The organism is Saccharopolyspora sp. 6V, assembly GCF_020176785.1.
Classification (GTDB): domain Bacteria; phylum Actinomycetota; class Actinomycetes; order Mycobacteriales; family Pseudonocardiaceae; genus Saccharopolyspora_C; species Saccharopolyspora_C gregorii.
In genome coordinates, this window is record NZ_JAIUKB010000031.1 from 1 (window position 1) to 56,940 (window position 56,940).

50 protein-coding genes and 1 pseudogene (1 of these 51 only partly in view) are annotated in these 56,940 nt (G+C 74.2%); 27 read left to right on the forward strand and 24 right to left on the reverse strand.

All coding sequences use genetic code 11. The features are described from left to right. Window positions 1–251: 251 nt before the first annotated feature. Complete coding sequence (locus tag LCD35_RS06980; protein ID WP_224955682.1) at window positions 252–1,607, reverse strand: CitMHS family transporter; 1,356 nt, start codon at window positions 1,605–1,607, stop codon at window positions 252–254. A gap of 201 nt (window positions 1,608–1,808) precedes the next feature. Between LCD35_RS06980 and LCD35_RS06985 the strand changes: the two genes are divergently transcribed. After that, window positions 1,809–3,461 (forward strand): ATP-binding protein, encoded by a 1,653-nt coding sequence (locus tag LCD35_RS06985; RefSeq protein WP_224977778.1) that lies wholly within the window; start codon window positions 1,809–1,811, stop codon window positions 3,459–3,461. After that, a complete protein-coding gene (locus tag LCD35_RS06990; RefSeq protein ID WP_224955684.1) occupies window positions 3,458–4,114 on the forward strand; it encodes a response regulator in 657 nt (218 codons plus the stop codon). The genes LCD35_RS06985 and LCD35_RS06990 overlap by 4 nt, the downstream gene beginning before the upstream one ends. Before the next feature lie 16 nt (window positions 4,115–4,130). Here LCD35_RS06990 and LCD35_RS06995 read toward each other — a convergent pair whose 3' ends face one another. Continuing rightward, window positions 4,131–4,541 (reverse strand): hypothetical protein, encoded by a 411-nt coding sequence (locus tag LCD35_RS06995; protein WP_225043915.1) that lies wholly within the window; start codon window positions 4,539–4,541, stop codon window positions 4,131–4,133. Between the two features lie 151 nt (window positions 4,542–4,692). Continuing rightward, window positions 4,693–5,469 carry a DUF4239 domain-containing protein gene (locus tag LCD35_RS07000; RefSeq protein WP_224955686.1) on the reverse strand — a complete coding sequence of 259 codons (777 nt, stop codon included), beginning with the start codon at window positions 5,467–5,469 and terminating at the stop codon, window positions 4,693–4,695. A gap of 453 nt (window positions 5,470–5,922) precedes the next feature. Here LCD35_RS07000 and LCD35_RS07005 point away from each other — a divergent pair, with 453 nt between their 5' ends. The 4 genes from LCD35_RS07005 (at window position 5,923) to LCD35_RS07020 (ending at window position 9,328) form a co-directional block, all read left to right on the forward strand. Then, window positions 5,923–6,972: a hypothetical protein gene (locus tag LCD35_RS07005; RefSeq protein WP_224955687.1), complete on the forward strand. Its 1,050-nt coding sequence runs from the start codon at window positions 5,923–5,925 to the stop codon at window positions 6,970–6,972. A gap of 78 nt (window positions 6,973–7,050) precedes the next feature. Further along, on the forward strand, window positions 7,051–7,356 hold the full coding sequence (locus tag LCD35_RS07010; protein ID WP_225043916.1) for a hypothetical protein: 306 nt from the start codon (window positions 7,051–7,053) through the stop codon (window positions 7,354–7,356). Further along, window positions 7,353–8,663: a nucleotide sugar dehydrogenase gene (locus LCD35_RS07015; RefSeq protein ID WP_225043917.1), complete on the forward strand. Its 1,311-nt coding sequence runs from the start codon at window positions 7,353–7,355 to the stop codon at window positions 8,661–8,663. The genes LCD35_RS07010 and LCD35_RS07015 overlap by 4 nt, the downstream gene beginning before the upstream one ends. Before the next feature lie 131 nt (window positions 8,664–8,794). Then, on the forward strand, window positions 8,795–9,328 hold the full coding sequence (locus LCD35_RS07020) for an EF-hand domain-containing protein (protein WP_224955690.1): 534 nt from the start codon (window positions 8,795–8,797) through the stop codon (window positions 9,326–9,328). 115 nt (window positions 9,329–9,443) lie between these two features. On the opposite strand, the gene LCD35_RS07025 is transcribed toward LCD35_RS07020, so the two are convergent. From LCD35_RS07025 to LCD35_RS07050, 6 genes are read right to left on the reverse strand one after another with little or no spacing between them, the layout of a single operon-like run. Further along, window positions 9,444–9,881, reverse strand: coding sequence for a hypothetical protein (locus LCD35_RS07025; protein WP_224955691.1), 438 nt, complete (start codon window positions 9,879–9,881; stop codon window positions 9,444–9,446). Beyond that, window positions 9,878–10,831, reverse strand: coding sequence for a Gfo/Idh/MocA family protein (locus tag LCD35_RS07030; protein WP_224955692.1), 954 nt, complete (start codon window positions 10,829–10,831; stop codon window positions 9,878–9,880). The genes LCD35_RS07025 and LCD35_RS07030 overlap by 4 nt, the downstream gene beginning before the upstream one ends. After that, on the reverse strand, window positions 10,831–11,955 hold the full coding sequence (locus LCD35_RS07035) for an Ldh family oxidoreductase (protein ID WP_225043918.1): 1,125 nt from the start codon (window positions 11,953–11,955) through the stop codon (window positions 10,831–10,833). Before LCD35_RS07035 ends, LCD35_RS07030 begins: the two co-directional genes overlap by 1 nt. Next, on the reverse strand, window positions 11,955–13,247 hold the full coding sequence (locus LCD35_RS07040; RefSeq protein ID WP_224955694.1) for a M20/M25/M40 family metallo-hydrolase: 1,293 nt from the start codon (window positions 13,245–13,247) through the stop codon (window positions 11,955–11,957). The genes LCD35_RS07035 and LCD35_RS07040 overlap by 1 nt, the downstream gene beginning before the upstream one ends. Beyond that, window positions 13,247–14,122, reverse strand: a complete 876-nt coding sequence (locus tag LCD35_RS07045) for a sugar phosphate isomerase/epimerase (RefSeq protein WP_225043919.1) — start codon at window positions 14,120–14,122, stop codon at window positions 13,247–13,249. Before LCD35_RS07045 ends, LCD35_RS07040 begins: the two co-directional genes overlap by 1 nt. After that, entirely contained in the window at window positions 14,112–15,152 is a 1,041-nt protein-coding gene (locus tag LCD35_RS07050; protein WP_224966831.1) for a Gfo/Idh/MocA family oxidoreductase, read from the reverse strand. The genes LCD35_RS07045 and LCD35_RS07050 overlap by 11 nt, the downstream gene beginning before the upstream one ends. Window positions 15,153–15,631: 479 nt before the next feature. Between LCD35_RS07050 and LCD35_RS07055 the strand changes: the two genes are divergently transcribed. The 9 genes from LCD35_RS07055 to LCD35_RS07095 are packed head-to-tail and all read left to right on the forward strand — an operon-like array spanning window position 15,632 to window position 26,394. Beyond that, window positions 15,632–16,780: a DegT/DnrJ/EryC1/StrS aminotransferase family protein gene (locus tag LCD35_RS07055; RefSeq protein ID WP_224955697.1), complete on the forward strand. Its 1,149-nt coding sequence runs from the start codon at window positions 15,632–15,634 to the stop codon at window positions 16,778–16,780. Then, window positions 16,780–17,964 (forward strand): DegT/DnrJ/EryC1/StrS aminotransferase family protein, encoded by a 1,185-nt coding sequence (locus LCD35_RS07060; protein ID WP_225043920.1) that lies wholly within the window; start codon window positions 16,780–16,782, stop codon window positions 17,962–17,964. The genes LCD35_RS07055 and LCD35_RS07060 overlap by 1 nt, the downstream gene beginning before the upstream one ends. Then, on the forward strand, window positions 17,954–18,934 hold the full coding sequence (locus tag LCD35_RS07065; protein ID WP_224966833.1) for a UbiA family prenyltransferase: 981 nt from the start codon (window positions 17,954–17,956) through the stop codon (window positions 18,932–18,934). Before LCD35_RS07060 ends, LCD35_RS07065 begins: the two co-directional genes overlap by 11 nt. After that, window positions 18,934–20,304 carry an NAD(P)/FAD-dependent oxidoreductase gene (locus tag LCD35_RS07070; protein WP_224955705.1) on the forward strand — a complete coding sequence of 457 codons (1,371 nt, stop codon included), beginning with the start codon at window positions 18,934–18,936 and terminating at the stop codon, window positions 20,302–20,304. The genes LCD35_RS07065 and LCD35_RS07070 overlap by 1 nt, the downstream gene beginning before the upstream one ends. A gap of 1 nt (window position 20,305) precedes the next feature. Next, window positions 20,306–21,868 (forward strand): class I adenylate-forming enzyme family protein, encoded by a 1,563-nt coding sequence (locus LCD35_RS07075; RefSeq protein WP_224955709.1) that lies wholly within the window; start codon window positions 20,306–20,308, stop codon window positions 21,866–21,868. Continuing rightward, window positions 21,859–22,653 carry a methyltransferase domain-containing protein gene (locus LCD35_RS07080; RefSeq protein ID WP_308011262.1) on the forward strand — a complete coding sequence of 265 codons (795 nt, stop codon included), beginning with the start codon at window positions 21,859–21,861 and terminating at the stop codon, window positions 22,651–22,653. Before LCD35_RS07075 ends, LCD35_RS07080 begins: the two co-directional genes overlap by 10 nt. Continuing rightward, a complete protein-coding gene (locus LCD35_RS07085) occupies window positions 22,650–24,329 on the forward strand; it encodes a CoA transferase (protein WP_225043921.1) in 1,680 nt (559 codons plus the stop codon). The genes LCD35_RS07080 and LCD35_RS07085 overlap by 4 nt, the downstream gene beginning before the upstream one ends. Continuing rightward, window positions 24,326–25,942 carry a class I adenylate-forming enzyme family protein gene (locus LCD35_RS07090; protein ID WP_224955707.1) on the forward strand — a complete coding sequence of 539 codons (1,617 nt, stop codon included), beginning with the start codon at window positions 24,326–24,328 and terminating at the stop codon, window positions 25,940–25,942. Before LCD35_RS07085 ends, LCD35_RS07090 begins: the two co-directional genes overlap by 4 nt. After that, entirely contained in the window at window positions 25,939–26,394 is a 456-nt protein-coding gene (locus LCD35_RS07095; RefSeq protein WP_224955708.1) for a carboxymuconolactone decarboxylase family protein, read from the forward strand. Before LCD35_RS07090 ends, LCD35_RS07095 begins: the two co-directional genes overlap by 4 nt. 258 nt (window positions 26,395–26,652) lie before the next feature. On the opposite strand, the gene LCD35_RS07100 is transcribed toward LCD35_RS07095, so the two are convergent. Continuing rightward, window positions 26,653–27,516: an endo alpha-1,4 polygalactosaminidase gene (locus LCD35_RS07100; RefSeq protein WP_225043922.1), complete on the reverse strand. Its 864-nt coding sequence runs from the start codon at window positions 27,514–27,516 to the stop codon at window positions 26,653–26,655. Between the two features lie 328 nt (window positions 27,517–27,844). Between LCD35_RS07100 and LCD35_RS07105 the strand changes: the two genes are divergently transcribed. Then, the gene (locus LCD35_RS07105) at window positions 27,845–28,027 is read left to right on the forward strand and encodes a hypothetical protein (protein ID WP_224955712.1); all 183 of its coding nucleotides are present in this window, start codon (window positions 27,845–27,847) and stop codon (window positions 28,025–28,027) included. A gap of 6 nt (window positions 28,028–28,033) precedes the next feature. Here LCD35_RS07105 and LCD35_RS07110 read toward each other — a convergent pair whose 3' ends face one another. Beyond that, window positions 28,034–29,320, reverse strand: coding sequence for an MFS transporter (locus tag LCD35_RS07110; protein WP_224955713.1), 1,287 nt, complete (start codon window positions 29,318–29,320; stop codon window positions 28,034–28,036). 819 nt (window positions 29,321–30,139) lie between these two features. Between LCD35_RS07110 and LCD35_RS07115 the strand changes: the two genes are divergently transcribed. Further along, window positions 30,140–30,301, forward strand: coding sequence for a hypothetical protein (locus tag LCD35_RS07115; protein ID WP_224955714.1), 162 nt, complete (start codon window positions 30,140–30,142; stop codon window positions 30,299–30,301). A 1-nt stretch (window position 30,302) separates the two neighbouring features. On the opposite strand, the gene LCD35_RS07120 is transcribed toward LCD35_RS07115, so the two are convergent. Together LCD35_RS07120 and LCD35_RS07125 are read right to left on the reverse strand one after the other, a co-directional pair. Then, window positions 30,303–31,181, reverse strand: coding sequence for a diacylglycerol kinase (locus LCD35_RS07120; RefSeq protein ID WP_225043923.1), 879 nt, complete (start codon window positions 31,179–31,181; stop codon window positions 30,303–30,305). Then, window positions 31,178–32,779 (reverse strand): FAD-binding oxidoreductase, encoded by a 1,602-nt coding sequence (locus LCD35_RS07125; protein ID WP_225043924.1) that lies wholly within the window; start codon window positions 32,777–32,779, stop codon window positions 31,178–31,180. Before LCD35_RS07125 ends, LCD35_RS07120 begins: the two co-directional genes overlap by 4 nt. 17 nt (window positions 32,780–32,796) lie before the next feature. Here LCD35_RS07125 and LCD35_RS07130 point away from each other — a divergent pair, with 17 nt between their 5' ends. Together LCD35_RS07130 and LCD35_RS07135 are read left to right on the forward strand one after the other, a co-directional pair. Continuing rightward, window positions 32,797–33,363: a TetR/AcrR family transcriptional regulator gene (locus tag LCD35_RS07130; RefSeq protein WP_224955717.1), complete on the forward strand. Its 567-nt coding sequence runs from the start codon at window positions 32,797–32,799 to the stop codon at window positions 33,361–33,363. A gap of 5 nt (window positions 33,364–33,368) precedes the next feature. Further along, complete coding sequence (locus LCD35_RS07135; protein WP_224955718.1) at window positions 33,369–34,874, forward strand: glycerol-3-phosphate dehydrogenase/oxidase; 1,506 nt, start codon at window positions 33,369–33,371, stop codon at window positions 34,872–34,874. A 63-nt stretch (window positions 34,875–34,937) separates the two neighbouring features. Here LCD35_RS07135 and LCD35_RS07140 read toward each other — a convergent pair whose 3' ends face one another. Then, window positions 34,938–35,768 (reverse strand): PmoA family protein, encoded by an 831-nt coding sequence (locus tag LCD35_RS07140; RefSeq protein ID WP_224955719.1) that lies wholly within the window; start codon window positions 35,766–35,768, stop codon window positions 34,938–34,940. Beyond that, the gene (locus tag LCD35_RS07145; protein ID WP_224955720.1) at window positions 35,765–36,886 is read right to left on the reverse strand and encodes a Gfo/Idh/MocA family protein; all 1,122 of its coding nucleotides are present in this window, start codon (window positions 36,884–36,886) and stop codon (window positions 35,765–35,767) included. Before LCD35_RS07145 ends, LCD35_RS07140 begins: the two co-directional genes overlap by 4 nt. Before the next feature lie 274 nt (window positions 36,887–37,160). On the opposite strand from LCD35_RS07145, the gene LCD35_RS07150 reads away from it, so the two are divergent. After that, window positions 37,161–38,543 carry an MFS transporter gene (locus tag LCD35_RS07150; protein WP_225043925.1) on the forward strand — a complete coding sequence of 461 codons (1,383 nt, stop codon included), beginning with the start codon at window positions 37,161–37,163 and terminating at the stop codon, window positions 38,541–38,543. A gap of 51 nt (window positions 38,544–38,594) precedes the next feature. Here the strand turns inward: LCD35_RS07150 and LCD35_RS07155 are convergent, their stop codons facing one another. Together LCD35_RS07155 and LCD35_RS07160 are read right to left on the reverse strand one after the other, a co-directional pair. Continuing rightward, window positions 38,595–39,899, reverse strand: a complete 1,305-nt coding sequence (locus LCD35_RS07155; protein ID WP_224955722.1) for an amidase — start codon at window positions 39,897–39,899, stop codon at window positions 38,595–38,597. Between the two features lie 346 nt (window positions 39,900–40,245). Then, a pseudogene (locus LCD35_RS07160) lies at window positions 40,246–41,331 on the reverse strand (aminotransferase class V-fold PLP-dependent enzyme); the annotation flags it as partial. Window positions 41,332–41,461: 130 nt separating this feature from the next. Between LCD35_RS07160 and LCD35_RS07165 the strand changes: the two are divergent. The 5 genes from LCD35_RS07165 to LCD35_RS07185 all read left to right on the forward strand — a co-directional run bounded on the left by LCD35_RS07165 (window position 41,462) and on the right by LCD35_RS07185 (window position 47,670). Further along, entirely contained in the window at window positions 41,462–42,478 is a 1,017-nt protein-coding gene (locus LCD35_RS07165) for a LacI family DNA-binding transcriptional regulator (RefSeq protein ID WP_225043926.1), read from the forward strand. 461 nt (window positions 42,479–42,939) lie between these two features. Beyond that, window positions 42,940–44,091 (forward strand): Gfo/Idh/MocA family protein, encoded by a 1,152-nt coding sequence (locus LCD35_RS07170; protein ID WP_224955724.1) that lies wholly within the window; start codon window positions 42,940–42,942, stop codon window positions 44,089–44,091. Further along, window positions 44,088–45,263 (forward strand): dihydrodipicolinate synthase family protein, encoded by a 1,176-nt coding sequence (locus tag LCD35_RS07175; protein WP_224955725.1) that lies wholly within the window; start codon window positions 44,088–44,090, stop codon window positions 45,261–45,263. Before LCD35_RS07170 ends, LCD35_RS07175 begins: the two co-directional genes overlap by 4 nt. Next, window positions 45,260–46,105 carry a sugar phosphate isomerase/epimerase gene (locus tag LCD35_RS07180; protein WP_224955726.1) on the forward strand — a complete coding sequence of 282 codons (846 nt, stop codon included), beginning with the start codon at window positions 45,260–45,262 and terminating at the stop codon, window positions 46,103–46,105. Before LCD35_RS07175 ends, LCD35_RS07180 begins: the two co-directional genes overlap by 4 nt. A 212-nt stretch (window positions 46,106–46,317) precedes the next feature. Then, on the forward strand, window positions 46,318–47,670 hold the full coding sequence (locus LCD35_RS07185) for a hypothetical protein (RefSeq protein WP_224955727.1): 1,353 nt from the start codon (window positions 46,318–46,320) through the stop codon (window positions 47,668–47,670). A gap of 100 nt (window positions 47,671–47,770) precedes the next feature. Here the strand turns inward: LCD35_RS07185 and LCD35_RS07190 are convergent, their stop codons facing one another. The 5 genes from LCD35_RS07190 to LCD35_RS07210 form a co-directional block, all read right to left on the reverse strand. After that, window positions 47,771–48,793 (reverse strand): LacI family DNA-binding transcriptional regulator, encoded by a 1,023-nt coding sequence (locus tag LCD35_RS07190; protein ID WP_225043927.1) that lies wholly within the window; start codon window positions 48,791–48,793, stop codon window positions 47,771–47,773. Further along, complete coding sequence (locus tag LCD35_RS07195; RefSeq protein ID WP_225043928.1) at window positions 48,742–49,248, reverse strand: AAA family ATPase; 507 nt, start codon at window positions 49,246–49,248, stop codon at window positions 48,742–48,744. The genes LCD35_RS07190 and LCD35_RS07195 overlap by 52 nt, the downstream gene beginning before the upstream one ends. A 239-nt stretch (window positions 49,249–49,487) precedes the next feature. Then, on the reverse strand, window positions 49,488–50,864 hold the full coding sequence (locus LCD35_RS07200; protein WP_225043929.1) for a sugar porter family MFS transporter: 1,377 nt from the start codon (window positions 50,862–50,864) through the stop codon (window positions 49,488–49,490). 76 nt (window positions 50,865–50,940) lie between these two features. Next, the gene (locus LCD35_RS07205) at window positions 50,941–51,834 is read right to left on the reverse strand and encodes a hypothetical protein (protein ID WP_225043930.1); all 894 of its coding nucleotides are present in this window, start codon (window positions 51,832–51,834) and stop codon (window positions 50,941–50,943) included. Then, window positions 51,831–53,255, reverse strand: a complete 1,425-nt coding sequence (locus tag LCD35_RS07210) for an FGGY family carbohydrate kinase (protein ID WP_224955732.1) — start codon at window positions 53,253–53,255, stop codon at window positions 51,831–51,833. The genes LCD35_RS07205 and LCD35_RS07210 overlap by 4 nt, the downstream gene beginning before the upstream one ends. 256 nt (window positions 53,256–53,511) lie before the next feature. Here LCD35_RS07210 and LCD35_RS07215 point away from each other — a divergent pair, with 256 nt between their 5' ends. Together LCD35_RS07215 and LCD35_RS07220 are read left to right on the forward strand one after the other, a co-directional pair. After that, the gene (locus LCD35_RS07215; RefSeq protein WP_225043931.1) at window positions 53,512–54,396 is read left to right on the forward strand and encodes an alpha/beta hydrolase; all 885 of its coding nucleotides are present in this window, start codon (window positions 53,512–53,514) and stop codon (window positions 54,394–54,396) included. Window positions 54,397–54,537: 141 nt separating this feature from the next. Further along, window positions 54,538–54,957 (forward strand): PPOX class F420-dependent oxidoreductase, encoded by a 420-nt coding sequence (locus LCD35_RS07220; protein ID WP_224955734.1) that lies wholly within the window; start codon window positions 54,538–54,540, stop codon window positions 54,955–54,957. Window positions 54,958–55,166: 209 nt separating this feature from the next. On the opposite strand, the gene LCD35_RS07225 is transcribed toward LCD35_RS07220, so the two are convergent. Then, the gene (locus tag LCD35_RS07225; protein ID WP_225043932.1) at window positions 55,167–56,264 is read right to left on the reverse strand and encodes a hypothetical protein; all 1,098 of its coding nucleotides are present in this window, start codon (window positions 56,262–56,264) and stop codon (window positions 55,167–55,169) included. Continuing rightward, on the reverse strand, window positions 56,261–56,940 hold the 3' portion of the coding sequence (locus tag LCD35_RS07230) for an SDR family oxidoreductase (protein WP_225043933.1). Its footprint extends 163 nt past the window's final position; the window shows 680 of its 843 coding nt (coding positions 164–843); its start codon lies off the right edge, out of view; the stop codon is at window positions 56,261–56,263. The genes LCD35_RS07225 and LCD35_RS07230 overlap by 4 nt, the downstream gene beginning before the upstream one ends.

Here is a 56,940-nt window from a genome sequence, read left to right on the forward strand (position 1 = left end):
CTCCCGTGTCTCAAAATCCTCCGGCCCCCCCCCCCCCCCCGGCCCCGCCCCCCCCCCCCCCCCGCCGCCACCCCCCCCCCGGGGGCCCCCCCCCCCCGGGGCCCGGGGGGGGGCGCCCCGGGGGCCCCCCCCCACTCGGTAAACGATCGGCCGCGCCACGCTCGGCGGCGCGGTGGCGGATCCCGCGCGGCAGCAGGGCTCCTCCCCGGAACCGACTGCCGCGCGGAGGTCCACCGGTGGCGACCGGCGCGTCAGTGGATCGCGATGAGCCCCAAGGCGAAGCCCGCGGCGATCACCACGAGCGACACCAGCAACGCCCACTTGATCGCGAACCGGTGCTGGTCGCCCAAGTCCACCTTCGCCAACCCGATCAGCACGTACATCGCGGGCACCAGCGGGCTCAACATGTGGATCGGCTGGCCCAGCAGCGACGCCCGCGCCACCTCCATCGCCGAGATGCCGTGCTGCGCGGCCGTCTCCGCCAGGATCGGCACCACGCCGAAGTAGAACGCGTCGTTGCTCATGAAGAACGTGAACGGGATGCTCAGCACCGCGATCACCACGCTGAAGTACGGGAACAGCGCGTCCGGCATGCCGTGCAGCAGGTACTGCGCCATCTGCTCGATCATCCCGCTGCCCGAGAGCACCCCGGTGAACACGGCCGCCGCGAACACCATCGACACCACCGCGACCACGCTGTCCGCGTGCGAGGCGATGCGCGCCGCCTGCTCCTTGATGCTCGGGTAGTTCACGATCAGCGCGATCCCGGTCCCGATCATGAACAGCACCGCGATCGGCAGCACCCCGGAGATCAACGCGACCAGCAGCGCCACCGTCAGCGCCGCGTTGAACCAGAGCAGCCGCGGACGCAGGCTCTCCCGGTCCGGGTGCAGCACGTCGAAGTCGCCGCCGTCCTCGGCACCGGTGCCACCGGACTCCGCCGACCCTCCGCCGCCCGCGCCGACCCCGGCCAGGACCGGCTCCGCGGTGCGCGCCCGCAGCTTCGCCCGCTCCCGCAGCCCCAGCACGTAGGCGATGACGAACACCGTCACCAGGCCGGCACCGAGCGCCGGGATCATCGGCACGAACATCTCCTGCGGATCCAGCCGCAGCACGCTCGCCGCCCGCGCGGCCGGACCACCCCACGGCACCACGTTCAGCACCGCGTTCGTCATGCACGCCAACCCCGTCATCAGCACCGGGCTCACCCCGAGCTTGCGGTAGATCGGCAGCAGCGCCGACACCGTGATCATGAAGGTGGTCGTGCCGTCGCCGTCCAGCGAGACCACGGCGACCAGCACCACCGTCCCCACGATCAGCTTCAGCGGGTCGTCCCCGGTGAGCCGGACGACCGCCCGCGCCACCGGGTCGAACAACCCCGCGTCGATCATGATGCCGAAGTAGAGGATGGCGAACATCAGCATCGCCGCGGTCGGCGCCAGCGACGTGATGCCGTCGGTGACCATCTCACCCAGGTCCGGCGCGAAACCCGCGATCACCGCGAAGATCGCCGGGATCACGATCAGCGCCACCATCGGCGCCAACCGCTTGCTCATGACCAGGTAGAGGAAGACCGACACCATCGCCAAACCGAGCAACGCGATCACCGCACTACCCCCCTTCGAACCACGACGTGGCCCACGTAACACCGTTGTTCCATTTCGCGGAACCGTAGGTGCCGCACGCCCGTGACGGGAGGGTTAACGACCTTGTACGCCTAGCCCGCGTTGCGCGCGTTCTGCGCGTTCTGCTCACCCGCACCCGCGCCGCGGCCCGGGCCGGGCGAAACGGCTGGGTAGGGTCGCGCCATGTCCCGCCGCCCCATGCGGTTCGCCCGGCAGGTGCTCGCGTTGCAGATCGGGCTCGTCGTCCTGATCACCGGCGTGGGTTTCGCGGTCGCCGCGACCCTGCTCGACCGCAGCCTCGTCGACCAGTACGGGCAGCGCGCCCTCGGCGTGGCCCGCTCCGTCGCCGCCGACGACGACCTCGCCGCCGCCGTCGCCGACCCGGCCCGGCACCCCCGGGTCGCCACCAAGGCCGAACGCGTCCGCGACGCCACCGGGGCGCTGTTCATCGTCGTCACCGACGACCGCGGCGTGCGGCTCGCCCACCCCGACCCCGAGCAGATCGGCGACCCGGTCAGCACCGACCCGCAAGCCCTCGCCGGCCGGGAAGTGGTGGACGTGCAGCGCGGCACCCTCGGCTGGTCCGCGCGCGGCAAGGTCCCGCTGCGCACCACCGACGGCCGCATCGTCGGGCAGGTCAGCGTCGGCTTCGACGCCCGGCAGATCCACACCACCTTCCTGCGGCTGCTCGGCACCTCCGCCGCGGTCGCCGCCGGCGCGCTGCTGCTCGGCGTCGCCGGCTCCGCGCTGCTCACCAGGCTGCTCAAGCGGCGCACGCTCGGCCTCGAACCGCACGAGCTCACCGAACTCGTCCGGCAGCGCGAAGCGGTGCTCTACGGCATCGGCGAAGGGGTGCTCGCCGTCGACGCCGACGACCGGGTCACGTTCCGCAACGCCGAGACCGAACGGCTGCTCGGCCACGCCGTCGAACCCGGCACCCCGGTCGGTGAACTCGACCTGCCGCCGCGGCTGCGGGCCGCGCTGCTCGACCACCGGGCCGTGGACAACCTCATCACCGTCACCGCCGACCGGGTGCTCGTCGCCCACCACCGCCCGGTGCGCCGCGACGGCACCGACCTCGGCGGCGTCGTCACCCTGCGGGACCGCACCGACCTGGACAAGCTCACCCGCGAGCTCGAATCGGTCCGCGGCACCGCCGACGTGCTGCGCGCCCAGCGCCACGAGTTCACCAACCGGCTGCACGCGCTGTCCGGACTGCTGCAGACCGGGCACCGGCAGGAAGCGGAGGACTACCTGCACGCCCTGTTCCAGGGCTCCATCGCGGGGCTCGGGCCCGCCGCCGACGCCGTGCGGGACTCGCACCTGGTGTCGTTCCTCGGCGCGAAGAAGGCCGCCGCCGCCGAGAAGGAGGTGGCCCTGGAGCTCGGCGAGACCAGCTGGGTCGCCACCGCCGTCACCGCGCCCGTCGAAGTCACCACCGTGCTCGGCAACCTCGTCGACAACGCCTGCGACGCGGCCCGCGCGGGCGCCGCCCGGCCCGCCCGGGTCGACGTGGACCTGCTCTCCGACGGCAGCACCCTGCACCTGTCCGTGCTCGACACCGGGGACGGCGTGCCCGCCGCGCTGCGCGCCGAGGTGTTCACCGAGGGCAGCACCAGCAAGGACGGCGAGGGGCACGGCATCGGGCTGGCCCTCGCCCGGCAAGCGGCCCGCGCCCTCGGCGGCGAGGTCCGGCTCGCCGACCCCGGCGGCGGTGCGCACGGCGCGCTGTTCGTCGCCCGGCTGCCCGGCGCCCTCGCCGAACCCGCCGATCCCGCCGAGTCCGCCGAGTCCGCCGAGTCCGCCGAAACCACCGAACAGGAGGCGAACCGATGATCCGGGTCCTCGTCGTCGAAGACGACTTCCGCGTCGCGCAGGTGCACGCCGAGTTCACCGACCGGGTGCGCGGCTTCCGCACCGTCGGCATCGCGCACTCCGCCGCCGAAGCCCGCGACCTCATCGCCGAGCACCGGCCCGAGCTCGTACTGCTGGACAACTACCTGCCGGACGGTCCCGGCGTGGGCCTGCTCGCCGAACTGGACGTCGACGCGATCATGCTCACCGCCGCCTCGGACCCGGCCACGGTGCGCGCCGCGCTGTCCGCCGGAGCGCTGAACTACCTGGTGAAACCGTTCACCGCACACCAGCTCAAGGACCGGCTCACCGCGTACGCGCACTACCGGTCCCGGCTCCCGGCGGGCGACGAGCCGGTGGACCAGGCCGAGATCGACCGGGCCATGCGCTCGCTGCGCGACGGGGACCGGCCGAGCACCCCGAAGGGGCAGTCCTCCATCACCACCAAGCTGATCACGGACGCGTTGCGCGCGGCCGACGGGCCGCGGTCGGCCTCCGAGATCGCCGACGAGCTCGGCATCGCCCGCGCCACCGCGCAGCGCTACCTCGCCGGACTCGCGCAGGAGGGGAAGGCGACGATGACGTTGCGGTACGGAGCGAGCGGCAGGCCGGAGCACCAGTACGAACCCTGCTGAGCCGAACCCCGGACGGTCAGCGCCGAGGTGCCGGCGGGTGCATGTGGTGGGCGCGGACGGCGCGCAGTACGTCTTGCAGGGTGAAGTGGTGGAGATCGCCCGGGCGGGCGCGATCGCAGGCGCGGACGGCGGCGGCCTGCTCCACGCCGAGCGCGCGCAGCCAGCGGAGGAGGTCGTGGCGCGGCAGCGTCCCGGACGCCGCACCGGGCCCCGCGGCGAGCAGCGCGCGCAGCACCGGGGTGAGCATCCGGTCGAACGCGGCCTCGCCCTGCTCGAACAGCACAGCCTCGCACGCCTGGTGGAACCGTTCGCGACCGATGGCCGTTCCAGATCCCGCGGCGCCCGCCACGTGCTCGAACAACCAGCATAAAGATTTCCGGAGCTCCCCCGGATCCGCGGTCGCACCGGCCTGGAATTCACGCACCACTCGGTCGGCTTCCGCCGCCCAGTCCGATCGTGGCGACACCGCCCGGCTCGAATTCCGCGAACCGGAACGCGATCCTCGTCGACGGTTCAGCACGACATGCACCATGACCCCCATCATTCTCCTGTGACCGGACTCGCGCGGTGCGCGCGGCTCATTCGGCCGGACTCGAACCGGCGGGCAATGATTCGAGGAACGTGCGGAATGCATCCGCATCAACCCCGAATGGGCCGTGCAATGGATGCATCAGTTGCACCGAGAGGTAGAGGGTGAATCCGAGGGTCAAGGTGAGCAGCACCATCGTCGCGACGTTGGCGGGTCGGGCGCTCAACCCCACCAGCAGCGGGAACGCGATCATCAGCACCGCGCCGAGCACGCTGCCCGCCAGCAGCACCAGGTTGAACCGCTGGTCGTCGGTGGAGATGTCGACCCGCTCCCGGTGGGCCTCGTCGATCTGGCGCAGGTCGGTGAGCACCTGCTCGCGGGCGGACTTCAGCACCTCGGTGTCCGCGGGCAGCGCGATCGCCTCCGCCCGCATCCCGTCGATCAGCCGGTCCACCTGCGCATCGGGCCGCCCCTGGTCCAGGGACGGCCACTCGTGCTCGGCGACCCGGGCGGCGTACTGCTCGGCCAGCGAGCGCAGCGCGGTGGCCTGCTCCGCGGGCACCGCGGCGACCTGCCAGTGCACGTCGCTGAGCGCGTTGACCTCCTGCTGCGCCGCCTTCTCCACGTCGTCGCCGTTCTGCCAGGCGAACACGATGTAGAACGCGAGGACCACGGTGAACAGCGCGTTCAGCACGCCGCCGACGAACGACTGCGAATCCGAGTCGGAGTCACCGGCCGCGACGGCTGCGCGACGGGCGCCGAGCAGCGTCACCGCGCCCACGGCCGCGGTGAGCAGCACGAGGGCCAGAAATCCGAGGTAGATCACGAGGTATCCGTTCTGACTGCGCGGACGGGCGCGGACACGCCCGCGGAATGTTCGGAATGGGGCGAATTCGGTCGCGCGGTGCCATCGGTGAACCGCGCGCGACGTCGGACCCGGGATCGAGGCGGGAAGCAGGCCGCCCCCTCGGTCCGCCGCGAAGAACCCTACCCGCCGAACCCCGTTGAAAGGAGGAAGTTTCCAGCGCCGGGGCGGAAAATCACCGAATGGGGTGATCTTGAACGATCACCCGGATCGGCAATGGCGGTTTCCAATTCCGAACCCTTCGCGAGCGAATGCGCGTAGCCGCTGGTCAACCCGCCACATCGACCATTGTGGACTTTCCACGGATCGGCCGGGACCGCGAATTCCGAGTGCTACGGTTTTCCGCGACCACCGATAAGGCCCCGCGTTCCCGCTGGTCGAATTCACGCATTCCACGAAGCACGAGGAGGTGAGATGTCGCGTCCGCGTTCCGTCCCGAACCGGTTCCGCGCCCGCACGGCGGGCGGGAGCCGGCCGCCGCGCTCCGCGGTGCTGTCCTGCTGCGGGCTGGTGCTGCTCGCCCCGCTGCTCACGTCCGCGTACGTCCCGCCTCGGCAGGACGCGGCTGCGGTCCCGGGCGGGGTGGACGTCCCCCGGGTCCCGGACGACGGGGAAGCCGGCGGGACCATCCCCGGCTGGCCCGTCGAGCACCCGGCGCTGTCGCTGAGCACCCGCACCGATCCGCGCAGCGCGCACCCGGGCGACCCGCTCACCCAGAGCGCCGTCGTCGCCAACACCGGCGACGCCGCGCTGTTCGGCATCGTGGTCAGCCTCGGTTCGGGGCCCTGCCACGACGTCCTCGGGCGGCTCCGCCCCGGCGACTCCCGCACCGTCACCTGCGCCGGAACCGCGCCGACGAGCGGCCGGGTCGCGGCCAGGGCGGTCGGCATGACGCACACCGGGTTCGCCGCCACCGCCCGCGCCACCGCGGAGGTGGTGCGACCGGCGCCGCCCCCGGCACCACCCGCACCGGCCAGGCCCTCGGTCGCGCTGGACATCCTCCCCGCCCGGAACGGCTCGGTGCCGGTGCGGGTGCGCAACACCTCCGCCGTCCGGTTGCTGGACGTGGCGGTCACCGGCGAACCACCGGCCTGCCGCCGCTCGTTCGACGCGCTCGAACCGGGCGAGGAGGTCACCTACACCTGCCCGGCGCGGCCCGGCGAGGTCGTGCGCCTGGCCGTCACCGCTCGGTCGCTGGCCGGTGAGGTCACCGCGGCCGACGCGACGCTGGTGCTGCCAACACCGGCGGCACCACCGGCCGCACCGGCGCCCGCCGCGGAACCACCGCGGCCCGCCGCGCGCCCGGAACCACCCCCGCTCGACCCGCCCGTCCGGGAGCTCGCCGATTCCGCCGGGCCGCGCGAATCCCCCGCTCCGACCGCCGGATTCATCGCCGTGCTCGGCGTGCTGGTGATGATGGTCAGCATCGGCGCGCTGTCCTCCGCCACCCGCCCGAGCAAGTGATCCCGGGGCACGAACCAGCTCTCCCCCGCTCCCGGCCCCGCCGGAGGCACCACGTCGACTGCGAACAGGAACGAACGGATGCACAGGAACGCACGACTGCTGCTCACGGCCGCCGCGGTGCTCGCCACCGCGCTCCCCGCGGGCACCGCCACCGCCGCCACCTCCGGGCGGGTGCTGGTGTTCAGCACCGAGGCCGAGCCGGTCCAGACCTACGAAGCGCCCAGCGGCTGCACCAAGGCACCGCCGACGGCGCACGTCCTGATCAACGAGACCGACGGCCCGGTGCGCGTGCACGGCGACCCGTTCTGCCTGTCGCCGAGCCTCGTCGTCCCGCCGGGCCACGGCGCGCACGTCCCGCCCGGCACCGGCAGCTTCTCGGCGTGACCGGCGGGTTCGCCGCGGGCGCCGGGCACGACCGAAGAACCGGGAGCCCGTCCGCGGATCTCGTCGTGGTCGGGCTCGGCTACGTCGGCCTGCCGCTGGCCGCCGCCGCCTGCGCGGCCGGGTTGCGCACCATCGGCCTGGACGTGTCGGCGGAGGTGGTGGCGGGGCTCGGCGCCGGCCGCTCCCACGTCGGGGACGTGCCGGACGCGACCATCGCCGAGATGATCGCCGCCGGGTTCACCGCGACCACCGCTGCGGACGTGCTGGCGACCGCGGACACGATCGTGCTCTGCGTGCCGACCGGGTTGTCCGAGGCCGGGGAACCGGACCTGAGCGCGGTGCGGGCCGCGGCGCACACCGCCGCACCGCGGCTGCGTCCGGGAGCGCTGGTGGTGCTGGAGTCCACCAGCCACCCCGGCACCACCGAAGAGGTCGTCCGCCCCATCCTGGAACGCGGCAGCGGGCTGCGGGTCGGCGAGGACTTCCACCTCGTCTACTCCCCGGAGCGGATCGACCCGGGCAACGAGCGGTTCGCCGTGCAGAACACCCCGAAGATCATCAGCGGTTGCACACCGCTGTGCGCCAAGTACGGCGTCGCGTTCTACGGCCGTTTCGTGGACTCCCTCGTCATCTCCCGCGGGACCAGGGAGGCCGAGATGGCGAAGCTGCTGGAGAACAGCTACCGGTACGTGAACATCGCGCTCGTCAACGAGGTCGCGCTGTTCTGCGACCGGATGGGCATCGACGTGTGGGACGTGCTGCACTGCGCCGGCACCAAGCCGTTCGGGTTCGCCCCGTTCCAGCCCGGTCCGGGCGTCGGCGGGCACTGCATTCCGGTGGACCCGCGCTACCTGGAGAGCAAGGCCCGCAGCGCCGGGTTCACCTTCGGCACGCTGTCCGCGGCGCGCGCGGTGAACGAGCGGATGCCGTCGCACGTGGTGCTGCGCGCCGCGGAACTGCTCGGCGGGCGCGGGCGGATGCTGTCCGGGTCGCGGGTGCTGTTGCTGGGCGTCGCCTACAAGCGGGACGTCGCCGACACCCGCGAGTCCCCGGCCTACCCGATCACCCGGGGACTGCTCGCCCAGGCCGCCGAGGTGTCCTACCACGACCCGGGGGTCGCCGAGTTCCGGGTGGACGGACATCCGATCCCGCGGACGCTGCGGCTCGCGGAGGCGCTGACCAGCGCGGACCTGGTGATCCTGCTGCAAGACCACTCCTGCTACGACCTCGTCGAGCTCTCCTCGTCGGGCTGCCTGCTGCTGGACACCCGGGGGAAGTCCGCCGGGACCGCGGTGACGCTGCTCTGACGCACGACCGGTTCCACCGGTCGGACACCGAGAAGACTTGCGCGGCGCTGCGGCTCCGCGCGGGCCGTCCACCCCGGTTCCACGGGGCGGGCGGAACACCGAATCACCCACACACATCGAGGAGGATGGCCATGACCACGGCTATCGCGAACGACCGCCTGCGCAAGCGCTTCGCCAAGTGGGACCTGGACGGCAGCGGCAGCCTGGAGCGCTCCGACTTCGTCCAGGAAGCCGAGAACGTCGTGCGCGCGTTCGGGGCGGACGCCCAGAGCCCCCAGGCCGAGGAGCTGCGCGCGGCGTTCACCACCCTGTTCGACCACTTGGCGACCCGCGCCGGGCAGACCCCGGCCGGCTCGCTGTCGGAGGAGCAGTTCCTCCAGGTGGCCGAAGGGATGGTCACCGAAGGCGGCGAGGCCGACTTCGACCGCGTCCTCGGCCCGGTGGTGCAGGGCATCGTCGGCCTCTGCGACCGGAACAACGACGGCGTCATCGACGCGGGCGAGTTCGCGTCCTGGCTGACCGCGGTCGGCGTGGACCGCTCGCAGGCGGCCGCCGCGTTCGTCGACATCGACACCAACGGCGACGGCGAGCTCTCGGTGGCCGAGCTGCTCAGCGCCGTGCGGGACTTCCACTTCGGACGGTCGGACGTCGAGCTGCTGGGCTGACCCGCCCACGCGGAAGCGGCCGGTGACCACCCTCCCCTCGCGGAATGGTCACCGGCCGCTGTTCGCCCGATCCTCGCCGGATGTCTTCCGCCGACGGTGCGGACCTGCGCGGGTACTACCCGACGGCACTTCCCAGGCGGGCGGTCAGCGCCGCCTGCTCGAAGGTGAGCAGCTGTTCCGGGAACAGGTCCAGCTCCTCGCCGGTCCACGGCGCCTCGGTGCGCACCAGCACGTTGTAGTGGTTGGGGTGGTGGCAGGCGTCGAAGCCGAGCACGGTGCCGATCACCCGGCCGCCGATGCGCAGCTCGTCCCCGCGGTCGAGGACGCCGGCGCAGCCGAACTCGGCGAAGCCGAGGAACCCGACCCGGTCCACGCGGGCGCCCGGCGCGGTCTCGACGTGGTCGGTGGTGACGAGCTCGTGCACCTCGCCCGCCCGGATGCACCGGCTGGCGTGCGGTTCCAGGGACATGCCCCGTTCGGTCCGGCGGTGCCGCAGCACCTTCACCACGGTGGCGTGCAGGCCGCGCTTGCGGCCGTCCTCGTGCGGGTTCACGGCGAGCCCTCCTCGTTCGCGGCGGTGTCCAGGAATTCCACGCGGTAGACCGCGTCGACCAGCTCCAGCGCGGGCAGCCCGCCGTCGGGGCGCCGGTCCGCGGCGGTGTTGCCCGCATCGAGCACGGCGGCGAAGTCGGTGAGGACGCCTTCGTACTCGTGCCACAGCGAGGACTTGAACCCGTGGTGGCCGTGCAGCATGTCGGCGCGGTGCGTGGTGCCGTCCGCGCAGCGGATCTCGACGTCCTTGGTCTCACCGGGATGCGACCAGTCGAGTTCGACGACGGCGGGCACCCCGGTGGCGGAGCGCAGTTCGACCACCGCCTGCCGGTCGAGGCCCGCGCCGTCGCGGTGCACGGTGACCGCGGCCGGTTCGACGTCGCCGAGGAAGAGCCGCACCAGGTCGAACGCGTTCGGGCCGTTGTCGGCGACGCAACCGCCACCGCAGCGCTCCGGGTCGAGGTACCAGGTGTCGCCGCCGATGTGCTCCTCGATGCGTTCGAGGTAGCGCACGGTCAACCCTTCGATGGGCCCGTGCCCGGCGAGCTCGTCGCGCAGGCGCAGCACGTTGTCGTTGTAGCGGCGGTGGAACGCGGTGAACAGCGGCGCGGTGACCGAGGCGAGCCCGGTGAGCGCCCGCGCGTCGACGAGGTCCACGGCGAGCGGTTTCTCCACGCACACCGGCACGCCGGCCCGCAGCGCGTCGCGGCTGATCTCCGCGTGCACGTCGTTGGGGACCACCACGACGACCGCGTCCGGCGCGCTCGCGGCCAGCAGCTCGCGGTGGTCGTGGAACACGGGTATCCGCCCGCGGTGCGGTGCCAGTGCGGCCTCGTCCACGTCGCAGACTGCGACGAGTTCCCAGCCGGGCAGCGCGTCCAGCGCGGCGAGGTAGAACCGGGCGATGGTGCCGAGGCCGATCACGGCGGCGCGGCGCGGTTCCGCGGCCATCAGCGCGCACCTCCGTCCACATCGGACTCGTCGAGGCCCAGCTCGACGAGTTCGCGGTGCACCGAGGCGCGCAGCGGTACTCCGTCCCGGCGGCGCCGCGCGGCGCGTTCCGCCTCGTGCCAACCGGGGTAGCGCACCGGTTCGCCCGCCGCGGCCGGGCAGTCCAGCAGCGTGCCGAACAGGCTCCGCGCGTCCGCGGCGAACGCCCCGCCGGGGCGCAGCAGGTCGGGGGCCAGCACGAGCACGAAGTAGCCGATGTCGTCGTCGCGCCCGTGCGGTCCGCCGTCACCGTCCAGCGCCGCCGGGGCGGGCCCGACGCCGGCGCCGGACAGCAGCGCGGAGAGCACTTCCACGACGAGCCCGAGGCCGAAGCCCTTGTGCGCACCGGTGGCCGGTTCGCCGCCGAGCCAGCGCAGGTGTGCCTCGCCGCGGTCGAACGCGGCCGGGTCGGTGACGGGGTTCCCGGTGTCGTCGGCGAGCCAACCGGGCGGGACGCGTTCCCCGTCCGAGGCGGCTACCCGGACCTTGCCGGTGGGAACGGTGGTGGTGCTCATGTCCAGCACGAACGGGTGGCCGTCGAGGGCGGGGGCGGCGACGCTGATCGGGTTGGTGCCGAGCATGGCGAGCGCGCCCAGCGGCGGGCGGGCGATCCGCTGCGAACCGCAGTTGCTGGCGACGATGCCCACGAGCCCGCGTTCGGCGGCGCGCGCGGCGTGGAACCCGGCGCAACCGAAGTGCGTGCCGCCGCGCACCGGCACGAGGCCGACGCCGTGCTCCAGCGCGCGGTGCGCGGCCGCGTCGACGGCCTCCGCCGCGGTCCACAGGCCGAGGGCGCGATGGGCGTCGAGCACGGCGCAGGCGCCGAGGTCGATCCGCGTGGTGGGTTCCGCGGTGGGGTCGACCCGGCCGGACCGCAGCAGCGGCAGGTAGAGCCGGGTGAGGTTGAACAGGCCGTGCGAGTCGAATCCGCACAGATCCCCGTGGCACAGCGCTTCCGCGGCCAGGTGCGCCCGGTGATCCGGTATCCCGTGCTCGGCGAACAGCCGGGCGGTGAACGCGTGCAGTCGCGCGTAGGACACCGTGGTTCGTTCCCCGGAGTGTGCGATCTCCGGCAGCAGCGTCATCAGGTGATCTCCTTCCCGGCACCGCCGTGGTGCCGCCTGGTGAACTCGGTGAGCACCGCCGCGACCGCTCGGGCGAAGCCGCGGAGTTCGGCGACGTCGGCGTACTCGCCTTCGGCGTGCGCGTGGTTCGCCTCCAGCGATCCGGGGCCGAGCACGGCGGTGCGGGTGTCGGGGATGCCGTGCATCCAGATGGCGTCGCAGGTGAACGCGGGCAGCTCGTCGGGCCACCGCCGGATCCCCGCTGCGGCGAACAGCTCGCCGGCGTCCCCCTGCTCGTGCAGGCAGGGCAGTCCGCGCTTGAGCCAGTCGACGCGCGTGATGGCGGCGGCCTGCGCCGCGGTGCGGGCGAACTCCCTGGTGGACGCGAACGTCCCGGTGAATTCGCGGATGCCGTCGCGCACCGCGTCCTCCAGCGCGCGCTCGGCGGCGGCACCTTCGGGCGCGGTGGCGTAGGACAGGTTGAGCAGCAGGCCACCGCTGCCGTAGACGCGGTTGTGCCGGTCGCCGGTGCGCAGGCCCGCGATGCAGCAGCGACCCGGCCGGTCCCGCGGGTCGAGGGTGCGGGCGAGGTGCTGGGCGAGGAACCCGAGCAGGACCGTCGCGTTGTGCCCCGCGGCGGGTTCGTCGTCGATGGCGCCGTGCCCGTCGACCCGGATCCGCGCCGTCATCGAGGCGGTGGACCGGGGCAGGTAGCGCAGCCCGGTGGGTTCGCAGAACACGTTGAGCGCCCCGAAGTGGCCGGCTTCGACCAGCGGCCGGGTGCCGTAGGTGCCCATCGCGCCGCCCTCCTCGCCGGAGACGGCGTGCACGAGGACCCCGACGTCGCGGCCGAGCTCGGGGTTCGCGACGCGGGCGGCGCGGATCCCGGCCAGCAGCGCCACGGCCGGGCCCTTCGCGTCGATGGCGCCGCGCCCGGTGATCCGGTCCGCGGTGCGGGTGACGGGTTCGAGCCCGGCGACGGTGTCCAGGTGCACGTTGAACATGGCGGTGCGCTCCGGCGGCAGCTCCGGGCCGAGCCGCAGCACCAGGCTGGGCTGGTCGGCGAGGAAGTCCGGGTCGCGGGCGGCGTCGCGCACGGTGCGCGGCACGTCGTCCCGGTCCAGCACCGAGGGTTCGGGGGCGGCGTGGTGCGCGGTGCGGAACCCGATGCGCTCGGCGGCCGCGGCGTAGGCCCGCTGCGCCTGCCACATCCGGGAGGGTGGCGCGGCACCTTCCAGCGGGTTGACGGTGGGCAGCCGCAGCAGGTCCACCAGCAGGTCGAGGTCGCCGGGTTCGAGCGGTTCGGCGCCCATCAGGCCCGGCCGGGCGCGGCCGCCGCCGTGTAGGGCGCGCGCAGCCGCCCCAGCAACCGTTCGAGGGCGCGGCCCGCGTCGACGAACCGGTCCGCGGCGGTCTCGTCGGCGCGCACCCCGTCGTGCGGGCGGGCGACCAGGTGCGGTTCGAGGGAGTACGCGCCCTCGTAGCCGGAGTTCAGCAGCAGCCGCAGGCAGTCGGCGACCCGCGAACCGCCCTCCCCCGGTGGCACGTACATCACGGCGCCGGGCGAGCCGGTGGCGTCCTTGACGTGCACGTGCGCCACGTGGCCGATGAGCGGGCGCAGCAGGTCCGGGGCGTGGTAGCCGTGCTCGACGCCGTTGCCGGTGTCGAACAGCAGCCGCAGCGACGGGACTTCGGCGAGCAGCCGCAGGGCGCGGTCGGCGTCGGTGGCGGCCCACCCGGCGCAGTTCTCGTGCAGCAGCACGACGTCGAGCTCGGCGGCGCGTTCGGCGAGCTTGGCGACGCGTTCGCGGGCGCGGGCGCCCCACTCGGGTTCGGGGAGCCCGTCGTTCGGGTAGGACATGATGCGCACGTAGCGGCTGCCGAGTTCGCGGCACTGCTCGGCGAGCACGTCGAGTTCGCGCAGGTCGTCCTCGAACGGGGCGGTGATGGGGCGGGCCCAGTTGCCGATGCGCGAGGCGAGGCACACCACGTCGAGCTCGGCGGCGCGGAGCTGCCGCGCGGTGCGGCGCCGGTCGGGTTCGTCGAGGTCCGCGAGCGGGACGCCGTCGACGGTGCGCAGTTCGATCGACCGCCAGCCGAGCCTGCGGACGGCGGCCAGCTGCCCGGTCAGGTCCGCGGCGGCTTCGTCGCCGATGCCGGCGAGCCGGGGGCGCGGGTCATCCTGCATGATCTGCGGTCCTCCTCCGCTGTCGAGCGGGACCGGTCCGGTCCCGGCAGTGCTGCTTCGCCGCCCACAGCAGGCGGACCACGTCGCGGTGGATCGCGAAGTGCCCGGTGGCGGCGGGTTCGGGGTCCGGTCCGATGGCTTTGAACCGGCGGTAGGCGCGCAGCGTGAACTCGGTGAGCGCGTCGTCGGGGAAGACCGACCACTGCTCCTCGGGGCCGTGCACGGTCAGCTGCGCGTGGTGGTCCTGGTCGCTGAGCGGGTAGTGCCCGACGGCGCTGCCGTGCTCGAACGCCAGCTCCACGCGGCGTTCCCGCACCGGGGCGGTGAGGTCGGAGTCGATGGCGGTGCGGACGCCGCCGACGTGGCGCAGCGCGAGCCGCGCGCCGCCCATGCCGGGGAGCACCACGCCCCCGCAGCGCATGTCGGCGCAGTCGGCGTCGACGAGCTCGGCGGGCCCGGCCAGCCGCAGCGCCACGCCGAGCGAGTGCGGCACTTCCACGTCGAACGCGGTCGGGTGGCCGCCGGTGGCGGTGGAGTGGGTGAACCGGGGTTTGTGCTGGCGGAAGGAGATCTCCCGCAGCCACCCCAGCGGCCCCCGCTGCACGAGGTCGGCGAGCCTGCGGGTGAGTTCGGCGTCCAGCCAGTGCGCGACGACGGCGAGCCGCAGGTCGTGCGCGGTGCGCAGCCGCTCGACCTCGGCGAGCGAGGTGAGGTCGGGTGCGACGGGCTTCTCCACGATGATGCGGCGGAAGCCGAGTTCGGCGAGCTCGCGCAGCAGTTCGGTGCGTCCGGTGGGCGGGGTGCACAGGTGGACGACGGTGCGGCCGGGCGGGACGAGTTCGGCGGCGGCGCGGACGGACTCGGCGGCGGTGACGCCCGGCGGGACGCGGCGGGCCGCGGGTGCCGGGTCGCAGGCGATGATCGCGCCGGGGTGGAACGGGTCGCGGTCGAGTTCCCTGGCCCGTGCCAGGACGCGCAGGTGCAGGCCGGCGCCCGCGCGCCCGAGCCCGACCACGAGTGAGTGCAGCATCGTGCTCCGTTGCTCCAGAGGGGTTCGAGGTTGTTCCGGGATCCCGCCGCGTTCCGGCGGTTCCGCCCGGCGGCCCGGTGGCTCCCGCCCGGGTTCCGCCGTTCTCGCGAATTCGGCACCCGCTTCCGCGGCGGCGCGGAGTAGGGCCATTCCCGGAACCGTCCTGTTCGGACCGTTCCGGTGCGCATTCGGCGATCGCGGCGGAATGCGCTTCGGCGACCGGATGCGGGCGCCGAGCGGCAAGACTAACGATTTCCCCGAACAGTCCAGGAACCGGGTCCGCGAGGCCCGAACAGATGATCACCGGAAAGGATGAAAAACACGAATGGCGTTCCCGCGGACTTCCGGCGGAGCGCGGCGCTCCGCTACTTTGTCCAGCCGAAGATCCCTCCCCATTCCCAGGAGTTGACGTCGTGTCCCGCGGTGCGAATGACACCGGGACGCGAGAATTATCGAGCCCGCCGGATCCGTCCGCGCCCGTGCCGTTCTTCTCGCAGGCCCGCACCTTCGACCGGCTTTGGCCGGCCATCAGCGCTCGCGTCGAAGCGGTCTTCGACAACGGCAAGTTCTCCCACGGCAAGCAGGTCGCCGAACTGGAACGGCAGCTCTGCGAGCACACCGGCGCGCGGTACGCGGTGGGCGTGAACAGCGGCACGGACGCGCTGGTCCTGCTGCTGCGCGCCCTGGGCCTGCGCCCCGGCGACGAGGTGGTGGTCCCGGCCTACTCGTTCGTGGCCACCGCGAGCTCGGTGGTGCTGGCCGGGGGCCGCCCGGTGTTCGCCGACGTCGATCCGGTGACCTACGCGCTGGACCCGGCCGAGGTCGAGCGGGTCGCAGGCCCGCGCACCCGGTTCGTCATGCCCGCGCACCTGTTCTGCCAGATGGCGGACATGAGCGCGCTGTCCCGGGTCGCGGCGCGGCGGGGCCTGGTGCTGCTGGAGGACAGCGCGGAGGCGATCGGGATGCGGCAGCTGGGAGTGCACGCCGGTCTGCACGGCGCGGGCGGCGTGCTCTCCTTCTTCCCGAGCAAGACCCTCGGCGCGATCGGCGACGCGGGCGCGGTGATCACCGACGACGTGCGGGTCGCGGAGCTGGTCGCGGGGTTGCGCCACCACGGGCGGTTCGGGCACACCCTGGACCACTTCCCCGGCATCTCCACCGAGACGGCGCGGCCGGGCACGAACAGCAAGATGGACGACATCCAGGCCGCGGTGCTGCTGGCGAAGCTGCCGGAGCTGGAGCGGGAGATCGCCCGCCGCGGTGAGCTGGCCGCGGCCTACCGGGAACGGCTCGCGGACGTGCCGGGGATCCTCCGCCTGCCGGAGGTGGTCGACCGGGGCCCGGGTTCGGCGAGCGCGTTCTACGTCCACCTGATCGAGGTGGAGCGCCGGGACGAGCTGGTGGAGTGGCTGGCCCGCGCGGAAATCGGCACCGAAACCTACTACCCCATTCCGCTGCACCGGCAACCCTGCTTTCAATCGGATTATTCCACGGAGGTTCCGCTGCCGAACGCGGAAGCGGCGGCGCGGCGCGCGGTGGCCCTTCCGCTCTACCCGGACCTCACCCTCGGACAGCTCGACCGGGTGTGCTCGGTGATCCGCTCCTTCTATTCCGGGAGGCGTGCGTGATGCGTTCCGAAATTCCGTTCTTCCCGCCTGATCTGTTCGAAGGGGATCGCAAGGTGATGCTCGACATCATCGGCGAGATCGGCCGGGATCCCCGACAGAAGTTCATCCTCGGTGAGCAAACCCGGGAATTCGAGGAGTTGCTGCGCGACGATCTCGGCGCCGCCGACGTCATCGCCTGCGGCAGCGGCACCACCGCGCTCGGACTGGTGCTGCGCGCCGTGGACATCGGCCCCGGCGACGAGGTGGTGGTGCCCGCGTTCGGCTGCGCACCGCTGGCCGCCGCCGTGCTGGAGACCGGGGCGGCCCCGGTGTTCGCCGACGTCGACCCGCGCACCATGGTGCTCGACCCGGAATCGGCGCGGCGCCATATCACCCACCGCACCAAGGCGCTGCTGCCCGCCCACATGTTCTCGATCATGGCCGACATGCCCCGGTTCACCGAACTGGCCGCGGCGCACGACCTGCGGCTGGTGGAGGACTCCGCGGTCGCGCAAGGCGCCGTGCTGCGCGGAACCCCGGCCGGGCTGTGGGGCGAAGCCGGCGTCTACTCCTTCGTCCAGGTCAAGTCCTTCGGCATGCCCGGAGAAGGCGGCGCCGTCGTCACCCGCGATCCCGCGCTCGGGCGGCGGATCCGGATGCTGCGCAACCACGGGCAGCAGGAGCGCTTCGTGCACCGCGTCATCGGCACCAACAGCCGGTTCGACGAGATCCAGGCCGCGTTCCAGCGCTACCGGTACGCGGGTTTCCCCGCCCGGCTCCGGCGGCGCGCCGAGATCGCCGAGCACTACACCGAGCGCTTCGCGCCGCTCGCCGGGCAGGGCGTGCTCGCCCCGCCGCCGGGCCGGGACGGCCGCTGCCACTACGTGTACTGCCTGCTCGCCGAGGAACGCGACGTGCTGCGGGAATACCTCGCCGAGCACGGCATCGGCTCGCACGTGTACTACCCGCTGGCGCTGCCGCACCAGGCCGCGTTCCTGCCCTGGGCGCCCGCGGACGAGGGGGGGGCGAACGCCGAGCGGGCCAGCGCGCGGATCCTCGCCCTCCCGATCTACCCGCACCTCACCGACGCGGAGGTGACCCGGATCGCCGACGCCGTCTGCGAGTTCACCCGCCACCGCCCGCGCGCGCAGGCGCCGGGCACCCGCCAGTCCGGAACAGGAGCAGCACGACACGATGACCAGTGACCTGCACGCCGCGCCCGAGCGCATCGGGGCGGCCCGGCCGGAGAGCAAGGCCCGCACCTTCGCGCGGCTGGGCAAGCTCGACGTCTACGACTACTACCTCAGCGTGCTGGTGGTCGGTGCGGCCGCGCTGCCCGCCGCCGGGTTCGCCGCCGGCGCCGAAGCGCTGCCGATGCTGCTGCTGTTCCTGCTCGGCGAGGTCTGCACGCTGGTGGCGCTGGTCTCGTTCGACGACGTGACGGGGTTCCGCGACGGCAGCGACATCGCCAACTACGGGCCGAACGACCCGCTGCGCAAGAAGCTCCGCAAACCGCTGGTGGCCGGCACGCTCACCGAGCGGGAGGCGCTGGGGTTCGGCTGGGCCGCCGCCGGGTGCGGGGCGCTGCTGTGGGGCGCGGCCGCCGTCGTCGCCCCGCACCGTCCGATGTGGACGCTGGTGCTGATCGCGGTGACGTTCGTGATCGCGCTGCAGTACTCCTACGGCCTCAAGCTCAGCTACCACGGCTTCCAGGAGGCGTTCCTCGTCGCGCTGGGCGTCGCGCTGGTGCTCGCCCCGCACGGGCTGGCGACCGGCGAGTTCTCCGGGTTCGTGCTGGTGCAGGCGGTGCTGTTCGGCCTCGGGCCGCTCATGTTCGGGGTGTACTCCAACACCAACGACGTGGCGGGCGACCGGGCCGTCGGCCGTCCCACGGTGGCCGCGCTGACCTCGCCGCGCGGGAACGCGCTGTTCATCGGGGCGCTGTCGCTGGGCGAGTTCCTGCTGTGCCTGGGCGCCTCGCTCACCGGGGTGGCGCCGTGGTGGTTCGCGGTGCTCGTGCTGCCCGGCAACGCGCTGCGCGCCCGGCAGTACCACCTCGGGTTCCGGGCCGGCGACATCATGCGCGCCCGGCGGCTGGGGTTCCGGGTGCACCGGCTGTACGTGGTGCTGCTGGTCGCGGCGAACCTGCTGGCGGCGTTGGGGGGTGCCCGCTGATGAGCGGCGACCTGGACGTGGCCGTGGTGGGCGCAGGCATGGCCGGGCTCGCCGCCGCCACCGAGCTGACCCGGGCCGGACTCGACGTCCGCGTGTACGAGGCCGCCGGGCACGTCGGCGGGCGCACCGCGAGCGTCCGCGTCGACGGGTACACCATCGACACCGGCGCCGAGCAGCTGTCCCCGCGCGGCTACCGGGCCACCTGGGAGCTGCTGTCCCGGGTGGGCATCGAGGACCACGAGATCCCGCCGATCAGCAGCCCGATCTCGATGTGGCGGGACGGCCGCGCGCACCCCGGGGTCGCCGAACCTCGCGGGCTGCTCACCGGTGCCGGGCTCTCCCCGCTGGCCCGGGTGGACCTGGCGCGGTTCCAGATGTGGCTGGCGCGGCGCCGCGGCGAGTTCGACACCGACGACCCGCAGCGCACCCCGCTGGCCGACAGCACGGTCGCCGACTTCGCCCGCCGGTACCACCCGGACCTGCACGACTACCTGCTGCAACCCGTCGCGGGCACCTTCTTCGGCTGGGACACCGGGCGGTCCTCGGCGGCGGTGATGGTGTCGCTGCTGCTGGCGGTCGGCGACGCGTCGAACTGGCGGACCTACCGCGGCGGGATGGACACGCTGGCGCGGCGGCTCGCCACCGGGCTGGACGTGCGCACCGGGCAGGAGGTGCACCAGGTCGTCTCCACCGGTTCCGCGGCGCGGCTGCACGTCGGCGAGGAGGTCGTGACGGCCCGCGCGGTGCTGCTGTGCGTGCCCGCGCCGGTGGCCGCGCGGCTGCACCCGGGCGCGCCGGAAGCGGAGGCGGACTTCCTGCGGGCCTGCACCTTCACCCCGGCGCTGAAGGTGAGCTGCCTGCTGGACCGGCCGCTGGCCCCGGAGCACGGCGCCCCGCCGTACGTGCTGCTCACCCCGGAGGCCGAGGACGCGGCGCTCTCCGCGATCCTGTTCGACCACCAGAAGCACCCGGACCGCGCGCCACCCGGGACGGGGCTGCTGACGCTGATGCCGAACGCGCGCACCACGGCCGGCCTGCTGGAGCTGCCGGACGAGGAGGTCGTGGCGCGGTTGACCGGCGCCGCGGCCCGCTACCTGCCGGAGCTGCCCGCGGCGAACCGCCGGAACTTCGTGCACCGCCACCCGCACGGCCTGCCGGAGGCCACCCCGCAGGCGCTCGGCCTGCGGTCGCGGTTCATGGCCCGCCGCCTGCGCCCCGTCGACTACGCCGGGGACTGGGTGATGCTGCGCCCGGCGAGCGAGGGCGCGGTACGGGCCGGCGCACTGGCCGCTTCCCGGGTGCTGAGCAGGTTGCGCGCCCCGTTGAGCATTCCGACCCAGGCGAGGAGCCGACGCGTTGAAACCGCATGACATGGGCGTCCTGTTCGACGAGTGCGCGCGGCGCGGCACCGCGACGACGGTGCGGCTGGACCGGCCGTTCGACATCGCCCCGGACGGCGGCTCGTCGTACCGGGTGGCGGAGCTCGCCGAGCTGGTGCGGACCGCGGCCGGGTGGCTCGCGGCGGCCGGGGCCGGGCGCGGCGACCGGGTGGTGATCGTGAAGGAGAACCACTGGGACTACGACCTGCTGGCCTGCGCGGCGGTGCGGATCGGGGCGGTGCCCGCGCAGCTGTCGGCGGAGCTGTCCGTGGCGGCGCTGGAGCAGCTGCTCAAGCGGCTGGACGCCGCCGTGCTCGTCACCACCGGCGCGCTCGCGCGGCGCTGCGCGGAGCAGGGCCTGGACCTGGTGTCCACGGCGCGGACCGCGCTGCTGCTCGACGGGGAGGCACCGGGCGCGGTGCGGCTGGACGACGTGCGCGGCCGGACGGCCCCGGCGCCGCGGCTGCGCTCCGACGACGAGCCGCTGGTGATCAACCACACCTCGGGGACGACGGGCGTGCCGAAGCTGGTGGTGCACTCCACGCGCACGATCATCGGGCAGCTGGCGCGGTTCGAGTCGAACCCGGTGCCGCTGATCGGGGTCCGCCGGGACGACGTGGTGGTGAACGCGAGTTCCTACGCGCACGGGCGGACGTTCTGCTGGACGGCGGTGGCGCTGAGCCGGGAACCCCGGGAGCTGGTGGTGCTCTCCTCGCACGACCCGGACCACGTCGATCCGGTGCTGCGCGCCTACCCGCCGACGATCGTGGAGGCGCTGCCCGCGTCCTACGTGCGGTTCCGGTCGCTGACCGAGCGGCTGGACAACCCGTTCCGCCGGGTGCGGCTGTTCATCAGCACCTACGACGCGGTGCACCCGCCGACGATCCGCGCCTACCTGCACGCCTCCGCGCACCACCGTCCATTGTGGATGCAGGGCTGGGGGCAGACCGAGACGGGGCCGCTGACGTTCCGCTTCCACACCAGGCGTTCGTCCGCGCGCGGTGCGCGGAGCGTGGGCCGCCCGATCCCGGTGAAGACCCGGCTGCGGGTGGTGGACCCGGACACGTTCGCGCCGGTGCCGCGCGGGACGCCGGGCCTGGTGCTGGCGCGGACCGCCGCGCGCTGCCTGGACTACGAGGGCGAAGCGGAGCGCTGGGCGGCGAAGGCGCGCGGACCGTGGTGGAACACCGGGGACATCGGCGTGCACCACCGGGACGGGCACGTGTCGCTGCTGGACCGCGAGGTGGACAGCACGCCGCGGCTGAGCTGCCTGGAGACCGAGGACGTGCTGGAGGACCGGCTGCCGCAGGCACAGGAGTGCGTGGTGCTGGGACGTCCGGACGACGTCCCGCTGCCGGTGGTGGTGACCGCCGACGGAGCGCTGCCGGGCGGGGCGTGGCGCCGGGCGGTGCGCGGGCTGCCCGCGATGGCCGAACCGGTGGTCCTGGCCTGGGACCGGGTGCCGCGGACCGGCACCGGGAAGGTGCGGCGCGCCCTGCTGCTGGAGCGGCTCACCGGCAGCACCGAGACGCCGGGGTCCGGGCAGTGGACGTGACGTGCGAGGCGGCGCCCCGGGATTACGCCTTCGCCCGGGAGCACGAGCGCGCCCGGCACCGCTACCTGTCCGCCGCGCACGACCCGCTCACCTTCACCCGCCTCGCGGAGACGGGGGTGGGCGACGGGTGGCGCTGCCTCGACGTCGGCGCGGGTGGTGGCGCGGTCGCGCGCTGGCTCGCGGAGCGGGTGGCCCCGTCCGGCAGCGTGCTGGCGACCGATCTGCGGCCGAACCCGGGTTCCCGGCCGCCGGTGGTGGGGCACGACGTGGTCGTCGATCCGCTGCCCGCGGAGGAGTTCGACCTGGTCGTGGCGCGGCTGGTGCTGCGGCACCTCCCCCAGCGGGACGCGGTGCTGGCGAAGCTGGTGCGCGCGCTGAAACCGGGCGGCTGGCTGCAGGTCGACGAGTTCGACACCTCCTACGAACCGCTGCTGCTGGCCGCGGACGAGGAGTCGGCGCTGCTGTACGAGAAGTTCCTCGCGGCGAAGGAGGCGGCGATGCGCGGCGCGGGCGTGGACCCCGGCTGGGGCAGGCGGGTGCCGCTGGCGATGCACCGGGCCGGGCTGGTCGAGATCGACCCGCGCCCGCGGGTGCAGCTGCGGCACCGCGACGGCGCGGACCTGCTGCTGCTGGCGCAGGCGGCGGTGGACATGCGCGCGGAGCTGATGGCGGCCGGGATGACCGGGGCCGAGCTGGACCGGGTGCGGGAGGTCGTGCTGCACCCGGACTTCCGGGCGACGTCCTGCCTGATGTATTCGGTGCACGGGCGGAAGGCCGCGCGATGAGCGGGGCGCCCACCTCGGAGCGCGCGGCGGCGCGGGTCGCCGCGGAGGTCCGCGACGCGTTGCGCGGCGAGCCGGACGTGACCTGCGAGATCGACTGGTCCGGGCCGGTCCGGGCAGTGCTGCCGGACGAGGACGCGGTGCAGGCGGCGTGCGGGATCATGCAGGTGCACGGCAGGGCCGCCGGGCGGCCCGCCGCGCTGGGCGTGGACTACGCCTCGGTGGTGGCGGGCGTGCTGGCGAGCCAGGGCGAGCTGGCGGCGGCGATCGCCCGGGCCCGCGGCGCGCGGGTGTCCCGGGTGCGCACCTCGGTGGCGGAGGCCGCGCTGCTCGCCGTGCAGCAGTACCTGGCGGTCGCCGCGACCGAATCCGACGACGCGGAGCCGCGTGCGGACCCCGGCGGTGGGCCGCGGCCGCCGTTCACCACGGCCGACGGGGTGCGCTGCGAGCTGGAGACGCTCGACGCGGAGCCGTGGCTGCGGTTCTGGCGGACGCTGGGCGCCGGGAACGCGGCGATCTCGCGAGGTTGGGGGCCGTTCCAGCAGCGCTTCGGGACGGCGTGCTGCCCGTTGCCGCCCGAGCTGCACGAGGTGGTGGGCCGCACCCGGTTCGCCGAGGTGCTGGCCGCGGCGGCCGAGTCCGGAGTGGCGGTGCTGCCGGTCCGGGAGGATCCGGTGCCGCCGTGGGAGGTTCCGGCCTGCACGACGACTCCCCTGGGCTCGGCCGGTGCCCCGCTCCGCCCGCGCGGCGCCCCGGCGGCCGGGCCGCTGGACGGCCTGGTCGTGGTCGAATCGACGCGGCGGGTGCAGGGCCCGGTCGCCGGGCACGTGCTGCGGATGCTCGGTGCCGAGGTGGTCCGCGTCGAACCGCCCGGCGGCGACCCGATGCGCGGCATCCCGCCGACCGCCGGTGGCACGTCGGTGCGGTACCGCTCGCTCAACGACGGCAAACGGGTCGTGGAGGTGGACATCAAGTCCGCCGCCGGGCGGCGGGCCGTGCACGAGCTGGTGGCGGACGCCGAGGTGTTCGTGCACAACTGGGCGCCCGGCAAAGCGGCGCAGCTCGGCCTGGACGCCGACGACCTGGCGCGGTCCGCTCCCGGCCTGGTCTACGCGTGGGCGTCCGGGTGGGGTGGCGCGGCCGGACCGAATCCCCCGCTGGGCACCGATTTCCTGGTGCAGGTGGGCGGCGGGCTGGCCGCGGCGCTGTCCCCGGCGGGCGCCCCGGTGCGTCCGTCGCTGATGACGTTGACCGACGTGCTCGGCGGACTGGTGTGCGCGCACGGCGTGCTGCGCGCGCTGCTGCGCCGGGTGCGCACCGGGGCGGGCGCGCGGGTGGACACCTCGTTGTTCTCCGCGGCCGGGCTCGTGCCGCGGGCGCCGCGCGCACGACCGGATCCGCTGCGCGGTCCGCTGCGGACCGCCGACGGTTCGCTCGTGCTGCCGCGGGGGATCGATCCGGCCACCGCGACCGCCGCGTTCGGCGGCGCGCCCGGCGAGCTGCCGACCCGGTTCCGGGAGCGGACCACCGGGGAGTGGGTGCACCGGGGCGCCGCGGCCGGGCTGGTCGTCACCCCGGTGTGCGCGGACCTGCGCGACCTGACCACCGACGACCGGTTCGGCGCCGCGCTGGGCCGCGCCGAGCACGTCTTCCCGCTACCCCCTTGGGAGTTCTCGTGACCGACACCGCCCCCGCCCGGCTCGCGATCGGCGACCGGGTGCCCGCCGCGCTGCGCGCGCGGTGGATCCGCGCCGGGCACTGCCCGGACCGCGACGTGCACACCCTGTTCCGCGCGCAGGTGCGCGCCCACCCGCGGCAGGAAGCCGTGCTCGACGCCGACGGAGTGCTCGACTACGCGGAGCTGGACCGCGAGGTGGACCGGATCGCGGCGGCGCTGGACCGGGCCGGCATCGGCCCCGGTGAGGTGGTCGGCATCCGGATGCCCAACGGCCGGCGGATGGTCGTCGCCGAACTCGCCGTCGCCGCGGTCGGCGCCGTCGTCCTCGCCTACCCCGCGGGCCGCGGCAGCCGGGACACCCGGAGCCTGCTGGGCCGGTCCCGGGCGGCCGCGGCGATCTTCGGGAGCGCGGCGGACGCCGACGACGCCCGCGAGCTGCCGGAGCTGCGCCACGTCTTCACCTTCGGCGCCGGGGAATCGGGCCCGCGCTCGCTGGACGACGCGCCGGCCGCGCGGTGGGCGGCACGGGAGCAGGACCCGGAAGCACCGGTGCGCATCCTCGTCACCTCCGGTTCCGAGGCGGAACCGAAGATGATCGCCTACTCGCACAACGCGATGGCCGGCGGCCGGGCGAACTACGTGCGGGGCCTCGCGGACGCGGCGCGGGAGCCGGGGCCGATGCGGGCGCTGCTGCTGATGTCGCTGGCCTCCTCCTACGGCTCCTGCGCGACCCACGTGGCGATCGCCGCGCTGGGGGCCACGATCGTGCTGGCCGACGGTTTCGACCCGGCGCGCACCTTCGAGCTGATCGCCCGGCACCGGCCGGGCCACGTGTTCGGGGTGCCGACGATGCTGCGCCGCCTCGCCGAGCACCCGGCGGCGCCGGACGAGGACCTCTCCTCCGTCCGCGTCGTCGTCTCCAGCGCGGCCCCGCTGTCCGAGGTGACCCGCGACGCCGCCGCGCGCCGGTTCGGCGCCCAGGTGATCAGCGTGTACGGCTCGTCGGACGGCATCAACTGCCACACCGCCCGCACCCCGGACCAGCCCGGCACCGGGCTGCCCGACCCGTCGGTCGCCGAGATCAGCGTCGTCGGCGCCGCCGGGGCCGAGGTTCCGCGCGGGGAGAGCGGCGAGATCCTGGCCCGCGGCCCGATGACGCCGCTGGGCTACGTGGCCGCCCCCGAGCTCGACGCTCGCTACCGCACCGCGGACGGCTGGGTGCGCAGCGGGGACCGCGGGATGCTCGACGAGCGGGGACGGCTGCACGTGCTGGGCCGGTTGCACCAGGTCGTCTCGCGCGGCGGCTACCACATCAGCCCCGCCGAGGTGGAGCGGCAGATCGCCGCGCACCCGGCGGTGGTCGACGTCGCCTGCGTCGGCGTTCCTGACGACGACCTGGGCGAACGGCTGTGCGCCTGCGTCAGCGGCACCGCCGAGCTCACCCTCGCCGGGCTCACCGCCTTCCTGGAGGAGGAGCGCGGCCTGGAACGCCGCAAGCTGCCGGAGTTCCTGGTGGTGCTGCCCGAACTGCCGCTCGCGCCGACCGGCAAGGTCTGCCGCCGCACCGTCACCGCGCTCGCCACCGAACGCACCGCACCGGGAGGAACCCGATGACCGCCACCGCCCGCCTCGACCTGCTCTCGCTCACCCCGAACGGTTTCGCGGACCTGCGGCGGCTGGCCGAGCGCTCCGGTGCCGACGCGCAGGACGCCGGTCTGGACCCGATCCTGCTGGAGCTGGTGCGGTTGCGCGCCTCGCAGCTCAACGGCTGCGGGTTCTGCACCGGCCTGCACGCGCGGCAGGCGCTGGAGCACGGCGAATCCCGGCAGCGCCTGGACGAGCTGCCCGACTGGGCCACGTCGTCCCGGTTCGCCGCGCACGAACGCGCCGCGCTGCTGCTCGCCGAGTCGGTGACGCTGCTGCCCGGGGGCCGGGTGCCCGACGAGCACTACCGCGAGGCGCAGGCCCACTTCGACGAGCCCCAGCTCGCCCACCTGCTGTGGACGATCAGCCTCATCAACACCTTCAACCGCCTCGCCATCAGCACGGCACTACCACGGGGCTGAGCGCGGGCGCCCCGAGCACCGCCCGCGCTCATCAGCCGGTGGTCGCGGCGGAGCCCGACAACGCCGCCCGCGTCCCGGAGGATCGTCCTGCCTTCGTCGGCTCGGTGGTCCCGCGCACCGGAATCATCCGGCAGCGGGCCGCCGATGACGACGAATCGCCCGGCACCGCCGCGGACTCCGCCCGGAGGGCCCAGCCCGAGCCGCGACGATCCCGCACCACCGCGTGCTCCCGCGCCGCGACGGGAGCACCGGGCCCGCTCAGCAGTGGTCGAAGACGTGGGCGGGGTCGGTGGGCGGCACGAGGTCGTGGTCGCGCAGGGTGGTGGTGGCGGGGGTGGCCGGGTCGGCGCAGACGTCGGGGAAGGTGCCGCGGAGGTCGTCGGCGTACTCGACGTCGAGCACCGCGCCGCCGTAGTGCTCGGCGTAGTCCGCGCACTCCTCCCAGCGGTGGCAGCTCTCGGTGATGGCGAAGTCGTAGCCGACCTCGTCCTTGCCGCGGGCGCTGAGCTCGGCCGCGTTCTTCTGCGCCACGGCGAGGCCCGCGCGGTGGGCGGCGTCGACCAGCAGCCCGGCGAACGCGAGGTTGTCGTCGGCGTCGAGCGCGCCGTCGGAGCGGGTGTAGGAGTCGAGGTTGTCCAGTTCCACCGAGTCGAAGCCGCGGGTGGCGCAGTCGGCCACGGTGCCGCCGATGATCTCGGCGAGCCGGATGCGGTGCTGCTCGGTGGAGGTGTCCAGCAGGAGCTCGTCCGGCCAGCCCGGGTCGACCACCGGTTCCCCGTCCGGCCCGGAGAGCACCAGGTCGCGCCGCTGCTCCAGCCACAGCTCGCGGTCGGCGGGCTGGGTCTGGAAACCGTTGACGTAGCAGATGTTGTGCAGCCCGGGCGCCGGTTCCGCGGTGCTGTCCCTGGTCACGACGGTGACTCCGGCGGGCGGCGGGTAGGCGCCGCCGAGCTGGTAGTCGTGCACGCCGCCGACCGGGGGTGCGGTGCGGGCGGGGCCGGTGGGGGTTTCAGCGGCGACCTCGCGCACCGCCGCCCGCTCCGGTCCGGTCCCGCAGGCCGTGAGCGCGAGCACCGCCGCGCCGAGCACCGCACACCGCTTGGCCACCGGAACGCAGCTCATCCGACCCACTCCTCCACCGCAGGCGCGGTGCTGGTCACCGCGACGCCGGAGATCAGCATAGATCGGGCGGGCGGGCCGTCCGGCTCGGTCGAACCGCAGCCGGTGAACGCCGCACCGGCGCCCCGCCGCCCGGACGAGCGGGCCGTGCCGCCGTCGCCCGTTCGGCCCAACCGGGAGGTCCGCGCGGCCGATGTCGCAGATTTCGCCCTGCCGGTCAAGGAATCGGTCCTGACTCCACTCGAAGGGTGGGCGCGGGTCGGGGTCGCGTCATGGGGAGCGGCGCCCCCGGTCCCACTGCTCGCCCCATCGACGACGCAGGGAGTGTGCGATGCACGAGGAATTGGTCGACCGGGTTCGCTGGCTGGTGGACGAGCAGGCGCCGCGGGACCCGGAGGTGGCGGCGGTCGAGCTGGACCTGCTGATCGCCAGGTTCGGCCGGACCGAGATCGCGGCGGCGCTGGCGATCGTGGCCCCGCTGGAGATCGCGGGGCTGGTCCGGCACGGTCTCTGACCCCGCTCACCTCGCCCGCGCGCGGCGCGGGCGCGCGACCGCTCGCCCCCGGGATCGGTCGGGTCCCGGGGGCGCGGTGCGGTCCAGGTGCCGGTAGACGAAGGCGGCGGCCAGCAGCGCGACCGCCAGCACCAGCCACGGCGCGGTGCCGGACACCGCGAACAGCACGGTGTTCAGCCCGGGACCGACCGCACCCGCCACTCCCCACACCAGCTGGTAGCAGGCGCCGTAGCGACCGGCGGCGGACCCACCGGCGAAGTCGAGGACGATGACCATCGCCACGGCGCCGAACAGCGCCTCGCCGAGGCTGAACACCAGGACCAGCACCACCATCAGCAGCGCCGCGGTCGGCACGTCGCGGCCGACGAGCAGCAGGAACCCGGCGAGTCCGGCGGCGATGAGCACCGCGGACCGCGCCATCAGCCGCATCGGCGCCCGGCCGCTCCCCCACCGCAGCGCGACGGGCTGGAACGCCGGGATCGCCAGGCAGGACAGCACGTAGGCCACCGGCGGCAACCACAGCGGCATGCCCAGCCAGCGCAGGTAGATCGGCAGGATCGATTCGAACGCGACGCTGGCGAGGGTGAGCGCGAGGGTGGCGCCGGTGAACGCCAGGAACCGCCGGTTCGCGAACACCCCGCGGTAGCCGCCGGTCTCCACCGCCGTCGTGCCCCGGTGCCGGGGGAACCGCGTGCCGAGGCGCCAGAACAGCACGCCCGCGAACGCGAACCCGGCGGCGTTGAGCAGCGGGATCGCCGTCCAGAACGCCGGGCCGAACCAGCGCTCCAGCGCGGCGCCGACGGCGACGGCGAGGGCGCCCAGGCCGAGCCCCATCGTGCGCAAGCTGTTGAGCAGCGCGAAGAACCGCCGCCGCGCCTGCTCGTCGGAGGTGATGCCCGCGACGAGCCCGCCGTGCGCGGCCCAGTAGAGCCGGTCGCCGAGGCTGACCCCGAACGCGATCGCCACCACCTGCGCCGGGCCGTCGGCCCACAGGTAGGCGGGGAACACCAGCGCGCGGATCGCGCAGCTCAGCACCGCCGCCGGGTAGGGCCCGACGCGGTCGGCGAAGCTGCCGGCGGCGAGCCCGCCGAGGACGAGCGCGGCCACCGATCCGGTGCTGAGCGCGGCTCCGGCCGCCGACAGCGGGATGCCGCGCCCTTCGGTGAAGTACAGCAGCGAGAACGTCACCCACACCCCGGCGCCGATGGTGTCGACGACCATCGCGGTGAGGAACGCGCGGGATCCCGCCCGGCGCGGTGGTTCCGCGGTGCCGGGCCGGTTCGCCTGCTGCATCGGTCTCCTCCGGTCACCGGTGTTCCGCCGCGCACCGGTGGCGCCTCGCGGATCCGGTGCGGCGGTCCGTCCCCGGGCCTCGGCGGGAGGTCACGACGCGGTGCGGTGGGGCCCGGGTGATGGTGGGCCGCGACGGCGCCGTCGGGCCTGTTCCAGGGCGCGGTCGGGCGTCCGCCGATTCCGGGTCGGTCGGCGTTCCCGGTCGGGATCGAGGAATGCCGCTGCTGATCGCCGCCGCGCGCCGCTTCACGTTAACCGCGGCGGAAGTCCTGATCCAGGAATGTCACACCCTCGGATCAACGATCGCGGAGAATTGAGATGGGGGCGGGAGAACGGATATCGTCGCACCCGCGCGGGAAATCATCGTCGCAGCTCAGATCGTCTGCATCGCGCATCGCGACAACGTTTCCAGGACGCTGGATATTCGCGCCGATGCATCGCGAACCGCATTCCGGACGCATTCTTCCCGCCCGCCGGAAAAGGCCGCACAACGCGGAACGCGCCACTCGTTCCCGGTGCACCGGGCGACGGTTCCGCCGCCACCTCCCGCACCCCGGCGTCCGCGACCGCGCGCGCCCGGAGATCGATCAAGTTCCACAGTGGACCCGCGGGGCGGGTTCCGGGCCGCACTGCGGTCCACCTGCGGCAGGACCCGCCCCGCTGGGACAACTTGACTCGTCAAGCAGGCGTTTTCCCCGACGCGGTCATCAGCCGCCGCGTCCGCGACCGGCCACAGTGGCGCGGAGGCGGCGCGGACCGGCGACGACGAACCCGGTACCGCTGCGAATGAGACGATCTCCGTCCCTTACCCTCTCGCTCGTGAGGGAAGAACGAACTCTGCTGCACGAACTGGTCGACAAGCTGCCGGACGACCGGCTGGGTCAGGCCGTCTCCCTGCTGGAGAAGCTGGTCAGCGTCTCGCTGCGGCGCAACTTCAAGACCGACGACAAGCCGGAACCGCAGGACCAGCGCTGGAACTAGGTCAGGACGGGACCAGCGCGGTCGCGGCGCGCGGGACGCACTCGCACACCAGCGGCAGCGGCGCGAACCGCTCGCCGTCGGCGTACCCGACGACGTCCGGGGCGGACAGCCGCACCCGCCGCGCCCGGTAGGTCGTGACCTCCGGCCGCGCGACGTGCGTGCCCGGGTAGATCCTCGGCAGCAGCCGCACCAGCCGGGCTAGCGGAACCGCACCGAGGACGGTGACGTCGAACAGCCCGTCGTCGGGTACCGCGCCCGGGCAGACCCGCATGCCGCCGCCGTAGCTGGCGCCGTTGCCGACCGCCACCAGGACACCGCTGGTGGACACCCGTTCCCCGTCGAGCTCCAGCTCGTAGTGCAGCGGCCGCAGCGCCGCCAGCTCGGCCACCAGCGCGAGGTTGTAGCGCAGCTTCCCGCGCGGCGAGCGCAACCGGTTGGTGCGCTCGGTGACCTTCGCGTCGAAACCACCGGCGAACACGGTGCCGAACCAGCGGTCCCCGGCGCGCCCGAGGTCGATCGGGCGCGCCACCCCGTCCAGCAGCACGCGCGCCGCCGCGATCGGGTCGTGCCGCGGGACCCCGAGCATCCGGGCGTGGTCGTTGCCGGTCCCGGACGGGATCACCGCGAACGGCGTGCCGGTGCCCGCCACCGCCTGCAGCGCCAGGTTGACGATGCCGTCACCGCCGCAGGCCACCAGCGCCCCGGTTCCCGCGGCGACGGCCCGGTGGGCCAGCGCCTGCGCCTCGGTCGCGTCCCGGCCGACCAGGACCCGCACCGAGACCCCCGCGGCGCGCAGGAAGCGCAGCGCGCGCACCGCGGTCGCGGCGCCGCCGCCCTGCCCCGAGCGCGGGTTGACCAGCAGCGCGACCTCGTCGATCACGGGATCAGCTTGCCGGGGTTGAGCACGCCGACCGGGTCGACGGCGGACTTCACGGCCCGCAGCACCTGCGCGCCGAGCTCCCCGATCTCGTCCACCAGCCACGGCCGGTGGTCCAGGCCGACCGCGTGGTGGTGGGTGATGGTGGCCCCGACCCGGCTGATCGCCGTGCCCGCCGCCTCCTTCGCCCGCCGCCACTGCCGCACCGGGTCCTCGGCGCGGGCGCAGACGACGGTGAAGTACAGCGATGCGCCCGCCGGGTAGACGTGCGAGAGGTGGCAGAGCACCAGCGGCGGCGTGCCCTGCTCGGCCAGCGCCTCGGTCACGGCGTCCTGCACGGCGGCGCGGGTCTCGGCCAGCCGGGACCAGGTGGTCGCCGTTTCGAGGGTTTCGGCCAGCGCGTTCACGTCCAGCAGCGCGTCCCGCAGGTAGGGGCCGTGGTAGCGGCCGTGCGCCCAGCTCTCGGCGGGTTCGGCACCGAGCGGTTCGCCACCGGCCTCGGCCAGCAGCGCCCGCGCCCGCGCGGACACCGCCACCCGCGCGCCCTCGTACCGGGTGATCAGCAGGCAGCCGCCGGGGCCGCCGCCCTCTCCGACGTCGTGCGCCGCGGACAGGTTGATCCAGGTCTCGGTCTCGTCGGACAGCCGCGCGACGGTGGGCAGCGCCTCCTCCTGCGCCAGCCGTCGCAGCGCCGCCGAGCCCGCGTCGAAGTCGGGGAACGACCAGCCCTCGGACTCGACCTCGGCGGGCAGCGGGTGCACCCGGGCGGTCACCTCGGTGATGATCCCGAACGCGCCCTCCGAGCCGAGGAACAGCTGCCGCAGGTCCGGTCCGGCCGCCGAAGCCGGCGCCCGGCCCAGGTCGAGCTCGCCGCTCGGGGTCGCGACCCGCATCCGCAGCACCGCGGCGTCGAACCGGCCGTAGCCCGCCGAGGCCTGCCCGGAGGAGCGGGTGGCGGCGAAGCCGCCGATGCTGGCGTGCTCGAAGCTCTGCGGGAAGTGCCCGAGGGTGAACCCGTGCTCGGCCAGCAGCGCTTCCGCTTCGGGCCCGCGGAGCCCGGCCTGCAGGGTCGCGGTGCGCGAGTCGGCGTCGACGGCCACCAGCCGGTCCAGCCGCCGCAGGTCGAGCGAGATCAGCGAGGTGAAGCCGCCGCGCTCGGGTTCCACTCCCCCGACGACGCTGGTGCCACCGCCGAACGGGACCACCGCCATGCGGTGCTCGGCGCAGCGGCCGAGGACCGCGCACACCTGGTCGTGGTCCGCGGGCAGCACCACCGCGTCCGGTGCGGCCCCGGCGTCGCCGGCGCGGCGGCGCAGCAGGTCGGGCGTGCTCTTGCCGCCGGAGTGCAGCAGCCGGGTCTCGTCGTCGGTGCGGATCGCGTCGTCGCCGACGATCCCGGCGAGGGCTGCCCGGGCCTCCGCGGGCAGCCGGGTCTCGCCGAGGCGCACTTCGGAACGGTCCACCGAGGGCGTGTCGCGGTGCTCGACGCCGAGGAACGCCTCCAGCAGGCCGCGCACCTGGCCGGACACCGGGGTCGCCGCGTCGGCGGTGCCCCAGGCGTTCCAAGCCAGGTCCGGGGTGCGGTGCTCAAGCTCAGTCATGCGTTACAGTTTTACACATGACGTCAAGTCGTAACGACGAGGCGATCCTGGACGCCGCCGCGCAATGCGTGCTCGCCGTCGGGATGCGCCGCACCACCCTCGCCGAGATCGCCCGCCGCGCGGGCGTGAGCAGGCCGACGGTGTACCGCCGCTGGCCGGACGTGCGGACGCTCTCGGCCGACCTGCTCACCCGCGAACTCGTCGCGCTGCTGCCCGCCGACGCCGGGGACGGATCGCGGGCCGACGGCGTCGAGCGGATCGTGCGCACCGCCTCCGCCGTGCGCGACCACCCGCTGTTCGTGAAGGTCCTGGAGACCGATCCCGAACTGCTGATCACCTACGTGTTCGACCGGCTCGGCACCAGCCAGCACCGCATCCTCGACGTCCTCACCCACGCCATCCGGCACGGGCAGCGGGACGGCTCGATCCGCGCGGGCGATCCGGACGAGCTCGCCGCGATGGTGCTGCTGCAGGTGCAGTCCGCGGTGGTCTCCGCCCGCATCGTCTCCGACGTGCTGCCACCGGACCGGCTCGACGAGCAGCTGCGCGCCGCGCTCGACGCCTACCTGCGCCCCGAGGAGTGACAACGATGACCGCGCTGAACGCCGCCCGCCGCACCCGCGAACTGTCCGAGCTCGCCGAGAACCCCTCGGTGGACCTGCTCGTCGTCGGAGGCGGGGTGACCGGCGCCGGAGTCGCGCTGGACGCCGCCTCCCGCGGGCTGCGCGTGGTGCTGGCCGAGAAGCACGACCTCGCGTTCGGCACCAGCCGCTGGAGCTCGAAGCTGGTGCACGGCGGATTGCGCTACCTCGCAACCGGCAACGTCGGCATCGCCTACGAGAGCGCGGTGGAACGCCGGGTGCTGATGGAACGCACGGCACCGCACCTGGTGCGCCCGCTGCCGCAGCTGCTGCCGCTGGTCGCCGGGATCGGCGCCGGGCGGGCCGCGCTGGTCGGGGCCGGATTCGTGGCCGGGGACCTGCTGCGGCGCGGCTCCGGCACCGCCGGGTCGACGCTGCCCGCGCCGCGCCGGGTCTCCCGCGTGGAGACGAAGCGGATGGTGCCCACCCTCCGCCACGACCGGTTGCGCGGCGGTCTGCTGTCCTGGGACGGGCAGCTGGTGGACGACGCGCGGCTGGTCGTCGGGCTCGCGCGCACGGCCGCCGCGCACGGCGCGACGGTGCTCACCCGCTGCGCGGCCGAGCAGGTCACCGGCGAGGGCGCGGTGCTGCGGGACCGGCTCGGTGGCGGGGAGATCGCGGTGCGCGCCCGCTCCGTGATCAACGCGGCCGGGGTGTGGGCCGGCGAGGTGGCGCCCGGCCTGCGGCTGCGGCCCAGCCGCGGAACGCACCTGGTGGTCTCCGACGAGCTGTTCGGCGGTCTGGGCGCCGGGGTGACGGTGCCGGTCCCGGGAACCTCGAACCGCTTCGCACTCGCGCTGCCCGCGGGGAACGGCCGGGTCTACATCGGACTCACCGACGAGGAGCAGCACGGCCCGATCCCCGACGTGCCCACCGCGAGCGAGCAGGAGGTCGAGTTCCTGCTGGACACGGTGAACTCGGTGCTGGCGCGGCCGATCCGGCGGGACGAGGTGCTGGGCACCTACTCGGGGCTGCGCCCGCTGCTGGACGGCGGGGAGGGCTCCAGCGCGGACCTCTCCCGCGAGCACGCGGTGCGCACCGGCCCGGACGGGGTGACCAGCGTGGTCGGCGGGAAGCTGACCACCTACCGGAAGATGGCGCAGGACGCGGTGGACGCCGCCGCGATCGCGCGGAACCCCTGCCGCACCCGGAACCTGCCGCTGATCGGCGCCGCCACCGCGGCACGGCTGTCCGCAGTGGACGCTCCCCGGGACCTGGTCGCCCGCTACGGCACCGAGGCGCCCGCCGTGGTCGCGGCGGCCGACGGCGATCCGCGACTGCTGGAACCGATCGCGGGCCTGGGCCTCCGGCCCGCCGAACTCCGCTTCGCCGTGCGCAACGAGGGAGCCCTCGACGTCGCCGACCTGCTGGACCGGCGCACCCGGGTCGGCCTGGTCCCGGCGGACCGGGAGCGGGCCGTCCCGGCCGCCGAAGCGGCGCTCCGGGCCGGCTGACCACCGCGCCGCCCGGCCCGAGACGGGTTCCTCGCCGCCGCACACGGCGAGGAACCCGACCCCTCATCCCGATCCGGGAACGCGCTCCCGCGGATCGGTCTCGGCCCACCGCCGCGCGGCGGCGCAGTCCAGCTCCCCGTCGGCGACGAGGACTCGCAGCCCGCGCACCAGCACGGCACCGGGGGTGAGGACCACGGGCTCCCGGGGCGCCAGCTGCGCCCCGACGCCCGGGTAGTCGCGGGTGCGCACGAACCACGGGTCGGGTTCGGCGGCGGCGAACACCAGGGTGTGGTCCCGCCCCGCCCAGGCGAGCCAGGGCGCGGTGCTGCCGTGCACCTCCGCTTCGCCCGCGGCGTCGGCGGTGAACGCCTCGCCATCGCCCGGCAGCCGCCAGAAGAACCCGCCGTACCCGGCGCCGGAGCGGCCGTTCGTGGCGGGGCTGCCGATGCGCACGTCCCGCCCGGTGGGGTTGGTGAGCTCGGTGCGCACCGCCAGCTCCCACCCGTCCGCCGCGGGAAGGCTCCACAACCGGCGCCGCTCGTCGAGCAACGGGCTCCCGTCCGGCGCGCACCAGCGCAGCCGTTGCCGGAGCTCGTTCGGGCGGACCGCGTCGAAGCCGAGGTGCTCGATCCGCCCGTGGTCGGCGCGGTGGACGTAGCCGCGGCCGCGCAGGTAGGTGGCACCGCCCCACAGGTTCCAGCCGTCCACGTCCTGCGCCGCGAGGGAGAACCCGAGGTGCCACGGGTGGTCGGCGGGCCGCACCGCGGTCACCTCGGTGCCGCGCAGGGTGCGGACGGGGTGCAGGTGCGGGCGCGGGCCGAGGTGCGCGGGCAGTTCGGCACCGCCGTGGTACTCGGCGACGACGGCGCCGCCCAGCCGCAGGTCCGCGATCACCGGGCCACCTCCGTGAAGTCCACTTCGGACAGCAGCCGGAGCTCGTGCGCCGCGCGGAGGACCGCCGCGTCCGCGCCGGGCACCACGCACCGCGGGTGCGGCCCGCTGCGGTCGATCCGGTGCGGGATCGGGCGCGGTTCGGGGGCGAGCCGCACCGCTTCGAGCACCCGCATGAACGGCCGGGCGGCCGCGGGCGGGACCAGCAGCGGGACCGCCGGGTCGCGGACGTGCGCCACGAGGTTGGCCAGCAGTCCGGTCGTGCCGTGCTCGGATTCCCGCACGCCGCCGCCGGATTCGAGCCGCAGCCTGCCGGTCCGGTATTCGAGGACGAGGCGGCCGCCGCTGCCGTGCACCACCACGTGCGGCTCCACCTCCCCCTCGGCGCAGAGCGTGCCCGCGACGACGATGGTGGTGCCGCGCGCGGTGATCATCCGCAGCCCGGAGGTGTCATCGGCTTCGATGGGGTTCGCCCGGTGCAACCGGACCTCCAATTCGCGTGGCGGCTCGTCCCCGCCGCCGTCGAGGGCGAGCGCGGTGGCGGTGGCGTGCGCGAACGGGTTGGTGAGCGCGCCGTCGACGACCGGTATGCCGTCCAGGGTCCGGCGACCGGCCCAGCGGGCGCGGGCGTAGTAGGCGGCGTCGCGCCGCCACGCCCCGGCCGCACCGATCCCGAGGACGTCGCCGACGGCGCCCTCGGCGAGCAGCCGGCGGGCGTGCGCGAGGGCGTGCGAGCCGAGGCTCTGGAACCCGATCTGGCAAGCCCGCCCGGTCCCCGCCAGGTCGGCCACGAGCCGGTCGAACTCGGCGAGCGTCGGCGCGGGCGGTTTCTCCAGCAGCACGTGCGACCCGGATTCGGCGGCCAGCACGGCGAGCGCGGCGTGGGTGTGGATGGGGGTGCACACGATCGTCACGTCCGGCCGGACCCGCGCCAACAGCGGGCCGAGCTCGGCGCCCACCGGCACGTCACCGATCAGCTCCCGGTCCGCCGCGGTCGGCGGCACCGGGTCGCAGACCCCGGCCAGCCGCACGCCGGTGCCGTGCAGCCGCCGCAGTTCCCGCAGGTGCCAGCGGCCGTGCCCGTGCAGGCCGGCCAGCAGGACCGTCGTCGTCCGGGTCATCGATCCTCACCACGAGTGGGCGTCACCGGTGCGCATCGTAGCGAGCTCGGCACGCCGCTGGAAAGCGCATTCCGAAATCGTTGCCGATGTGGATCGCCCGCGACGAGCAGCGGGAAAAACCGGGTGTTGACACCGAATCCCGCTGCCGGTTCCATCTGGAAAGCGCTTACCCAGACTGCGTCCGCCTCGATCCCTCGACCGGTTCGGCCGCATGGCGGCCTGCGCCCCGCTGAACGGAACAACGACGTCACCGCAGCACGCCGAGGAGGCACCCGTGAGCAGCGACACCGGAGGCAGATCCGCCGAATCCCGCGGCACGCCGCGGAAGGCGGCGGCCAGCGGCTGGATCGGCAGCGCGCTGGAGTACTACGACTGGTTCGTCTACGCGCAGGCCGCCGCGCTCGTCTTCCCCACCATCTTCTTCCCCGAAGGCGACCCCACCGTCGCGCTGGTGTCCTCGCTGGGCACCTACGCGGTCGGCTACGTCGCCCGCCCCATCGGCGCCGTGGTGCTCGGGCACTGGGGCGACCGACGGGGGCGCAAGAACGTGCTCGTGCTGGCGATGCTACTGATGGGCCTGTCCACGTTCGCCGTCGCGCTGCTGCCCACCTACCACCAGGTGGGGATGCTCGCGCCGGTGCTGCTGGTGCTGCTGCGGTTCGTGCAGGGATTCGCGGTGGCCGGGGAACTCAGCGGCGCCAGCGCCATGATCGTGGAGCAGGCGCCGTTCGGCAGGCGCGGCTACTACGCGAGCTTCAGCCTGCACGGCACCCAGGCCGGCCAGGTCATCGCCGCCGCCATGTTCCTGCCGCTGTCGGCGTTCCTCAGCGACGAGGCCTTCGACGCGTGGGGCTGGCGGGTACCGTTCCTGCTCAGCGCCGTCGTCGTGTTCGCCGGATACCTGATCCGGCGCCGCGTCGCCGAGAGCGCCCTGTTCGAGGAGGAGCGGCAGCAGCGCCGCCCGCAGCGGGCGCCGATCGTGCAGGTGCTGCGCGAGAGCGGCGCGGACGTGCTGCGCGCGACCTGCATGACGCTGGTGAACGTGATCGGCGTGGTCGTGTCGGTGTTCGGCGCCGCCTACGCCACCCAGCCCGGGTACGGCATCGAGATGGACAAGAGCGTCTACCTGTGGATCCCGGTGGTGGCGAACCTGGTGGCGCTGCTGTTCATCCCGTGGTTCGCGAACCTGTCCGACCGGTTCGGCCGCCGGCCGCTGATGATCATCGGTTCGCTCGGGTCGGGGTCGTTGTCCTACGCCTACCTGTGGTCGGTGGGCCAGGGGAACGTGCTGCTGACGGTGGTGCTGGCGATCCTGGCGTGGGGAGTGTTCTACCAGGTGTGGAACGCGACGTTCGCGAGCTACTTCCAGGAGCTGTTCCCGGCCCGCACCCGGGTCACCGGGTTCGCCATCGCGCAGAACCTCGGGCTGGCGATCACCGCGTTCCTGCCGAGCACCTTCGCGCTGCTCGCCCCTCCCGGGTCGGCGAACGTCCCGCTCGTGGTGGGGTCGCTGTGCTTCGGCATCACCGTCCTCGGCGCGGTGGCGGCCTGGTCGGCGCGGGAGACGCACCGCTTCCCGCTGGCCGACCTGGGGGCGAAGGACGCCCGGCCGCTGCCGAAGGAGGAGTTCGACCGGCTCCGCGCCCACTCCCGCTGACCGGGCGGACGGACCGCCGCACCGGCCGGGTGGGCCGTCCACCGGCGGTGGTCAGGGCGCGAGGCACTCCTCGGCGACCAGGGCGGCGCGCAGCGCGAGGTGGTCGCACCACGGCGCCGCGGTCAGCTGGAGCCCGACCGGCATGCCCGATCCCGGGTGCACGCCGCACGGCACGCTGACCGCGGGCCCGCCGTACATCGACCACGCGTAGGTGAACCGCGCGATGGACCGGGTGGAGTCGGCGAGGTCGACGGCGTCCCGCCGCGGCACGTCCACCGGGATCGTCGGCGTGACCAGCACGTCGACGTCCGCGAACAGCGCGTGCACGCCGCGCTGGAAGTCGCGGCGCCACTCCCGGCTCCGCTCGCGGCGCTCCGGCGGCACGTCGTGGCCGAGGCGGATCCGGCGCAGCACGTCGGGATCGATCGTCCCCGGCCGGTCCCGCACCCGGTCGGCGTGCACGGCGGCGGCCTCCGGGTACAGCACGTCGAGCATCCGCTGCTGGGCGAGTTCCGCGCCCGGCACCCGCACCTCCCGCACCGGCCCGCAGGCGCGGCCGAGCGAGCGGATCGCGGTCCGGACGACCGCGGCGACGCCCGGATCCACGTCGTCGAAGAAGAAGTTCACCGGCACCCCCACCCGCAGCCCGGCCGCGCCGTCGGCCAGCGCGGACCGCACCGGGACCCGCTCGGCGCGCACCGAGCTCGGGTCGGCCGGGTCCCAGGCGTCGAGGACCGCGAGCACCGCCGCGGCGGTGCGCACGTCGCGGGCGATCGGGGTGACGGTGTCGAAGGAGGTGCTCACCGGGAACACGCCCGCGCCCGAGACCCGCCCCAGGGTGGGCCGCACCCCGACGATCCCGTTGACGGCGGCCGGGACCCGGCCGGAGCCGCCGGTGTCGGTGCCCAGCGAGGCCGCGCACATCCCGGCCGCCACCGACACCGCGGAACCGCTGCTGGAGCCGCCGGAGATCCGCGACTCGTCGAGCGCGTTGCGGCAGTCGCCGAAGGTCGCGTTGCGCCCGACCACGCCCAGCGCGAACTCGGCGAGGTTGGCCTTGCCGAGCACGACCGCGCCCGCGGCGCGCAGCAGCCGGGTCACCGTCGCGTCGGCCGCGGCCGGGCCGGTGGCGTGGTGCCGGGTGCCCGCGGTGGTCGGCACGCCGGCCACGTCGATGTTGTCCTTGATCGTGGTGGTGAGCCCGTGCAGCGGGCCGGGTTCGCCGCCGGCGGCGTCCAGCTCGTCGGCTTCGCGCAGCGCCGCCTCGTCCCTGGTGCTGATCAGCGCGCGCAGCCGCGGGTTCTCCGCCGCCGCCCGGTCCAGCCCCGCCCGCACCCGATCTCGAACCGCTCCCACGGCACCTCTCCTCACGTCGCAGTCGGCAGGTGGGCGCCGATCGTGTCGGCCTCGGCCATCGGCACCATCGCGTGGTGCGGGCCGACCCCGCGAGCCCGGAGTGCGAGCTGCTTCACCCCGGCCGGGCCGAAGTATGCTGGCTCACCGACCGCGGAAGCAATACATCTGACATTTGCTAGTGCCGTCGTCTGCCGTACCTGATCGGACCGATCGCCCGGATCGACGCGGCCGACCATCGCAACGGGCACAAGCCGAAGCGGCGCCGAACGATAACCCGTACGGCGCCTGAACCAGCGATGCGAAACGTCTGACTTTTGCGGGAAGGCGCCTCGGGTCAGCGCCCGCGCAACACCGCCGCGACCTGCCGCACCGCGTCCGCGGAAGTGGAGGCGTGCGGGGAGAGGCGGACGTGCTCCGCCCGGCCGGTGGCGGCGATGCCCGCGGCGGCCAGGTCCGCGGCGACCTCGCGGGCCGGGCGGCCGGGCACGTCGAAGGTGAGGATCCCGCTGCGCGGCGGCGCCGCCGAGGTGATCGGCGCGCCCGCGGAGGACAGCGCCTCCGCGAGCTCGCCGACGCGCTCGGCGATGCGGGCCTCGATCCGCGCGACCCCGGCCCGCTCCACCAGGTCGAGGGCGGCGGCCAGCGCTCCGGCCGACACCGGGCTCAGGTTCGTGAGAGACCAGGACTCGGCGCCCGGCACCGGTTCCCGCACCTCCCCGTCGAACCGCCCCGGATCCCGCGCGCCGGTCCAGCCGGACAGCAGCGGGCGGTGCCGGTCCAGCGCGCGCGGCGAGAGCGCGGCGAACCCGGTCCCCCACCCGGCGCGCAGCCACTTCTGCCCGCCCGCGACGAGCACGTCCGCCGTCGCCCAGTCCGCCTCGACCACGCCGAACGCCTGGATGCCGTCGACCACCAGCAGCCGGTCCCCGATCACCTCGCGGATCCCGGCGAGGTCGGCCCGGTGGCCGGTGCGGAAATCCACCGCGCTCACCGCGACGGTGGTGACCTCGGCGTCGAGCCCGGCGCGCACCACCTCCGGAGTGACCAGCCCGTCCGGTGGGCGCAGCCGGCGCACCTCGACGCGCCCGGCCTCCGCGGCCCGGGACCACGGGTAGGTGTTCGCCGGGAACTCGCCGTCGGAGACCAGCACCACTCCCCCGGTGGCGAAGGCCGCCTGGAACAGCGCGGTGCTCGTGTTGGGCTGCAGGACCACCTGCTCGGCGGAGATCCCGCACAGCCGACCGGCGCGGGAGCGGGCATCGGCGTCCGCCCGCATCAGGTCGTCCACTGTGGAATGATCAGCGGTGGCGGCCCGCTCCAGCAGCCGCGCCGAGGCCTCGCGCACCGCGCGCGAGGGCGGGCCGAACCGGGCGAAGTCCAGGTATCCGGCGCTCTCGGTGAACTGGTCGAGGTAGTCCTGCGGCAGCGGCATGGCGGCGAAACTACCGCCCCGAACCGGCCTCCGGTCCACCTGGGACGCGCGCCCGGCGCAGCGCGGTCCCCCACCGGACGTACCGGGCGCTATCCTCGGAATACGCATTCCCGGGAAGGAGCGATGCCTGGTGGCCGCACGAGCAGCGACCTTGACCGACGTCGCCAAGGAAGCGGGGGTCTCCCTCGCCACGGCCTCCCGCGCCCTCAACGGCAGCGAGCGGGTCGTGCGGGCCGAGCTGCACGACCGGACGCTGGCCGCCGCCGCGCGGCTCGGCTACACCCCGAACGCGCAGGCGCAGTCGATGGCCAAGGGCTCCACGGACCTGGTGGGGCTGCTGGTCAACGACATCGCCGACCCCTACTTCTCCACCATCGCCGCCGGGCTGGCCACCGCCGCCGAGGAGCACGGGCTGCTGGTGATGCTGTGCAGCACCGGCGGCAGGCCCGAGCGGGAGCTGGAGCTGCTGGCCGCGCTGCGCCGCCAGCGCGGCCGGGCGATCGTGCTGGCGGGCAGCCGGATCAACGACCGGGCCCACCTGCGGGAACTCGCCGCGCACGTGGAGCCGTTCACCGCGGCCGGAGGCCGGGTCGCCGCGATCAGCGAACCGCGGCTGCCGGTGGACACCGTGGTGGTGGACAACCGGCGCGGCGCCCAGGACCTGGCGGCGCGGCTCGCCGAACTCGGCTACCGGCGGCCCGCGGTGCTCACCGGGCCGGAGCGGCTGCTGGTCTCGCGGGACCGGCGGGACGGTTTCCTCACCTGGTGGCGGAGATCGGCGAGCGGGGAGCCGGTGTGCGCGGCCGAGGAGTTCAGCCGCGACGGGGGTTCCCGGGCGATGCACCGGGTGCTGGACGAGCACCCGGACGTCGACGTCGTGTTCGCGATCAACGACCTGATGGCGCTGGGCGCGATGGCGGCCTGCCGGGAGCGCGGCGTGCGGGTGCCGCAGGACGTCGCGGTGGCCGGGTTCGACGACATCTCGACGTTGCGCGACGTCACCCCCGGGTTGACCACGGTCCGGCTGCCGCTGGCGGAGATGGGCCGGATGGCGCTGGACCTGGTGCTGGACGAGGACGCGGAGAAGGCCCGCCGCCGCAAGGTGCGCGGCGAGGTCGTGCTCCGCGAGAGCACTCCCGGGCGCTGACCGGCCGCCGAGGCGCACCCGCCTCCCCGGTGGAGGGCAGCCACTTGAGCGCCCACGCCGGGTGAGCGCCCGTTGGCCCGGCCTGGCGAGCGGCCCGCGCACCCACGACGAGCGGACGCCGTTCGTGGTCCGCGCACCCGCGCCAGGCGCGCGACGGATCCGCCCGGCGCCATCTGACAGACCGGCCGCTCGCCCGTGGTCCGTGCGGCGACCGGGCGGACCCTCGGGCCGGGCGCGTCGGACGGGTGTCCCGTTCGTCCGGTCCCGCGAACCAGGCGGTGGCCCACCTGCGGCATCGGCGACACCGGCGACCGCGCGGACCATCGGGCCGGGAGCGCCGTGGCCCGCCCGCCCGGGGCAGTCGGCGGGCAGCCACGGGAAGCGCTTTCCAATGTGTCTTGTTCCGGACCCCCTGTTGCGCTTACCGTTCCGGTAAGCGCTTTCCAGAGGGGCGGTACCGCATGACCGAGCGAAGGCTGGGCGTCGTGATGAACGGCGTCACCGGCAGGATGGGATACCGGCAGCACCTGGTCCGGTCGATCCTCGACCTCCGAGAGCAAGGCGGGGTGCCGCTCTCCGACGGCACCCGGGTGCGGCTCGACCCGATCCTCGTCGGCCGCGATCCGGCGAAGCTCGCCGAGCTCGCCGCGCGCCACGACCTGGACCGCTGGACGACGGATCTGGACACCGCGCTGTCCGAGGACGACGACCGGCTCTACTTCGACGCGCAGGTCACCTCCGCGCGCGAAGCGGCCATCACCAGGGCGATCGCCGCCGGCAAGCACGTCTACACCGAGAAGCCCATCGCCGCGGACGTCCCCGGCGCGCTGCGGCTCGCCCGCGCGGCGCGCGACGCGGGCATCCGCGCCGGAGTGGTGCACGACAAGCTCTACCTGCCGGGCCTGCTGAAGCTGCGGCGGCTGGTGGAATCCGGGTTCTTCGGGCGGATCCTGTCCGTGCGCGGCGAGTTCGGCTACTGGGTGTTCGAGGGCGACCTGCGCCCGGCGCAACGGCCGAGCTGGAACTACCGCGCCGAGGACGGCGGCGGCATCACCACCGACATGTTCCCGCACTGGAACTACCTGCTGGAGAACCTGTTCGGCCGGGTCGAGGCGGTCACCGCCCGGGTCGTCACGCACATCCCGCGGCGCTGGGACGAGCAGGGACGCGGCTACGCCGCTACCGCCGACGACGCCGCCTACGCCACCTTCGAACTCACCGGTGGTGTCGTGGCGCAGCTGAACTCCTCGTGGGCGACGCGGGTGCACCGCGACGAGCTGGTCGAGTTCCACGTCGACGGCACGCACGGCAGCGCGGTCGCCGGGCTGCACCGCTGCCGCGCGCAGCACCGCGCGCACACCCCCGCCCCGGTGTGGAACCCGGACCTGGTGGAGGCGACGCCGTTCCGCGAGCAGTGGCCGGAGGTGCCCGACGACGGCCGGCCCACCAACGGTTTCCGGGCGCAGTGGGAGCAGTTCGTCCGCCACCTGCACGACGACGGCGAGCACCCGTACGACTTCCTGGCCGGGGTGCGCGGGTTGCGGCTCGCCGAGGCCGGGTTGGCGTCCTCCCGCGAAGGCCGCCGCGTCGAGCTCGACGAGGTGGTCCTGTGACCGCGCTGGCGCTGCCGACCGCGGACGGACGACTGGTCGAGCACGAGCTCGGCGCGCCGCGGGACTGGCCGAGACCGGACGGCCCGCTGCGCTCCCGCGTCGCGTACGCGGCCGCGCACGTGGTACCTCGGGTGCTGGGCGAGAACGTGCCCGGCGCCCCCGCCGACGTCGACTGGGAGGCGACGCTGGCGGCCCGGCACCGGATCTGGGCGAGCGGGCTCGGGGTCGCCGAGGCGATGGACACCGCGCAGCGCGGCGCGGGCGTCGGCTGGGCGCAGGCGGCCGAACTGGTGCGCCGGTCCACGGCGGAGGCGCGGTCCTGCGGCGGTGCGATCGCGGCCGGCGCCGGCACCGACCAGCTCGACCTCACCGTGCTGCCGTCCGGGCGGGCCGGGCTCGACGTGGTGCTGCGCGCCTACCGGGAGCAGCTGGCGCTCGTGACGGGCAGCGGTGCCGTGGCGATCGTGATGGCCTCCCGCGCGCTGGCCGCGGTGGCGCGCTCGGCCGACGACTACGCCGAGGTCTACGGCACGCTGCTGGCCGAAGCCGACGCGCCGGTGATCCTGCACTGGCTGGGACCGATGTTCGATCCGCTGCTGGCCGGGTACTGGGGCGGCTCGGACGTGGCGGCGGCGACCGAGGCGTTCCTGCGGATCGTCCGGGAGCGGCCGGAGAAGGTGGACGGGGTGAAGGTCTCGCTGCTCGACGCCGAGCACGAGGTCGCGCTGCGCCGGGCGCTGCCGCCGGGGGTGCGCCTCTACACCGGGGACGACTTCCACTACTCGGGGCTCGTCGTCGGCGACGACACCGGGCATTCGGACGCGCTGCTGGGGATCTTCGCGGCGATCCACCCGGCCGCCTCGGCCGCGATCCAAGCCCTCGACCGGGACGACCCGAGCACCGCGAGGTCCATCCTGGACGGCACGGAACCGTTGGCGCGCGCGGTGTTCGAGCGTCCGACGTTCCACTACAAGACCGGGATCGCGTTCCTGTCCTGGCTCAACGGGCACCAGCCGGGCTTCGCGATGGCCGGCGGGCTGCACGCGGGCCGCTCGGTCCCGCACCTGGCGGAGGTGTTCCGGCTCGCCGACCGGGCGGGCCTGCTGGCCGACCCGGACCTGGCGGCCGCGCGGATGCGGTCCTTCCTGCTGGTGAGCGGGGTGGTGGCGTGACCGAGCCGTCCCGGCTGTCGCTGAACACGGCGACGACGAAGCGGTGGACGCTGCGCGAGGCGGTGGACGGCGCGGCCCGCGCCGGACTGCCCGCCGTGGGGCTGTGGCGCGACCGCGTCGCCGAAGTGGGAGTGGCGAGCGCCGCGAAGGTCGTGCGGGACGCGGGTTTGCGGGTCTCCAGCCTGTGCCGAGGCGGTTTCCTCACCGCCGCAGACCCGGCCGGGGCGCGCGCGGCGCTGGCCGACAACCGGGCCGCGATCGCCGAGGCCGCCGCGCTCGGCACCGACGTGCTGGTCGTCGTGGTCGGCGGAGTCCCGGCCGGGGAACGCGGGCTCGCGGACGCGCGGGCGCGGGTCGCGGACCGGATCGCCGAGCTGGTCCCGGTCGCCCGCGAGCACGGGGTGCGGCTGGCGCTGGAGGCGCTGCACCCGATGTACGCCGCCGACCGGGCCGTGCTCTCCACCCTGGAGCAGGCGCTGGACCTGGCGGCACCGCACCCGGCGGACGCGGTCGCCGTCGTGGTGGACTGCTTCCACGTGTTCTGGGACCCGCGGCTGGCGGTGAGCATCGCCCGCGCCGGGCGCGAAGGCCGCATCGCCGCCTACCAGGTGTGCGACTTCCTGCTCCCGATCGCGCCGGATCCGCTGCTGTCCCGCGGCATGATGGGCGATGGCGTGATCGACTTCGCGGAGCTCACCCGGCTCGTCGCCGCCACCGGCTACTCCGGCGACGTCGAGGTGGAGATCTTCAACGCCGACGTCTGGGCCACCCCCGGCGACCACGTCCTCGCCACCATGACCGCCCGCTACCGCGAACTCGTCCTCCCCCACCTCGGCGGCTGAACCACCGTCCTGCTTCCGGCGCACCGGCCCCTCGCGGTGCGCTACCGCGGCGTGCCGCGACCGTCCCGGATGCAGCAACCCTGCGCCGATCGGAGGACCGCTCACCTGCGGAAACCATTGCTCCGAACGTCAACCGAACGGACGCCGACAACGGGGCGGGCGGTGTGGTGAGTTGGGTGCGGTCCTGCTGATCACGATGTTGTGGAGGGTGCGTGAAGGCACACGTCGCGCTCAAGAAACTAGGCCGGAAAGCGGACGTCATGCTCGAGTCGACGTCGTCCCTCAGCAACCGGGCGAGCAATCGCGCCAGCAAGCTCGATCAAGACCTCATCAAGAAGGGCCGCGCACCGCACGCCCGGCCGAGGACACTCGTCCCGGTGCAGCACGGCCACCACGTGGAGCTCACGCCCTGGCAAGTGCTGCACACGTTCGCCCGAACCGTCGCGCTCGCCGGGCAGGGCTCCGCTCGCGCGGTGGCGCAACACTGGGACTGCCTCCGCTACGTCACGGCGCTCGATTCGACGGCGCAGGACGAGATGCAGCTGAGCAGCAACGGAAACGACCTGAACTACCACCGGAAGGGGGCTCAAGCTCGCGACCTCGGGACCGCGTTCGGCCTGGCGGCCGCCCAGCAGATCTTGCGGGAGCAGTTCCCCGGATACCGGTTCGACGCCCTCGACTCCGAACTGGTGTTGACGGCGTTCTGCGGTTCGGGCACCGACAGACCGGCCGCGGGCACGAGCGCGACGAGGCCGAACCACCTGCTGGTCGGGCGCAAACCCGGTGCGCCGGTCCGCGTCATCGCCATCGATGCCCGGGGGTCGCACAACAAGACCGATCCCACGCCGACCGCCCTCGCGCAGTCCGCCCGCCGCGTGCACGGCCTGGTCCTCGGCGAATCCGATCTGCGCGGAGCCCCCTTCCCCGGTCTGATGACCGCCACTTGGCTGCGCCGCGACGGCATCGGAATCCGGCTGCTGGCCGCCGAAGGCAACGGCGTGCTCACGGTTCCGGACCCGTCCGTCCCCGCGGAGGACGACGCCATCCTCCCCTTGATCACCACGACCGTGAACGGCGAACGAACCCAGCGACAGGGGTTCGCGGTTCGGGACGACCGGCACGATTGGCTCGCTCGCCTCCTGCTCCGGACCAGTGCAGCATCCCTGCTCACCTTCGCGGGCAACCGGGCGGCGGCCCGAGACCTGCTGACCGAACGCCAGCGCACGCGGCTCGGAACGACCGCCTCCGCCGCGGTTCCCGGGATGCAGGGCGATGCCCGCATCACGCTTGGCGGCATGCCGTTCGTGGGAACGGATCAGGTGTTCCGGCTCAACGGTGAACGGGTGGAGGTGTACTCGGCGCTGCTCGCCGATCAGTACCAGCGCTTGAGCGACGGGCTCATCGACGACCACGAGGCGGGCATCCCGGCCGCGCTGGCGGCCTGGCGTCGCAACGCGAAGAAGGCCCACATCGAGTGGGGGAAGACCGGCCTCGTGCACATGGATGCGAGCGGGGCGTTGCTGGCGATCCGCCCGCGCATCCGGAACAGCAAATTGCTGTCCTGATCGACGGTCGCCTCCCCCGACCGATCACCTCCGTGACGGCGGCGAAGGACGGGCAACCGGGCGACGAGGCTCGACCGCACCGCGCCGTCACCCGGCCCGACTACCGCCCCACCGCCGAGAGCGGGATCTCGCCGGAGCCGCGGGCGGTCAGCCGCAGCGGGAGGGTCAGCGTGGCGCCGGTGCCCGCGGTGCCGTCGAGCTGCTTGAAAAGCTCCTCGGTGGCGGTGCGGGCGACGACCTCCGGCGACTGGTCCACGACGGACACCGCCGGGTACAGCGAATCGGCCATCGGGAAGTCGCCGAAGCTGATGAACGCGATGTCGGTGCGCCCGCGCGCGTGCAGCGCCGGCACCACGCCCAGCGAGCAGCGGGCGTTGGAGGACAGCACCGCGGTTGGCGGTGCGGCGGAGCGCAGCAGCTCGTCCAGCGCGCTGCGCGCTTCGGCGGCGCTGGACAGGCCGGTCTTGACCAGGGTCTCGTCCACGCCGACGCGGGAGCTCTCCATCGCGCTGCGGTAACCGCGGATGCGTTCACCGGTGGTGTAGACGTCGGGCCGGTCGCCGATGAGCGCGATCCGGGTGTGCCCGGAGTGCAGCAGGTGCCGGGTGGCGGCTTCGGCGGCGCCGAAGTCGTCGCCGAGCACCGTGGTGCCCAGCCCGGCGGCCGGTCGCGCCGGGCGGTCGGCGAACACGACCGGCGTGGTGCCGGCGACGGCGCGCAGGTAGCTCTGGTCGTGGCTCACCGGCACCATGATCAGCCCGGAGACCTGGCGCTGCAGCAGGCTCTCCACCAGCGCGTGCTCCCGGTCCGGGTCGCCGCCGACGCTGGAGACGAGCACCGCGTGCCCGCGTTCCAGCGCGCACCGCTCGATGACGCTGGCCATCTCGGCGAAGAACGGGTCGGAGAGGGATTCCAGCACCACGCCGATCGCCTCGTCCCGGCCGACGCGCAGCGAGCGGGCGTGGAAGTTGGGGCGGTAGTTCAGCTCTTCGATGACGGCCTGCACCTGGTCGCGGGTGCTCGCCGAGACCCCGGCCGCGCCGTTGATCACGCGGGAGACGGTCTTGGGGCTCACTCCGGCCGCGGTGGCCACGTCGTAGAGCGTGACGTCGCCTGCTGGCACGCCGACTTCCTTTCCGTCAGGCCGCGGTCCAGCTCGGTGAGCTGCGCCGCGATCGGCCGGGTCGCGTTCACTCTAACGTGGGGCGTGCGCGGCGGGTCCGCGCGCGCGGCCCGGACCTGCGCGGGGTCGGCGAGCTTGGCCGCGTCCCGGGCGGCGGCGCGTGCGCGCATCCGCCGCAGCACCACCTCGGGCGGGCAGTCGACCCACACCAGCACGGGTTCGGCACCGGCGGCGCGGAACCGGGCGGCGACCGCCTCCCACGCGGCCGGGTCGGTGCGTTCGGTGGTGAACGGGGCGACGAGCACCGCCGACGTGCCGGTGCGCACCGTGTCCAGCGCGGTCCCCAGCAGCGATTCGTAGCGGGCGGCGCGGGCGTGCTCCCGCATCCACGGGCTGTCGGGGGTGGCGCTGCCGCTGATCTCGCCGAGCAGGGCGGTCAGCGGCCCGGTCAGCACGTCCAGGTCCAGCAGCGCCGCGCCCCACCGGCCGGGGGGGGCCCCCCCCCCCGCGCCGCCGGGGGGGCGGGCCCCGCGCGGCCCCCCCCCCCCCGGGCCGGGGGGCCCCCCCCCCCCGGCGCCGCCCGCCCCCCCCCCGCCCCCCCCCCGGCGGCCCCCCCCCCCCGGCCCGCCCCCCCCCGGGGGGCGCCGGCCTCGCCGCCCCCCGGGGGCGCCGCAGACGAACAGGGCGAGCGGGCTCATCGCCGCGCCCTGGCCCGCAGCACGGCCTCGACCTCTTCCAGGGTGCGGCCGCGGGTCTCCGGCAGGTACTTCTTCAGGTACCAGAAGCCGATCAGGCCGAACACCGCGTAGAGCCAGAACAACCCGCTGGGCGTGAACGCCTCGAACGCGCTGAGCACCGTCAGCGAGATGATCAGGTTCAGGCCCCAGTGCGTGAACATCCCGAAGCTGCCCGCCTTCCCGCGCAGCGCGGTCGGGAAGATCTCGCTGTTGATCAGCCACATCGCCAGCCCGATGCTCGCCGAGAACATCGCCTCGTAGGTGATCAGCAGGGCGACCAGCACGACGCCCCAGCCACCGCTGAGGTCGGTGACCGCGTACAGCAGCCCGATGCCGACCAGCGAGGCCACCACGCCGCCGAGGCCGACCAGCAGCAGCGGCCGCCGCCCGATCCGGTCCACCAGCAGCAGCCCGACGAGGGTGAACACCACGTTCGCCACGCCGATGCCCACCGAGGACAGGATCGCCGCGGACGCCCCGAACCCGGCCTTGGTCAGCAGCGTCGGCGCGTAGTAGGTGATGGCGTTGACGCCGACGAGCTGGTTCACCGCCGCCACCCCGATGCCGAGGTAGATCGCCGGGCGCATCGCGGGCTTGAGCACGTCCCGGTAGGTCACCGAGTCCTCGGCGGTGACCGCGCCGGACAGCGTGCTCAGCTCCGCCTCGACGCGGTCGGCGCCGACGATGCGCCGCAGCACGGCCCGGGCCTCGTCGATCCGGCCGCGCGCGACGAGCCACCGCGGGCTCTCCGGCAGCCCGAACAGGCCGAAGAACATCAGCAACGACGGGATGCCCGCCAGGCCGAGCATCCAGCGCCACGCGCCCGCTTCGGCGAGCAGGAAACCGGACACGTAGGACAGCAGGATGCCGGAGCTGATCATGATCTGGTTGATCGAGACCAGGCTGCCGCGCTTCTCCGGCGGGGCGATCTCGGCGATGTAGGCGGGCACCGACAGCGAGGCGGTGCCGATCGCGAAGCCGAGCAGCAGCCGCGAACCCAGCAAGGTCGCCAGGTCCGGCGCCAGCGCGGAGATCACCGCACCGGCGGTGAAGACGATGCTGGTGATCGACAGGGTGCGCCTGCGGCCCAGCGCGTCGGCGATGATGCCGCCGAGCCCGACGCCGACGATCGCGCCGACCAGCAGCGAGGCCACCACGACCTGCTGCCACAGCTCGGAGAGCGCGAACTGCGGGGCGATGTAGAGCAGGGCGGCCGAGATGACACCGGTGTCGTAGCCGAACAGCAGCCCGCCGAGCGCCGCGACGACCGCGGCTCCGGTGACGGCCGCCGCGGGCGAACGGGCGGGGGCGGGGACGGATGACGTGGTGGTCACGGTCGTACCTCGTTTCTCCGGCGACGCTGCCGGGAAAGAGCGGTGGCCGCCCGGGCGGGACGGCCACCGGGGGACGTCAGACTTCGGCGTGCGGGGTGGCGCGGCTCTGGATCGCGGCGACGCACTCGTCGAGCCTGCGCCGCGCGGTGTCGGCGAGGAACGGCCGCCGGTCGGGCTGGTCGAGCAGCACGGCGTCCTTCCAGAACGCGCGGCCGGCGATGAAGCCGGAGGCACCGCCTTCGTCGCAGGAGATCCGCAGCACGTCCTTGAACTCGTCGAAGCCGACCCCCGCCGAGAGCACGACCCACGGCACGCTGACGGCCTCGGCGATCCGGCGGCAGGCTTCGGCCGAGCCGGGGTACTCCAGCTTGAGCAGGTCGGGCTTGAGCTCGTCGAGGGCGCGGGCGGATTCGATGATCGCGTCGGCGCGCGCGTCCGGGGTCAGTTCGCCTTCCCCGGGCAGCGGGTAGATCAGGTTCTCGACCACCGAGGGCACGCCCGCGGTGCGGCAGTCCGCCACGACCTCGGCGGCGGCGGCCAGTGCCTCCGCGGAGACGTCGCGGCCGCCGAGCTCGGGGTCCCGGTCGGCGCGCAGCTGCACGAAGAACTTCACCGCGTGCCCGCCCATGTCACGCACCCAGCGGGCGTCCTGCGCGGGTTCGCGCCGGGTGAGCGGTTCGTCGCCGAACTTGCCGCGATCGGACGGTTCGGCGGCAACCGCGAGTCCGGCGCCGGGGGCGAGGTTGCCGTCGGCGATGGCGGCCGGGACGCCGAAGTCGGGGTCGACGAGCAGCCCGCTGGCGCTGGGCGAGAGGCCGCCGATGACGTCGCCCTTGAACGCGCGCAGCAGGTCGTCGTCGATGGGCTGGCCCGCCGCGGTGAACATGCGGCGCAGGGTGTTGCGCTGGTCGAGGGCGACGATGGCGAAGGTGCCGTCGGACTGGGCGATGTCGGCGAGTGCCGCGGTCATAGTTCTGCTCCGATGGGGTCGAGGGTGTGCTCGGTGAACCGACGCGCGATGTCCACTGCGGACAGCGCGGTATCGCCGTCGCCGTGCGCGGCGGCGCGGGCGGCGAAGATGGCGGCGCCGTAGGCGCTGGGCTGGTCGATCCGCGCGTAGCGGACCGCCGGGAGGCTGCGTTCCTTCACCGCGCGGAAGCTGCCCATCCGGGTCCAGCCGCCGGCGGCGGTGACGTGTTCGTGCGGTCCGGCTTCGGCGGCCATCAGCGCGATGACCGCGTCGGTCTCGGCCATGGCGTGGGCGAGGGCGGCGGACCAGACGTCCAGCGGGGTGGCGTCGTCCCCGCCGAGGCGCACGTCGACGTGCTCGCTGCGGGCGTGCGCGCCGGAGATCCGCACCGAACCGGGTTCGGGGCCGCGGGCGAGCCAGTCGCGGTCGAGTTCGGCCCTGGCGGGTTGGTCCTTGCGGCCCAGCAGCGCGAGGACCTGGTCGAGCAGCAGCCCGCCCCGGGTGCCGCCGAGCAGCAGGCGGCGGCCGGGCAGCACGTGCAGGCCCTGCGCGACGCCCTGCGCGGTGAGCCGCCGCCGCTGCTCGTGGCGCAGCGGCGCGGAGGCCACCCGCAGCAGCGCCTCGGAGGTGCCGCAGGAGTCGAACAGGTGCTCGCCGTGCCACACGCCGCTGGCGACCGAGGCGACCGGGTGGTCGTGCCCGGCGACGGTGAGCACCGCGCCGCGCACCGCGTCCGGCACGCCGGGGTGATCGACGGTGCCGATCGGCGTTCCGGCGGTGGTGAGCGGCGGCAGCACCGCGGCGGGCAGCGCCAGGTGTTCCAGCGCCGGGTCCCACGGCCGCTCGGTCGCCTGGTCCAGCAGGCCGGTGCGGGAGGCCAGCGACGGCTCGGTGACGGGTCGCCCGCCGAGCGCGTGCGCGACGAATTCGGGGACGTTGAGCCAGGTTCCGGCCCGCTGCGGCGGAAGTCCGCGCCCGACGAGCCAGCCGAGCTTCGCGAACGAGCACAGCGGGCTCAGCGGCAGCCCGGTGTGCGCGCTGAACTCGCGGGCCAGGTCCGCGGGCAGCGCGGCGAGTTCGGCGCCGCCGCGCTGGTCGAACCAGGCGATCACCGGGTGCATCGGCTCGCCGCCGCGGTCGAGCAGCACCCCGGACTCGGCCATCCCGGTGATCGCGGCGGAGACGACGCGCAGCGCTCCGGCGGAGCGCTCGGCCACCTGCACCGCGTCGGTCATCGCGGACAGCACCCGGTCCAGCAGCAGGCCGGCGGGCAGTTCGCTGTGCCCGTCCGCGGTGCGGTGCCACTGCGTCGGGGTGCGCCGGAGACTCAGCACGACGCCGGCCCGATCGGCGACCAGCACCTTGATCTCGGTGCTGCCCACGTCGATGCCGACGACCGCTTCGGTCGCTGCGAAGTCCACCTCGGCACGCTCCTTCTGCCGCTGAGCGCCGGCCTCGTCGCCGGCTGGGGACACGAAACCGCCTCGTTGTCATCGATGTCAACGCTTTCTCGATTCACCTTGGACATCGATGTCAGCCACGGGAAAGCGAGATCCGGAGGGTGAAAACGTTTTCTTGACGCCACGCGAATCCGGCAAGATCCTCCGAAGGTGATCAATCGGGCACGCCCCTCCCGGGTGCCCGCGACCCCGATCCGCTCCGAGAAAGGCGTGGTTCATGACCGCAACGCCTCCCCCGACGCACCGCGGCCGCCGGACGCTGATCGCCCTGGCGGCGATGCTCGGCCTGCTGGCGGGCGGGTCACCGGTGGCCCGAGCCGCGGACGACTCCTTCCAGCGCGGACCCGACCCGACCGACGAGAGCCTGGCGGCGCCGCTGGGCCCGTTCGACATCGCGCGGGACGTGGTGCCGCGCGGCGCCGTCGACGGCTTCGGCGGCGGCACGATCTACTACCCGACCGACACCTCCAAAGGCACCTTCGGCGCCGTGGCCGTCTCCCCCGGCTACACCGGCGACCAGTCCTCGATGGCCTGGTACGGGCCGCGGCTTGCCTCGCAGGGCTTCGTGGTGTTCACCATCGACACCCTCACGCCCACCGACCAGCCGGATTCGCGCGGGCTCCAGCTGCTCGCCGCGCTCGACCACCTGACCGCGGACTCGGCCGTGCGGGACCGCGTGGACGCCGACCGCCTCGGCGTCGTCGGCCACTCGATGGGCGGCGGCGGCTCGCTGGAGGCCGTCGTCGCCGACCCGGACCTGCGGGCCGCGATCCCGCTCACCCCGTGGCACACCAGGAAGGACTGGTCCGGCGTGCGGACCCCGACGCTGATCATCGGCGCGGAGCGGGACTCGGTGGCGCCGGTCCGCTCGCACGCGGAACCGTTCTACGAGAGCCTGCCCGGTGAACCGGACAAGGCCTACCTCGAACTGGCCGGGGCCGGGCACCTCGCGCCGAACACCGCGAACACCACGATCGCGAAGACGGGCATCGCCTGGCTCAAGCGCTTCCTCGACGAGGACACCCGCTACGAGCGGTTCCTCTGCCCGCCACCGAGCGGACCGGAGATCGCCGAGTACCGGGACACCTGCCCGATCGGCTAGCGCGGCGACGATCGCCGCCGCCCCGAACGGTGCGGCGGCGATGATCGCTCCACAGTGGACCGCCGGCGGTCCGGGCGGCGGGCGGCCCGCGCCGGTAGGTTGGCGGGGGCCGCACCGACCGACGGAACAGGGAGGACCCGCATGTCCACGCCACCGCTCCCCGACGACACGATCGCCTTGCTGCGCAAGCCGAACCCGTCGACGATCACCACCCTGCGCTCCGACGGGCAGCCCGTCTCCGCCGCCACCTGGTACCTGTGGGACGACGGCGTGGTGCTGGTGAACATGGACGAGGGGCGCAAACGGCTCGGCCACCTCCGCCGGGACCCGCGGGTCTCGCTGACGGTGCTCGACGCCGCGGACTGGTACACGCACGTCACCCTGATCGGCCGGGTCACCGAGCTGCGCGACGACCCCGGTCTGGTGGACATCGACCGGCTCGCCCAGCACTACCTCGGCAGCCCCTACCCCGACCGGGAGCGCTCCCGGGTCACCGCCGTGGTCGAGATCGACCGCTGGCACGGCTGGGGCAGCCAGAAGGACAACACCCAGGCCGGGTGACGCCTCCGCTCCCGATACTCGGGATTCGGGTGGCGGAACCTCACCGCCCGCCTTCCCACTCGTGTCGCTGGTGCTCGGGTGGCGGAACCCTCAGCGGTTGTCGCCGCCGGCAGGACGAACGACACGACGCCGGGCAGGTTCCCGGACCGGCTGCGAGGTTCCGCCGCCCCGGCAGGGCAGCACGGGCGGCGGAGGCCGGGAGCGACCGCTCAGGCCCGCCGCGTGGAGATCTCCCCGTAGTCCAGCCCGCCGTGGGTGAAGGTGGGCACCACCGGCCACTGCCGCTTCCAGTCGGCGCATTCCGAGGACGGGATGATCTGCAGCCAGCGCGCGTCGCGGGACGACCGGGAGGCCATGGTCTTCTCCTTGACCATCGAGTCGTACTGGTCCAACGAGTCCTCCAGCGTGTTGGCGTTGAGCACCACTTCCCGGTTGAAGAACCGGGCCTGCTGCTTCACCCCCGGGATCTTGGAGAGCTCGGGCTGCCAGCTGTCGGCGGCCATCCCGTTCTCGGAGGACACCCATACCCCGTCGGGCGTGTTGACCACCAGCGAGTGGTTGCCGTCGGTGTGCCCGGGCGTCCACAGCAGGCTGACGCCGACGCCGAGCTCCACGTCGCCGTCGAGCACTTCGAGGCGTTCGGCGGGCACGCCGTCCATGCCGCCGTCGACATACCACGCCCACTGCATGGGGTGCGGGGATTCGAGGGTGGCGAGTTCCTTGCGGTGCACCAGCAGCTTCGCGCCGGGGAACAGCGGCGCGCGCGGCTCCCGCTCACCGGGGATGACCCGATCGCTGCCCATGATCATGCGCACGTCCTGGACGTGCAGGTGGTCGAAGCTGACGTAGTCCACGTCGGAGTTGCGCAGCCCCAGCCGCGGCAGCACCTCGTCGGGGTCGTTGTAGTACTTGGCGAAGACCTTGTCGGCGAGGAAGTCGCCCGCGAGCCGTTGCAGCTTCGCGTAGAACGGCGCCTCTGCCGAGCCGGCCGCCACCGTCGGCTCCCACACCAGGGTCTTGAGCTCCCCGTCGAAGCCCTCGAACTGAATCACGAACATCCGGTTGATGATGGAGATCATCGGGTTGAGGGACAGGTTGTAGCCCTGGAACGCGTACCGCGACGGGTACGGGGCGGCGGCGATGTCGATGCTGCGGATCGCCCGGATCGTGCCCTGGGCGAGGAAGCGCTCCCGGTAACGGGCGGCCGCCTCGCGCACCGCTTCCAGGCGGTCGCCGCGGGGCCAGACGTCGTGCACGCCCTCGAACTCGGGGATCGGGCGGACGGTAGGCGTGGCGGTCGCCGTCATCGGGTCTCCTCGTCGGTTCCGGTGAGCGCGCGGTCCTCGTAGGCGCTGCGGGTGGTGCCGCCGGTGACCGCGGCGACCTGGTTCGGCACCAGGACGCGTTGCAGCCGGTAGCGGGCGGGGTCGGGCAGGACGCGGGCGAGCCAGGTCGCGAAGCCCAGCCGGCGGGGCACGCTGAGTTCGAACCGGGGCCGCCGGACGATGCGGAGCACGGCCCGGCCGACTTTGGCGGGAGCGAGCCTGCGCACCGGGCCGGTGGCGGTGCCCGCGGCGAGTTCGGTGTCGACGACACCGGGCAGCACGAGCGAGAGGCGCACGCCGGTGCCGTGCAGCTCGGCGCGCACCGCGTCCAGGTAGCCGTGCACGGCGTGCTTGGTCGCGGCGTAGGTCGCTTCGCCCGGTGGCGCGAACTTGGAGGCGCCGGAGGCGATGGTGACGATCTGGCCGCGCCCGCGCTCGCGCATCCGCGGGGCGGCGAGCCGGACGCCGCGGATGACGCCGTGCACGTTCACCTCCAGCTGGCGGCGCACGGCGCTCTCCGGTTCCTCGTCGAAGGGGCCGACCCACATCACGCCCGCGTTGTTCACGAGCACATCGATCGGCCCCCACCGGTCGGCGACCGCGTCCAGGAAGGCCGCGAACGAGCCGGTGTCGGTGACGTCGGCGGGGAACGCGGCGA

Bases quoted from the DNA above. Each gene is read 5' to 3' on its own strand.
- LCD35_RS07130 (WP_224955717.1), top strand. From the start codon at position 32,797: ATGACGTCAAGTCGTAACGACGAGGCGATCCTGGACGCCGCCGCGCAA.
- LCD35_RS07100 (WP_225043922.1), bottom strand. From the start codon at position 27,516: ATGAGCTGCGTTCCGGTGGCCAAGCGGTGTGCGGTGCTCGGCGCGGCG.
- LCD35_RS07145 (WP_224955720.1), bottom strand. From the start codon at position 36,886: ATGACCCGGACGACGACGGTCCTGCTGGCCGGCCTGCACGGGCACGGC.
- LCD35_RS07125 (WP_225043924.1), bottom strand. From the start codon at position 32,779: ATGACTGAGCTTGAGCACCGCACCCCGGACCTGGCTTGGAACGCCTGG.
- LCD35_RS07170 (WP_224955724.1), top strand. From the start codon at position 42,940: ATGACCGAGCGAAGGCTGGGCGTCGTGATGAACGGCGTCACCGGCAGG.
- LCD35_RS07105 (WP_224955712.1), top strand. From the start codon at position 27,845: ATGCACGAGGAATTGGTCGACCGGGTTCGCTGGCTGGTGGACGAGCAG.
- LCD35_RS07035 (WP_225043918.1), bottom strand. From the start codon at position 11,955: ATGACGCTGCTGCCGGAGATCGCACACTCCGGGGAACGAACCACGGTG.
- LCD35_RS07095 (WP_224955708.1), top strand. From the start codon at position 25,939: ATGACCGCCACCGCCCGCCTCGACCTGCTCTCGCTCACCCCGAACGGT.
- LCD35_RS07045 (WP_225043919.1), bottom strand. From the start codon at position 14,122: ATGCAGGATGACCCGCGCCCCCGGCTCGCCGGCATCGGCGACGAAGCC.
- LCD35_RS07225 (WP_225043932.1), bottom strand. From the start codon at position 56,264: ATGACGGCGACCGCCACGCCTACCGTCCGCCCGATCCCCGAGTTCGAG.
- LCD35_RS07215 (WP_225043931.1), top strand. From the start codon at position 53,512: ATGACCGCAACGCCTCCCCCGACGCACCGCGGCCGCCGGACGCTGATC.
- LCD35_RS07205 (WP_225043930.1), bottom strand. From the start codon at position 51,834: ATGACCGCGGCACTCGCCGACATCGCCCAGTCCGACGGCACCTTCGCC.
- LCD35_RS07070 (WP_224955705.1), top strand. From the start codon at position 18,934: ATGAGCGGCGACCTGGACGTGGCCGTGGTGGGCGCAGGCATGGCCGGG.
- LCD35_RS07040 (WP_224955694.1), bottom strand. From the start codon at position 13,247: ATGGGCGCCGAACCGCTCGAACCCGGCGACCTCGACCTGCTGGTGGAC.
- LCD35_RS07005 (WP_224955687.1), top strand. From the start codon at position 5,923: ATGTCGCGTCCGCGTTCCGTCCCGAACCGGTTCCGCGCCCGCACGGCG.
- LCD35_RS07220 (WP_224955734.1), top strand. From the start codon at position 54,538: ATGTCCACGCCACCGCTCCCCGACGACACGATCGCCTTGCTGCGCAAG.
- LCD35_RS07030 (WP_224955692.1), bottom strand. From the start codon at position 10,831: ATGGCCGCGGAACCGCGCCGCGCCGCCGTGATCGGCCTCGGCACCATC.
- LCD35_RS07020 (WP_224955690.1), top strand. From the start codon at position 8,795: ATGACCACGGCTATCGCGAACGACCGCCTGCGCAAGCGCTTCGCCAAG.
- LCD35_RS07135 (WP_224955718.1), top strand. From the start codon at position 33,369: ATGACCGCGCTGAACGCCGCCCGCCGCACCCGCGAACTGTCCGAGCTC.
- LCD35_RS07075 (WP_224955709.1), top strand. From the start codon at position 20,306: ATGGGCGTCCTGTTCGACGAGTGCGCGCGGCGCGGCACCGCGACGACG.
- LCD35_RS07085 (WP_225043921.1), top strand. From the start codon at position 22,650: ATGAGCGGGGCGCCCACCTCGGAGCGCGCGGCGGCGCGGGTCGCCGCG.
- LCD35_RS07065 (WP_224966833.1), top strand. From the start codon at position 17,954: ATGACCAGTGACCTGCACGCCGCGCCCGAGCGCATCGGGGCGGCCCGG.
- LCD35_RS07060 (WP_225043920.1), top strand. From the start codon at position 16,780: ATGCGTTCCGAAATTCCGTTCTTCCCGCCTGATCTGTTCGAAGGGGAT.
- LCD35_RS06985 (WP_224977778.1), top strand. From the start codon at position 1,809: ATGTCCCGCCGCCCCATGCGGTTCGCCCGGCAGGTGCTCGCGTTGCAG.
- LCD35_RS07050 (WP_224966831.1), bottom strand. From the start codon at position 15,152: ATGCTGCACTCACTCGTGGTCGGGCTCGGGCGCGCGGGCGCCGGCCTG.
- LCD35_RS07010 (WP_225043916.1), top strand. From the start codon at position 7,051: ATGCACAGGAACGCACGACTGCTGCTCACGGCCGCCGCGGTGCTCGCC.
- LCD35_RS07110 (WP_224955713.1), bottom strand. From the start codon at position 29,320: ATGCAGCAGGCGAACCGGCCCGGCACCGCGGAACCACCGCGCCGGGCG.
- LCD35_RS06990 (WP_224955684.1), top strand. From the start codon at position 3,458: ATGATCCGGGTCCTCGTCGTCGAAGACGACTTCCGCGTCGCGCAGGTG.